This window comes from Flavobacterium shii (genome assembly GCF_025847235.1).
Taxonomy (GTDB): domain Bacteria; phylum Bacteroidota; class Bacteroidia; order Flavobacteriales; family Flavobacteriaceae; genus Flavobacterium; species Flavobacterium shii.
In genome coordinates this window covers 1-57,671 of record NZ_JAOZEW010000021.1, presented here as the reverse complement: position 1 = coordinate 57,671, position 57,671 = coordinate 1, and the positions used below count along the sequence as shown (strand labels likewise).

General features: G+C 34.0%; 51 protein-coding genes and 1 tRNA gene. 26 read left to right on the top strand and 26 right to left on the bottom strand.

What is annotated here, in order from left to right; genetic code table 11:
* Positions 1-71: 71 nt before the first annotated feature.
* From OIU83_RS18170 to fsa, 3 genes are all read left to right on the top strand, one after another.
* On the top strand, positions 72-1,070 hold the full coding sequence (locus OIU83_RS18170; RefSeq protein WP_264207681.1) for a GntR family transcriptional regulator: 999 nt from the start codon (positions 72-74) through the stop codon (positions 1,068-1,070).
* Between the two features lie 307 nt (positions 1,071-1,377).
* On the top strand, positions 1,378-3,432 hold the full coding sequence (locus OIU83_RS18165) for a transketolase family protein (protein ID WP_264207680.1): 2,055 nt from the start codon (positions 1,378-1,380) through the stop codon (positions 3,430-3,432).
* Positions 3,433-3,442: 10 nt separating this feature from the next.
* Positions 3,443-4,099, top strand: a complete 657-nt coding sequence (fsa, locus tag OIU83_RS18160) for a fructose-6-phosphate aldolase (protein ID WP_264207679.1) — start codon at positions 3,443-3,445, stop codon at positions 4,097-4,099.
* Between the two features lie 146 nt (positions 4,100-4,245).
* On the opposite strand, the gene OIU83_RS18155 is transcribed toward fsa, so the two are convergent.
* The gene (locus OIU83_RS18155; RefSeq protein ID WP_264207678.1) at positions 4,246-4,935 is read right to left on the bottom strand and encodes an NUDIX hydrolase; all 690 of its coding nucleotides are present in this window, start codon (positions 4,933-4,935) and stop codon (positions 4,246-4,248) included.
* Between the two features lie 643 nt (positions 4,936-5,578).
* Between OIU83_RS18155 and OIU83_RS18150 the strand changes: the two genes are divergently transcribed.
* From OIU83_RS18150 to OIU83_RS18085, 14 genes are all read left to right on the top strand, one after another.
* Positions 5,579-8,620: a SusC/RagA family TonB-linked outer membrane protein gene (locus tag OIU83_RS18150; protein ID WP_264207677.1), complete on the top strand. Its 3,042-nt coding sequence runs from the start codon at positions 5,579-5,581 to the stop codon at positions 8,618-8,620.
* 30 nt (positions 8,621-8,650) lie between these two features.
* The gene (locus OIU83_RS18145) at positions 8,651-10,210 is read left to right on the top strand and encodes a RagB/SusD family nutrient uptake outer membrane protein (RefSeq protein WP_264207676.1); all 1,560 of its coding nucleotides are present in this window, start codon (positions 8,651-8,653) and stop codon (positions 10,208-10,210) included.
* Positions 10,211-10,354: 144 nt separating this feature from the next.
* Positions 10,355-11,359, top strand: a complete 1,005-nt coding sequence (locus OIU83_RS18140; RefSeq protein WP_264207675.1) for an arabinan endo-1,5-alpha-L-arabinosidase — start codon at positions 10,355-10,357, stop codon at positions 11,357-11,359.
* A gap of 62 nt (positions 11,360-11,421) precedes the next feature.
* A complete protein-coding gene (locus tag OIU83_RS18135) occupies positions 11,422-12,969 on the top strand; it encodes an alpha-N-arabinofuranosidase (protein WP_264207674.1) in 1,548 nt (515 codons plus the stop codon).
* A gap of 11 nt (positions 12,970-12,980) precedes the next feature.
* Positions 12,981-14,603, top strand: coding sequence for an arabinan endo-1,5-alpha-L-arabinosidase (locus tag OIU83_RS18130; protein ID WP_264207673.1), 1,623 nt, complete (start codon positions 12,981-12,983; stop codon positions 14,601-14,603).
* Positions 14,604-14,956: 353 nt separating this feature from the next.
* The gene (locus OIU83_RS18125) at positions 14,957-15,916 is read left to right on the top strand and encodes a glycoside hydrolase family 43 protein (RefSeq protein ID WP_264207672.1); all 960 of its coding nucleotides are present in this window, start codon (positions 14,957-14,959) and stop codon (positions 15,914-15,916) included.
* Positions 15,917-16,090: 174 nt separating this feature from the next.
* Positions 16,091-17,071, top strand: a complete 981-nt coding sequence (locus OIU83_RS18120; RefSeq protein WP_264207671.1) for an arabinan endo-1,5-alpha-L-arabinosidase — start codon at positions 16,091-16,093, stop codon at positions 17,069-17,071.
* Positions 17,072-17,084: 13 nt separating this feature from the next.
* Complete coding sequence (locus tag OIU83_RS18115; RefSeq protein ID WP_264207670.1) at positions 17,085-19,070, top strand: glycoside hydrolase family 127 protein; 1,986 nt, start codon at positions 17,085-17,087, stop codon at positions 19,068-19,070.
* Positions 19,071-19,281: 211 nt separating this feature from the next.
* Entirely contained in the window at positions 19,282-21,267 is a 1,986-nt protein-coding gene (locus OIU83_RS18110) for an alpha-L-arabinofuranosidase C-terminal domain-containing protein (RefSeq protein ID WP_264207669.1), read from the top strand.
* 168 nt (positions 21,268-21,435) lie between these two features.
* Positions 21,436-23,127 (top strand): ribulokinase, encoded by a 1,692-nt coding sequence (locus OIU83_RS18105; protein WP_264207668.1) that lies wholly within the window; start codon positions 21,436-21,438, stop codon positions 23,125-23,127.
* Positions 23,111-23,812, top strand: coding sequence for an L-ribulose-5-phosphate 4-epimerase (locus OIU83_RS18100; RefSeq protein WP_264207667.1), 702 nt, complete (start codon positions 23,111-23,113; stop codon positions 23,810-23,812). The genes OIU83_RS18105 and OIU83_RS18100 overlap by 17 nt, the downstream gene beginning before the upstream one ends.
* Before the next feature lie 127 nt (positions 23,813-23,939).
* Complete coding sequence (araA, locus tag OIU83_RS18095) at positions 23,940-25,448, top strand: L-arabinose isomerase (RefSeq protein ID WP_264207666.1); 1,509 nt, start codon at positions 23,940-23,942, stop codon at positions 25,446-25,448.
* A 106-nt stretch (positions 25,449-25,554) separates the two neighbouring features.
* Entirely contained in the window at positions 25,555-26,739 is a 1,185-nt protein-coding gene (locus tag OIU83_RS18090) for an aldose epimerase family protein (protein ID WP_264207665.1), read from the top strand.
* A 244-nt stretch (positions 26,740-26,983) separates the two neighbouring features.
* Positions 26,984-27,454: an OsmC family protein gene (locus OIU83_RS18085; RefSeq protein ID WP_264207664.1), complete on the top strand. Its 471-nt coding sequence runs from the start codon at positions 26,984-26,986 to the stop codon at positions 27,452-27,454.
* A 145-nt stretch (positions 27,455-27,599) separates the two neighbouring features.
* On the opposite strand, the gene OIU83_RS18080 is transcribed toward OIU83_RS18085, so the two are convergent.
* From OIU83_RS18080 to OIU83_RS18055, 6 genes are all read right to left on the bottom strand, one after another.
* Positions 27,600-29,519 (bottom strand): glycoside hydrolase family 97 protein, encoded by a 1,920-nt coding sequence (locus OIU83_RS18080; RefSeq protein WP_264207663.1) that lies wholly within the window; start codon positions 29,517-29,519, stop codon positions 27,600-27,602.
* 168 nt (positions 29,520-29,687) lie between these two features.
* Positions 29,688-31,118, bottom strand: a complete 1,431-nt coding sequence (gene pyk / locus OIU83_RS18075; RefSeq protein WP_264207662.1) for a pyruvate kinase — start codon at positions 31,116-31,118, stop codon at positions 29,688-29,690.
* A gap of 5 nt (positions 31,119-31,123) precedes the next feature.
* Positions 31,124-31,612 (bottom strand): IPExxxVDY family protein, encoded by a 489-nt coding sequence (locus OIU83_RS18070; RefSeq protein WP_264207661.1) that lies wholly within the window; start codon positions 31,610-31,612, stop codon positions 31,124-31,126.
* Positions 31,613-31,726: 114 nt separating this feature from the next.
* Positions 31,727-32,467 (bottom strand): ribonuclease III family protein, encoded by a 741-nt coding sequence (locus OIU83_RS18065; RefSeq protein WP_264207660.1) that lies wholly within the window; start codon positions 32,465-32,467, stop codon positions 31,727-31,729.
* 7 nt (positions 32,468-32,474) lie between these two features.
* Complete coding sequence (fabF, locus tag OIU83_RS18060; RefSeq protein ID WP_264207659.1) at positions 32,475-33,728, bottom strand: beta-ketoacyl-ACP synthase II; 1,254 nt, start codon at positions 33,726-33,728, stop codon at positions 32,475-32,477.
* A gap of 192 nt (positions 33,729-33,920) precedes the next feature.
* Positions 33,921-34,157, bottom strand: coding sequence for an acyl carrier protein (locus tag OIU83_RS18055; protein WP_007137004.1), 237 nt, complete (start codon positions 34,155-34,157; stop codon positions 33,921-33,923).
* Positions 34,158-34,332: 175 nt separating this feature from the next.
* Here OIU83_RS18055 and purN point away from each other — a divergent pair, with 175 nt between their 5' ends.
* Both purN and rnhA read left to right on the top strand, forming a co-directional pair.
* Positions 34,333-34,896, top strand: coding sequence for a phosphoribosylglycinamide formyltransferase (gene purN, locus OIU83_RS18050; protein WP_264207658.1), 564 nt, complete (start codon positions 34,333-34,335; stop codon positions 34,894-34,896).
* Positions 34,897-35,084: 188 nt separating this feature from the next.
* On the top strand, positions 35,085-35,564 hold the full coding sequence (gene rnhA, locus OIU83_RS18045) for a ribonuclease HI (protein ID WP_264207657.1): 480 nt from the start codon (positions 35,085-35,087) through the stop codon (positions 35,562-35,564).
* 64 nt (positions 35,565-35,628) lie between these two features.
* Here rnhA and OIU83_RS18040 read toward each other — a convergent pair whose 3' ends face one another.
* Positions 35,629-35,976, bottom strand: a complete 348-nt coding sequence (locus OIU83_RS18040) for a DUF6249 domain-containing protein (RefSeq protein ID WP_264207656.1) — start codon at positions 35,974-35,976, stop codon at positions 35,629-35,631.
* Positions 35,977-36,104: 128 nt separating this feature from the next.
* On the opposite strand from OIU83_RS18040, the gene OIU83_RS18035 reads away from it, so the two are divergent.
* From OIU83_RS18035 to OIU83_RS18020, 4 genes are all read left to right on the top strand, one after another.
* A complete protein-coding gene (locus OIU83_RS18035) occupies positions 36,105-36,722 on the top strand; it encodes an RNA polymerase sigma factor (protein ID WP_264207655.1) in 618 nt (205 codons plus the stop codon).
* Positions 36,723-36,758: 36 nt separating this feature from the next.
* Positions 36,759-37,160, top strand: coding sequence for a hypothetical protein (locus OIU83_RS18030; RefSeq protein WP_264207654.1), 402 nt, complete (start codon positions 36,759-36,761; stop codon positions 37,158-37,160).
* Positions 37,161-37,362: 202 nt separating this feature from the next.
* Positions 37,363-38,286, top strand: a complete 924-nt coding sequence (locus OIU83_RS18025; RefSeq protein ID WP_264207653.1) for a PfkB family carbohydrate kinase — start codon at positions 37,363-37,365, stop codon at positions 38,284-38,286.
* Positions 38,287-38,375: 89 nt separating this feature from the next.
* Positions 38,376-40,274: an amidophosphoribosyltransferase gene (locus OIU83_RS18020; RefSeq protein ID WP_264207652.1), complete on the top strand. Its 1,899-nt coding sequence runs from the start codon at positions 38,376-38,378 to the stop codon at positions 40,272-40,274.
* Between the two features lie 515 nt (positions 40,275-40,789).
* Here OIU83_RS18020 and OIU83_RS18015 read toward each other — a convergent pair.
* The 4 genes from OIU83_RS18015 to OIU83_RS18000 all read right to left on the bottom strand — a co-directional run bounded on the left by OIU83_RS18015 (position 40,790) and on the right by OIU83_RS18000 (position 44,209).
* Complete coding sequence (locus OIU83_RS18015; RefSeq protein ID WP_264207651.1) at positions 40,790-41,398, bottom strand: superoxide dismutase; 609 nt, start codon at positions 41,396-41,398, stop codon at positions 40,790-40,792.
* Between the two features lie 140 nt (positions 41,399-41,538).
* Complete coding sequence (gene pth / locus OIU83_RS18010) at positions 41,539-42,165, bottom strand: aminoacyl-tRNA hydrolase (RefSeq protein WP_264207650.1); 627 nt, start codon at positions 42,163-42,165, stop codon at positions 41,539-41,541.
* A gap of 372 nt (positions 42,166-42,537) precedes the next feature.
* On the bottom strand, positions 42,538-43,149 hold the full coding sequence (locus OIU83_RS18005) for a 50S ribosomal protein L25/general stress protein Ctc (protein ID WP_264207649.1): 612 nt from the start codon (positions 43,147-43,149) through the stop codon (positions 42,538-42,540).
* A gap of 118 nt (positions 43,150-43,267) precedes the next feature.
* On the bottom strand, positions 43,268-44,209 hold the full coding sequence (locus tag OIU83_RS18000) for a ribose-phosphate pyrophosphokinase (protein WP_264207648.1): 942 nt from the start codon (positions 44,207-44,209) through the stop codon (positions 43,268-43,270).
* 236 nt (positions 44,210-44,445) lie between these two features.
* On the opposite strand from OIU83_RS18000, the gene OIU83_RS17995 reads away from it, so the two are divergent.
* Both OIU83_RS17995 and OIU83_RS17990 read left to right on the top strand, forming a co-directional pair.
* Positions 44,446-44,525: transfer RNA gene (locus OIU83_RS17995), tRNA-Leu, on the top strand.
* Positions 44,526-44,718: 193 nt separating this feature from the next.
* Entirely contained in the window at positions 44,719-45,147 is a 429-nt protein-coding gene (locus OIU83_RS17990; protein WP_264207647.1) for an SRPBCC family protein, read from the top strand.
* Positions 45,148-45,170: 23 nt separating this feature from the next.
* On the opposite strand, the gene OIU83_RS17985 is transcribed toward OIU83_RS17990, so the two are convergent.
* From OIU83_RS17985 to metG, 8 genes are all read right to left on the bottom strand, one after another.
* The gene (locus OIU83_RS17985; protein WP_264207646.1) at positions 45,171-45,650 is read right to left on the bottom strand and encodes a hypothetical protein; all 480 of its coding nucleotides are present in this window, start codon (positions 45,648-45,650) and stop codon (positions 45,171-45,173) included.
* 367 nt (positions 45,651-46,017) lie between these two features.
* The gene (locus OIU83_RS17980) at positions 46,018-46,536 is read right to left on the bottom strand and encodes a ferritin (protein ID WP_264207645.1); all 519 of its coding nucleotides are present in this window, start codon (positions 46,534-46,536) and stop codon (positions 46,018-46,020) included.
* Positions 46,537-46,780: 244 nt separating this feature from the next.
* The gene (locus tag OIU83_RS17975) at positions 46,781-47,920 is read right to left on the bottom strand and encodes an OmpA family protein (protein WP_264207644.1); all 1,140 of its coding nucleotides are present in this window, start codon (positions 47,918-47,920) and stop codon (positions 46,781-46,783) included.
* Between the two features lie 122 nt (positions 47,921-48,042).
* Positions 48,043-48,717: a chloramphenicol acetyltransferase gene (locus OIU83_RS17970; protein ID WP_264207643.1), complete on the bottom strand. Its 675-nt coding sequence runs from the start codon at positions 48,715-48,717 to the stop codon at positions 48,043-48,045.
* Positions 48,717-49,424 (bottom strand): HAD family hydrolase, encoded by a 708-nt coding sequence (locus OIU83_RS17965; protein ID WP_264207642.1) that lies wholly within the window; start codon positions 49,422-49,424, stop codon positions 48,717-48,719. The genes OIU83_RS17970 and OIU83_RS17965 overlap by 1 nt, the downstream gene beginning before the upstream one ends.
* A 184-nt stretch (positions 49,425-49,608) precedes the next feature.
* The gene (locus OIU83_RS17960; RefSeq protein ID WP_264207641.1) at positions 49,609-50,496 is read right to left on the bottom strand and encodes a DMT family transporter; all 888 of its coding nucleotides are present in this window, start codon (positions 50,494-50,496) and stop codon (positions 49,609-49,611) included.
* 183 nt (positions 50,497-50,679) lie between these two features.
* The gene (locus tag OIU83_RS17955; protein WP_264207640.1) at positions 50,680-50,955 is read right to left on the bottom strand and encodes a hypothetical protein; all 276 of its coding nucleotides are present in this window, start codon (positions 50,953-50,955) and stop codon (positions 50,680-50,682) included.
* 230 nt (positions 50,956-51,185) lie between these two features.
* A complete protein-coding gene (gene metG / locus OIU83_RS17950; protein ID WP_264207639.1) occupies positions 51,186-53,243 on the bottom strand; it encodes a methionine--tRNA ligase in 2,058 nt (685 codons plus the stop codon).
* A 464-nt stretch (positions 53,244-53,707) separates the two neighbouring features.
* Here metG and OIU83_RS17945 point away from each other — a divergent pair, with 464 nt between their 5' ends.
* Positions 53,708-53,935: a CDGSH iron-sulfur domain-containing protein gene (locus OIU83_RS17945; protein ID WP_264207638.1), complete on the top strand. Its 228-nt coding sequence runs from the start codon at positions 53,708-53,710 to the stop codon at positions 53,933-53,935.
* Positions 53,936-54,006: 71 nt separating this feature from the next.
* On the opposite strand, the gene OIU83_RS17940 is transcribed toward OIU83_RS17945, so the two are convergent.
* From OIU83_RS17940 to OIU83_RS17915, 6 genes are all read right to left on the bottom strand, one after another.
* Positions 54,007-54,909, bottom strand: coding sequence for a PhzF family phenazine biosynthesis protein (locus tag OIU83_RS17940; protein WP_264207637.1), 903 nt, complete (start codon positions 54,907-54,909; stop codon positions 54,007-54,009).
* An 81-nt stretch (positions 54,910-54,990) separates the two neighbouring features.
* A complete protein-coding gene (locus OIU83_RS17935; protein ID WP_264207636.1) occupies positions 54,991-55,407 on the bottom strand; it encodes a hypothetical protein in 417 nt (138 codons plus the stop codon).
* 137 nt (positions 55,408-55,544) lie between these two features.
* Entirely contained in the window at positions 55,545-55,826 is a 282-nt protein-coding gene (locus OIU83_RS17930) for a hypothetical protein (protein WP_264207635.1), read from the bottom strand.
* 89 nt (positions 55,827-55,915) lie between these two features.
* Entirely contained in the window at positions 55,916-56,446 is a 531-nt protein-coding gene (locus tag OIU83_RS17925) for a hypothetical protein (RefSeq protein WP_264207634.1), read from the bottom strand.
* Positions 56,447-56,481: 35 nt separating this feature from the next.
* The gene (locus OIU83_RS17920) at positions 56,482-57,243 is read right to left on the bottom strand and encodes an MBL fold metallo-hydrolase (protein WP_264207633.1); all 762 of its coding nucleotides are present in this window, start codon (positions 57,241-57,243) and stop codon (positions 56,482-56,484) included.
* A gap of 139 nt (positions 57,244-57,382) precedes the next feature.
* Complete coding sequence (locus OIU83_RS17915) at positions 57,383-57,562, bottom strand: hypothetical protein (protein ID WP_264207632.1); 180 nt, start codon at positions 57,560-57,562, stop codon at positions 57,383-57,385.
* Between the last annotated feature and the right edge of the window lie 109 nt (positions 57,563-57,671).

Genomic DNA, 57,671 nt, shown 5'->3' with positions numbered 1-57,671 from the left:
ATACATATTTTAATACGACTCATACCAGTACCTACCAGTTTTTCGTATATTGCGTGAAAATCTATCATTTTATGAATATAATTTCCATTCAAAACAACTTAGGAATTCCTAAATACAAGCAAATTATAGCCTCAATAGAAAAGGCTATTAATGAGAAAAATTTGAAAAAAGGAGATAGATTACCATCTGTAAATAAAGTTTGTTTGGCTTTTTCTTTATCCAGAGATACCGTTTTACAAGCTTATGAAGAATTAAAAAAAAGAGGTATCATTTATGCCATTCCTGGGAAAGGTTATTATGTTAAAAGTGTAGAGATTACAATTAAAGAACGCCTTTTTTTACTCTTTGATGAACTTAACATTTTTAAGGAAGATATTTATATTTCTTTTCTTAGAAATATAGGTGAAGATGTACAAGTCGATATCTTTTTTTATTATTTTAATATTCAGGTTTTCAAGAAATTGATAAAGGATAATAATGGGGCATATACTAAGTATATTATTATGCCAACCGATTTGGCCGAAGCAGCTTCATGCATAAAAACCCTACCAGTCAATGAAGTTTATATACTGGATCAAACTAATGATGCTTTAAAAGAATATCCTTCGGTTTCTCAAAATTTCCCAAAAGATATCTATGATGCTTTAGTAAAAGGAAAACCAAAATTGGATAAGTACAATAAACTTATCATGATTTTTCCCGGGTTTAGGGAACCTACAGGAATGAAAATTGGGTTCTTGAAATTTTGTAATGATTTTTCATTTGATAATGAAATCCTAACCGAATTTAGAGAAAGAGAGATCAAAGTTGGAGAAGTATATATTATTCCAAATGACAGAGATTTGGTTCGGGTTATCGAGAAGTCAAAACTGCAAGACTTGAAACTTGGCGTCGATTTTGGAATCATCTCTTATAACGAAACGCCATTAAAAAAAGTTGTAGAAAACGGAATAACAACCATATCAACAAATTTTGAAGATATGGGTAAAATTATGGCCAAGATGATAGTGTCTGGAAAGAAGCAAAACATAGAGAATAAATCTTCATTGATTATGAGGAATTCGTTATAATCTGAAATTGTTTAAGAGGACCTGTCTGTTATAAATCGTTAGTTTAGGATTTTCTTTTTTTGAGAAAACACATTTCGGAATCAAGTTGTATTTTTGTTTAAATATGACAATATGATTGTTGATTGTTTTGTTGTGTATCAAATTAGTAATTTTTTAGTATAAAAATAGAGAAATATTTTTTTTGTTTTTATGGAATTAATTTATCTATATTTGTAAATGTAAATTTCACACTTATAATTTGTTTCAATTTCGATCCCGAAGTTTTAATGAATTAAATCTATAACTAAACCAGTAGAACGATTAAAAAATGAATAAAAAGATAGATCAATTAGCAGCAGATAATATACGTGCGATAGCTATTTCGATGGTAGAGAAAGCCAAATCCGGACATCCTGGAGGGGCTATGGGAGGTGCAGATTATATGCATATTTTATACACAGAATTCTTAGATTATGATCCAACCGAAATGGACTGGATTTTTAGAGATCGCTTTTTTATGGATGCGGGACATCTATCGGCGTTAATGTATACACAGTATTATTTGTTGGGTAATTATGAAAAAAATGATCTCAAGAATTTTAGACAATGGGGCTCAGTAACTCCCGGACATCCGGAAATTGATGTAAAAAGAGGAATCGAAAATACTTCGGGACCTTTAGGGCAAGGTCATGCAATGGGGGTAGGTGCAGCAATAGCATCAAAATTTCTAGATGCAAGATTTAAAGGTTTGTTCGACCAAAAGATATATGGTTTTATCACAGATGGTGGAATTCAGGAAGAAATTTCGCAAGGAGCAGGAAGAATTGCAGGTCATTTGGGATTGAACAACTTTATTATGTTTTATGATTCCAATGATGTTCAACTATCATCCATGACCGATGAGGTTACTACCGAAAATACAGCAATGAAGTACGAAGCTTGGGGGTGGAAAGTAATTACGATTGATGGACATGATCATGAACAAATACGAAAAGCATTGACTCAGGCACATGCCGAAACTCAAAAACCTACTTTGATTATTGGTAAAACAATTATGGGTAAAGGTAGCGTAACCGCAGATGGATCTATGTATGAAGGACATTGTGAATTACATGGAAAACCAATTGGAGCGACTAAAGCAGATTTTGAAAAAACACTTATAAACTTAGGTGCAAATCCAGAAGATTCTTTTGCAATTTATAATGACGTTGCGGCACATTACAAATCAATTTTAGAGCAAAAGATTGCAAAATCGACGGAGAAAAAGAATGAAATTTCAAAATGGAAAGAGGAGAATTCAGTTTTAGCAGAAAAATTGGAATTGTTTTTCTCAGGTAAATTACCCGACCTCGATTTAAGCAGTGTAATCCAGAAGCCAAATGCAGCGACAAGAGATGCTTCGGCTGCGGTACTAGGATATTTGGCAGAGAATGTAGAGAATATGATTGTTTCTTCGGCAGATTTATCTAATAGTGATAAAACGGATGGGTTTCTTAAAAAGACAACCGTTTTACAGAAAGGGGATTTTAGCGGAGCATTTTTACAAGCTGGTGTTGCCGAACTTACAATGACTGCACTTGCCAACGGAATCGCACTTCATGGAGGAGTAATTCCTGTGGTAGCAACTTTCTTTGTGTTTTCCGATTATATGAAACCAGCAATACGTTTGGCTGCAATTCAGGAATTACCGGTAAAATATATCTGGACACATGATTCTTTTAGAGTTGGAGAAGATGGGCCAACGCATCAGCCAATAGAACAGGAAGCACAAATTCGATTATTGGAAAAAATAAAAAATCACTCGGGAGATCAAAGTCTTTTGGCGCTTAGGCCTGCAGATGCTGTAGAGGCATCAGTTGCATGGGAAATGGCTTTACAAAACAGGAAAACTCCAACGGGATTAATTCTTTCTCGTCAGGATATAAAGGATATTCCAAGCATTGGAACATCAAGATTTAATGATGCATTACAGTCTAAAAAAGGGGGATATTTAGTAAAAAGAGTCGAGAACCCAGATATTACTTTAGTTGCAAATGGATCTGAAGTTGCCACACTTATTGAAGCAGCATTAGAACTTGAAAAAACACAAAAAATTAAAATAAATGTAGCCTCAATTATATCTGAAGGTTTGTTCAGATCACAATCCAAAGCATATCAGGAAAGTATTTTACCAAACGGAAAATTGATTTTCGGACTTACGGCGGGACTTCCTGTTAATCTGGAAAGTTTGGTGGGAAATAACGGAAAAGTATTTGGATTAGAACACTTTGGTTATTCGGCTCCAGCCAATATTTTGGACGAAAAATTCGGATTTACAAGTGAACATGCCTGTAATGAAATTGCCAAATACCTGGAAGAGAATAATTTTAAAATCACAAAATAATAATACGAATATGAAATTTTTTATTGATACAGCAAATTTAAAAGATATTGAAGAAGCCAATGATCTTGGTGTTCTGGATGGTGTAACGACTAACCCGTCGTTAATGGCAAAAGAAGGAATTACAGGAGCTCAAAACATTCTGGATCATTATTTAAAAATTTGCGAACTGGTTGATGGTGATGTTAGTGCTGAGGTTATAGCTACAGATTTTGAAGGGATGATTGCCGAAGGCGAAAAACTGGCAGCATTACATCCTCAAATTGTGGTGAAGATTCCGATGATTAAAGAAGGGGTCAAAGCCATAAAATATTTTTCGAATAAAGGAATTAAAACCAATTGTACATTGGTTTTTTCTGTAGGTCAAGCATTATTAGCTGCAAAAGCAGGAGCAACTTATGTTTCTCCATTTATAGGCAGACTTGATGATGTGTCGACAGACGGAATGGTTTTGATCGAAGACATCAGATTGATTTATGATAATTATGGTTTCGAAACACAGATTTTGGCAGCATCAGTTCGTAATGTAATGCATATTATAAATTGTGCCAAAACAGGATCGGATGTGATCACTGGACCATTAAGTGCAATCGAAGGATTATTAAAACATCCTCTTACAGATATTGGTCTGGCAACTTTTCTAGCCGATTATCAAAAAGGAAATAGTTAATCTGAGCAATCCATTTTAGCAGTATTATTATTTGCCGCTAAAGCAAAAGATATAAAATCGGTTAGTTTTTTATAATGTAGTTTTTTTGACCAAAAAGCCTGGCAGGGATTTGATTTCCCACCAGGCTTTTTATTTATGATTTGCTATTACAAATTCAATACAAAATCGTTCAATAGTTTTTCTTCGTATTTCTCTTTATTAAACGTATATAAATAAGAGCCTTTTCGAGAGGATTGCATATCTTTTTCGTCTAGTTTAATTAAGATCTCCAATGAATTTATTTTGCTGATAAAGTTACGTTTATCTAATTCTTTACTTAAAATAGCTTCGTATAATTCTAAAAGTTGACGCATAGTAAATTTTTCCGGAAGCAATTCAAAACCTATTGGCTTAATCGAAGTCCTGTAGCGTAATCTTCTTATGGCATGCTCTAGCATCTCGTCATGGTCAAAGATTAACTTGGGAGCATCGGCAATACTAAACCATTGCGCGTGATAATTTTTTATAAGTTCTTCATTATGATTTTCAATATTTATGAGCGCATAATAAGAAACGGATATTGTTCTTTCTACAGGATCTCGATCAATTTCGCTATACGCATACAATTGTTCCATGTAAATATCCTGAAATCCTGTATAGGTATTCAGAATTCTAGTGGCAGCATTATCTAGTACTTCATCTCTTTTTAAAAAGCCTCCAATTAAAGACCATTTTCCTTTTTCGGGCTCAAAATCTCTCTTTATCAGAAGTATTTTTAATCCCTCATTATCAAATCCAAAGATGATGCAATCTACTGCTAATAAAACTTTGTCGGCAGCACTATAACTATTTAGCATATACTATATTTTTAGGGTAAATATATGAACTTACTTACAAGTTTCATAATTTATTAATGTATTTTTTACACTTAATTTTTTTAATCTAAATTTTAAATATTAATTCTGGTTTAATTCCTTATATATCTTGTTTTTATATATTATTTTCTTTCAAAAACAAGATTTATCCGTGAGCCATTTTTTGTAAAATAAGAACCCATTTTAGTTGATAATTATTTTCATTTCAAACGTTTTCGCCAATTAATTAACTTTTAATTGGCTTTTTTTATCTTTTTTAAATGTATGAAACACACTTAAAGTAAGAAATTAATTGTAAAAAGACCTGTTTTAATCTACTAATGTTATGCAAAAGTAAAATATTTTCGGTTCTATCACCTTATTTTTACGAAATCGTTTTTTTATGAAAAATTCTGTTTTTTATTTAAAAGTATGTCTATTACACAATTATATGATTCAAAAGCATCTTTTTTTGAAAATAACAATAATTTTTAAATGTCGTTTTTACACTTAAAATGCAAGATGTATTTTTTTTCACGCCTTTTTTTATCATATTTATTTGTTTTTGAGGTTTTTTTTTAGTTAAATTTACAAATGTAAAATTAACACTTATAATTATACATTAATTAACTTAACTTAAACCAATATGATAACAAAACAACAATTATTTATTTATTGCAATTATTTGTTGCCAAAAAAAGAGTGGCTTTTAGCGATAGTAGTCTTATTATTTTCATCTTATACACTGTCTGCTCAACAAGCCAAAGAGATTAGCGGAGTTGTTACTTCGGCTCAGGATAAATTACCATTACCGGGTGTAAATATTATTATAAACGGGACCAAAACAGTTGCGGTAACAGGATTTGATGGTCAGTATACAATTAAAGCTTCTCCAAATGATGTATTAGTTTTTTCCTTTATAGGTTTTCAAAACCAAGAGATAGCTGTAGGTAATCAACCTAAAGTAAATGCAGTTCTAAGTGAAGACACCAATAAACTAAATGAGGTAGTTGTTGTAGGATATGGTACCCAAAAGAAAGCCGATCTTACAGGGTCTGTGAGTGTAGTAAATATGGAGTCGGCAAAAAAAACGGTAACATATGATGCGGCAAAAATGCTTCAGGGACAAGTTCCGGGAGTATCGGTACAATCTTCGGGAGAGCCGGGAGGTTTTGTAAATATTAAGATTAGAGGGATTAATTCATTCAGTAACAACAATCCACTTTTTGTAATAGATGGAATGATAGTAGATTCTCCATATGACTTTGCACCAGGAGATATAGAATCAATGCAAGTTTTAAAAGATGCATCTTCGGCAGCAATTTATGGTGTTCGTGGAGCAAACGGAGTTGTTATTATTACTACAAAAAAAGGGAAATCAGGAAAATTAGATATTAAATTTAAATCAATTGTAGGGCTACAAACTGTAGCTAGAAAATGGGATGTAACCGATAGAGTAGGGTATCAAAATATTACGAGTGCAGCCGAGAGAAATGCAGGATTAAGTGTAGTACCTGGAAATGATCCTAATAGCCCTTCTTATATCAATAATATTGATACCAATTGGCAAGATGAAGCTTTTGGGACTGGAGTTGTACAAAATCAATCATTGAATTTTAATGGTGGTGCCGAAAACTTAGGATACAATTTAAATGTTGATTATTTTAAAAACACAAGCTACATAAAATCTCCACAGGATTATGAGAGATTATCAACAAATTTAAATTTGAATGGAAAAAAAGGGAAATTTAAATATGGTGCAAAAATTGCTTTCACACAATCGGATAAAGAAAATTTCAATGAGTATAATGTAGGGCAAACACCAATAAGTGATTTGCTTGGAGCTATACCAACAATGCCGGTATATGATGCCAATAGACTTGGGGGTTATGGTGGAACAGATAATTTAACACAAAGAGCAATATCTCTAAATGTTATTGGATATAATAATTTGATAACCAATAGAGGAAAAAGAGATCGTTTTATAGGTGATATCTGGGGAGAATATGAAATTGTAAAAGGATTAAAATATAAAATTGATGCCAGTTTTGACAGAACAGATTGGCAAAACAGAAAATTTTTGCCTCCAAGTGATCTAGGTTGGTATTATGTTACAACCAATGCAAAGTCGACACTAGATGTGGGTACAGGTAATGAGTCAAGAACGTTTTTGAATAATTTATTGACTTATGAAGCTACCCTTGGGAAACATAAATTTGATGTTTTGGGCGGATGGATTCAGGAAAGAAGAGATAATTACAACCACTGGTCAAGAGGTGTAGGATATAAACCGGGTGAAATTAGCCAGCTTCAATATGCTGATGCAATTAGTGCAGGAGAATCTAAATTTACAATTACGGGGATATCATACATAAGCAGATTAAATTATTCTTATGATGATCGTTATTTAATTCAGGCAAATTTTAGACAAGACAGAACGTCTCTTTTTAGTGAAATATATAATAAAGGTAATTTTTATTCTTTTTCTGGGGGTTGGAAAATTAGCAATGAAAAATTTATACAGCTACCAGAATGGGTGAGTAATGTAAAACTAAGGGGAGGTTATGGTATATTAGGAAACAATACTATTCCAGCTTATTTTTTTGCTACAACAACAAATGGTTTTGCAGGGTATGATTTTAATAATGAGTTGGCTCCAGGTACAACAGTAGTAAGCTCATTGGACCCTAATGTACACTGGGAAACAACAAAAACTACAAACATAGCGCTTGAACTGGGATTCTTTAAAAACGACCTGCAATTTACTGCAGAGTATTTTATCAAAAAATCCGAAGATTTATTAATTGGTGTTCCATTGCCATATTCTACAGGAGCATTCCCATCTAATGTTACAACAAATGCAGGGGCAATGAAAAATTCCGGATTAGAGTTTACAGCTACTTATAATAACAATCACCATGCATTTAAGTACAGTATTTCTGCCAATTTAGGTACTTTAAAAAATGAAATTACACAAATAGGAATTGATGGTAATCCTATTACTGGTGCAGCAGCAAGAACGCAAGTTGGTAGATCTGCAGGAGAGATTTATGCTTGGGAAGTTGCAGGAATATTCCAAAGTGCTGCAGATGTAGCTTCTTCGCCTACGCAAACCAATGCAGCTCCTGGGGATATCAAATTTAGAGATGTAAACGGTGATGGAGTAATCAATGATCTTGACAGAACTTTTCAAGGGGTTACAATTCCTAAATATGGTTATGGAATGACGCTTACTGCTTCTTATAAAAACTGGGATATTTCAATGTTCTGGCAAGGGAGTGGTGGAAACAAAATTTTTAATGGAATTTACCGCAATTTAATGGCAGGGCAATATGGGAATCATAGTACAGATGAACTTAATTATTGGACTCCTACTAATACAAACACAGATGTACCTCGCCCAATTATAGGTGATCCTAATGGGAATGCCAGAGAGTCTAATAGATTTATTGAAAGTGGTGATTACGTTAAGTTACAAACAATGGAGATAGGATTTAATATTCCGGTTAAGAATGATGTTATTAAAAAAGCGAGAGTTTTTGTAAATGGACAAAACTTATTAATCATTAGTAAATACAGAGGTTATGATCCAGATTTTAATAGTGACGGATTGCTATCAAGAGGATATGACGGTGGTTCATTTCCAAACCCAAGAACCATTTCTGTAGGAGTTGAAGTGAATTTTTAACATTAGCCAAACCAATTAAAACGAATCAAAATGAAATATAAGATATTTAGTTATTTAACAGTTTTCCTCTCACTAGCAACTGTAATGACAAGTTGTGTAGACAATGAGGATTTAATTCAGGTTGACCCAAATAATGAATCTGTACAAACATTCTGGAAAACAGACCAGCATGCTATCGAAGGAATTAATGCTGCTTATGGTAGTTTATTAACAGATGGTACTTACATGAGAAGTACACCATTAATGCTGGATGCAAAAGCAGATGATACAAGAAGTAATAGCCCTTGGGGATCTATGTATAATTTAGGACGCTTTAATTCTAATGTTTCAGATCCCTCTATTTATGGATGGGGATATGAAACGTATTATCAGGGAATTTATCGTTGTAATCAGGTTTTAACCAATGTACCAAACATTGAGATGGATGCAACTTTAAAAAACAGAGTTCTTGGACAAGCTTATTTTTTAAGAGGATTGTATTTGTTTCATGCAGTAAACTTATTTAAAAATGTACCAATACCACTAGATGTAGAAATATTTCATCCACAAAAATCACAGGCAGAGGGTTGGGAGCAAGTTATTGCCGATTTTAAAGCAGCAGCAGAGTTATTACCAGCATCATATGATAATGTTTCAGGATTGGATGCAGGCCAGAAAGGACGTGCTACAAAAGGAGCAGCTTTAGGATATTTAGGAAAAGCATATTTGTTTACCAAAGATTTTGAAAATGCAAAACTTACTTTTAAGAAAGTGATCGATTTAGGAGTGTACTCTTTGGTATCCAATTACCGTGATAATTTTACAGATACTAATGAAAACAATTCAGAATCAGTTTTTGAAGTGCAATTTAGTAGAGAAGCAGGAGGTGTTGATTTAGGTTGGGGAGGTATTCCTGCTTCAGGTTGGGGTAAGACATCGGCAAGAGCTATTACCTATGCGCCAAGAGATTTTGGATGGACAGATGCACAACCAACTTGGGTATTGTTCAATGAATTTCATGATGAATTAACAATCGATGGACAATTAGATCCTCGTTTAGATGCTACTATATTTTATAACAAACCAGGCGGAATGAAATTATACGGTCAGGATTTTGCAACTTTTTATGCAAAAAGCCCTAGCGACTTAAACGACATATTCTGTAGAAAATATCAAAACTCAGATGGTAATTATGCAAACGAAATGGATTGGCGTTCTGGGATCAACGAGCGTTTGTTACGATATGCCGACATCTTGATGATGTATGCCGAATGTTTAAACGAAACAGGAGATACGCAGGGAGCATATACTTATATTCAAATAGTAAGAGATCGTGTGGGTTTACCAAATTTAGCTACAGCTAAACCAGGTTTAGGTCAAGCTGGGATGAGAGAACAAATTGGGCATGAAAGATTTCTGGAATTCCCACTTGAAGGACACCGTTTTGATGATATTCGTCGTTGGGGATGGTTACAGGATAATGCAAAATTAAAATGGTTACAAGCAAGAGACGCCGAGTTTAATTCGTATGTAAATGGTAGAGAATACTACCCAATACCACAATTAGAAAAGGACAACAATCCAGGAACCGTTCAAAACGACAGTTATTAATATTTTTTTTGAATTAGTTAGACTTCATACTATCATATGGCAGGCTGCAAAATTTGCCATGTGATAGTATATCTTAAAAGAGGAAGTGAAATAGCAGAGGAGGTTAAATTATTTATTATAAACAATAACTAAAATTATATAACAATGAAAACAATTACAAGTTTGGTTTTATTAGCAGTATTATTAGGAAGTTGCCAAAATGAAGATACCCTAATTCCTTCAAATGGAGAAACGAATACTGCAACCCAGAATTCACAGATTAAAAATTTAACAGCCAAAACTGTTTCAGGAAACGTCCCCTCGCATGATCCAAGTACGATTGTAAAAAGCGGAGTAAATTATTATGTCTTTACAACAGGAGATAATATCCCAATGACCTACTCAACAAATTTAACAAGTTGGACTTGGGGAACATCAGTGTTTAGTTCCACACCAAGCTGGATTACAGGATATGTACCCGGTTTTGTAAAAACATTTTGGGCGCCAGATGTAGCTTGGTTCAACAACCGCTGGAACATGTATTATTCCTGCTCTACTTTTGGTTCAGCCACATCAGCAATTGGATTGGTAACTGCACCTTCAATTTCACAAAGTGCAGGAACAACATGGACAGATAGAGGTGTTGTTGTTTCATCCTCTTCATCTTCGGATGTAAATGCAATCGATCCTTCTATTTTAGTAGATGGCAGTAATGTCTATATGGCCTATGGTTCCTGGCATGCAGGAATTGGGGTTGTACAAATTAATGTCTCAACAGGTAAACCTACAGGAACAAGAACCATTGTGGCAGGCGGAAGTAGTGCTTCGTGGGAAGCGCCATGCTTAATAAAAGAAGGAAGTTATTACTATATGTTCGTAAACCGAGGTTCATGCTGCAATGGTGTAAATAGCACCTATTATATTGTAGTAGGACGTTCTACAAGTGTGTTTGGTCCCTTTGTAGATAAAAATGGAGTAGCCTTAACAAGTGGCGGTGGAACAACAGTTCTGGCGACACAAGGGAATTATATAGGACCAGGACATTTGTCAAGAATTGTAGGAACCCAAACAGGATCAGTACATTATTATGATGGAGCCGATAGCGGAAATCCAAAACTCGAAATTGTTTATTTTACATGGTCATCTGGATGGCCAACGCTTTCTTATTAAAAATTAATATCTGGAGGGAAGTTTTTATAAAAAGCTTTCCTCTTTATAACATTATAAATAACATGAAAAAATCGCTTTTAATTTTATTTGTTTTTACATTTTGTAATCAAATTACTTTCGCTCAAAAAGAAACTACAGTATTATCTATAAAAAATACTGCGGATGCTCCAACAATTAATAAAAATATCTACGGCCATTTTGCAGAACATTTAGGACGTTCAATTTATGGAGGTTTTTTTGTGGGAGATACATCCAAAATACCAAATACAAAAGGAGTTAGAAATGATATTGTTAAGGCATTAAAAGATTTGAAAATTCCAAATTTAAGATGGCCGGGAGGTTGTTTTGCCGATACATATCATTGGAAAGATGGGATAGGACCTCAAGAACAAAGACCAACAATTGTAAATAAATGGTGGGGTGGTGTAACCGAAGATAATAGTTTTGGAACACATGATTTCCTTAATATGTGTGAATTACTTGGAGCCGAACCTTATTTGTCTGGAAACGTAGGTAGTGGAACTGTTCAGGAATTGTCCGATTGGGTACAATACACCAATTTTAGCGGTAAAAGTCCGATGAGTGATTTACGCAAAAAAAATGGCAGAACGGAACCTTGGAAAGTAAAATACTGGGGAATTGGAAATGAAGCTTGGGGATGTGGTGGAAATATGACTGCAGAATATTATGCTAATGAATACCGCAAATACGCAACCTTCATGTCCGATTGGGAAAATACAGGTGGAATTACCCGTATTGCATCTGGATCAAATAGTGCCGATTATAATTGGACAGAGGTATTAATGAAAAACATTCCGCTAAATATGTTAGGAGGAGTTGGTGTTCATCATTATGCGGTAATAGATTGGGACAAAAAAGGCGATGGTGTAAATTATACAGAAGATGGCTATTTTCATACTATGAAATCAGCTTTGATAATGGAAGAATTGGTTACCAAACATTCGGCTATTATGGATAAGTACGATCCGGAAAAAAAAGTAGCAATGATTGTTGATGAGTGGGGAGCTTGGTATGAGGTAGAAAAAGGAACAAATCCTGGATTTTTATACCAACAAAACACAATGAGAGATGCAGTTCTAGCCGGAGCAACACTTAATATCTTTAATAACCACGCCGATAGAGTTCGTATGGCAAACTTAGCACAATGTGTAAATGTTTTGCAAGCAGTTATCCTTACCGATAAAGCCAAAATGATTTTAACGCCTACGTATCATGTAATGCAATTGTATAGTGTACATCAAGATGCAAAATTATTGCCAATAAGTTTTAATTCGCCACTATATACTTTTAATGGAGAATCACTTCCTGCAGTATCAGCTTCGGCATCTAAAGATAAAAACGGATTGGTTCATATCTCCTTAGTAAATGTTGATGCAAAGAATAAAAATAAAGTAGAGATTGATGTGAATGACCTTGGCGTTAAAAACTTCACAGGGAAAATTATTACATCAAATAAATTACAAGATTACAATTCATTCGATGCTCCAAACAAAATTGTTCCTATAGTTTTTAAAGGCTTCGAAAATAAAAAAGGAAAACTAGAAATCACCATTCCTCCTTTCTCAGTAGTTGTTTTAGAGGGGAAATAAAAATCTAAAAGATGAAGAAATCAAATTCCATTATAAAAATAATATCCCATTTAGGATTGTTCTTATTTGTACTAATTATCACAAGTTGTTCAAAGGATGATCCGGCAGTTAGTGGAGGACCAGATCCTGTAGTGGCTCCAGTTGTTGTGGTCCCAAATGCTTTTCCGGGACCAACATATGCAGATAATTATACATCTCTAGCTTCTTGGGGCAGTCGTGCACAATGGAATTTGGCCAATGTACACGATCCTACAGTTGAGAAATGTGGCGAATATTATTATATGTATCAAACAGATGCTTCTTATGGAAATGCTACAGAAGGACATGGGCATTTCTTTTACAGAAGATCAAAAGATTTAATCAATTGGGAATTTATGGGATCATCAATGACCGAAGCTCCTGCTTGGGTAAAAGATTCTTTAAATAATAAAAGAGCCAGAATGTCGCCGGCACTACCAGCCATTACAAATCCTAATTATGGATATTGGGCGCCTTGTGTTCGTAAAGTAGGTAATATTTACAGGATGTATTACAGCATCGTGGTCACCAACCCAATTGTTGGAACAGATACGAATACTTCCTGGACAGAACGTGCTTTTATTGGTCTAGCCGAAACAGATGATTTGGCTTCAAATAATTGGACAGACAAAGGAATGGTAGTTTGCTCCGAACCAGACGGCGTAAAAAGTTATGTAAGAAACGGGGGAAATGATTGGGATGCCTATTTCAAATTCAATGCTATTGATCCTAGTTTTATTCAAACTCCAGAAGGCGACCAATATTTAATTTACGGATCATGGCATTCTGGAATTGCAGCTTTAAAACTGAATCCAGTAACGGGAAAACCAGATAAATTAAAAACAATTGGAGATTATGGAGTTCGTATTGCAGGACGCGGAAATGTAAATTCAAACCGATGGCAAGCACTTGAAGGCCCGGAAATTATTTATAACCCAGATACCCAATTTTACTATTTATTCTTGGCTTATGATGAATTATCGGTTGCGTACAATACAAGAGTTGCTCGATCAAAAAGTATTACAGGACCTTATGTAACGATTTCAGGAAGTAGTATAACCAATGGAGCCGAATGTTTCCCGATGTTAACACATCCATATTCATTTAAGAACCATACAGGCTGGGTTGGAATATCTCATTGTGGTATCTTCCAGAACCCGGAAACCAAAAAATGGTATTATGCATCGCAAGCACGTTTACCAGAAGGAGTCTCTGGAATTGCTGTTTCAAATGCAGTTATGATGGGACATGTTCGAGGTATAGAATGGACAGAAGATGGTTGGCCGGTAGTAGAGTCAGAACGTTACGCAGGCGTTCCGACAACAACAATTTCCGAAGCCAGTTTTATAGGAACCTGGGAGCAAATCACGATGAATTATCAGTACAAGACGATTCAAAAATCAGTTACACTTTATTTAACTGCAGATAAAAAAGTAAGCGGAGATGCTAATGGAACTTGGTCGTACGACAGTACCAAAAAAATCCTGACCGTAAACGGAGTTAAATGTAACGTAACCGATGCCTGGGATTGGGAATTAGCCACCAGAAAAGTAACTCTAAGTTATTCAGGATTAACGTCAGGCGGATTACCGGTATGGGGTAAAAAGATCAATTAGAAATTCCAAACATTAAATAATGGCCACAGATTTCAATAAAGTAATTTAGAGTCAATATAAGCTCCAGCGGAGCATAATATTTATAGCCAATATAATGTGTTCTTTCTATTAGCTCCAGCGGAGCGATATGTAATTTTTTTCTTTATGATTTATAATATGTCACCCCCAATGGGGGTTCTTATGAAAAAACAAATAAAATTACTATAAATATGCCGTCCCGTTGGAACTTATTTTATCATGACTTAAAAAGAGTTAGATAGAATTAAAGAATAAAAAAAATCTGCTTGATCTGCTTGAAAAAATATTTAACGCATAGCAATTAGGTTTTTAAAATGTTACCAAAACAAATCATAATGAAAAATATAATTACAAGCCTGTCACTTTTAGTTTTGCTTGTCTTCTGTCAAACAGTTCAAAGCCAAATTGATCCCACAAAATTAAATAACCCAATCATCAAAGACCAATACACAGGAGATCCGGCTGCGTTGGTTTATAAAGATAAAGTGTATTTATATGCCGGTCATGACGAAGCACCAAACGATTTTAATTTTTATAAAATGAACGAATGGGTCGTGTATTCGTCTTCAGATATGAAAAAATGGGAATCACATCCAGTGCCCTTAAAAGTAACCGATTTTGCATGGGCAAAAGGAGATGCCTGGGCCTCACAAGTCATTGAAAGAAATGGAAAGTTTTATTGGTATGTAACAGTAGAACATGGTTTGGTACCAGGAAAATCGATTGGAATCGCAGTTTCAGATAGTCCAACTGGACCTTTTAAAGATGCTTTAGGAAAAGCCCTGATCACAAATGATATGACAAAATTTACCGATATAAGTTGGGACGATATCGATCCAACGGTTTATATCGATACTGATGGACAAGGCTATTTGTTTTGGGGAAATACGGCTTGTCATTATGCAAAATTAAAAGAGAACATGGTTGAATTAGACGGTCCAATTCATCATATCGATTTACCCCATTTTACCGAAGCACCGTGGATTCACAAACACAAAAACTGGTATTATTTATCATACGCTTATGAGTTTCCTGAAAAAATTGCCTATGCTATGAGCAAGACCATTACAGGTCCATGGGAATTTAAAGGAATCCTGAATGAATTGGCAGGAAACAGTAATACCAATCATCAATCGATAATAGATTTTAAGGGACAATCGTATTTTATTTATCATAACGGAGCGTCAATTCCACACGGAGGAAGTTTTAGAAGATCAGTTTGTGTAGATAAATTATATTATAACAAAGATGGAACAATGAAACGTGTTGTAATGACGTCTGAAGGAATACAGTAATAAGTGTTCAGTTCTCAGTTTTTAGTATTCAGTTGCATTTCAGTAATAGTTATTACTTATATGATTTAAAAAGTTTCCAGTCAACACAAAACTTAAATTTACTTATATGGTTTAAAAAAGTTTTCAGTCGCATTTACATTTTACAATTTAGATTTCACAAACAAAGCACTTATAATGGTTTATAAAAACACAATACAAGCAATTACTATTCTAATCTTCTTGATTGGTTCAGTTTCATTTGCACAAGAAATTGTAGTGCACGACCCAGTCGTCATCAAACAAAAAGACACCTATTATTTATACTGTACAGGAAATGGAATCAGCGTCTTCAGTTCTAAAGATTTAAAAAAATGGAATCCTGAACCGCAGGTCTTCAAAGACAAACCCGTTTGGGCAGATGGCGTTGCAGCCGATTTCAAAAACCATATTTGGGCACCAGATATCACATTCCATAACAATATCTATTACCTGTATTATTCCGTTTCGGCTTTCGCCAAAAATACTTCAGCAATTGGTGTAGCGACCAATACCACTTTAGATCCAAAAGATAAAAAATACAAATGGGTTGATCAGGGAATCGTTATCCAATCGCAACCCAATCGAGATATGTGGAACGCCATTGATCCTAATTTAATCTTCGATGAAAACAATACACCTTGGTTGTCTTTTGGTTCTTTTTGGGAAGGACTAAAGTTAGTAAAACTAAATCCAGATTTAAAATCAATTGCACAACCACAAGAATGGCATACAATTGCGAAACGCAAGAGAAGCTTTGAACTTGCCGATACAGATCCTGGCGATGGGGCACTTGAAGCTCCTTTTATCTTTAAGAAAAATGGCTACTATTATCAATTTCTTTCTTGGGATTTATGCTGCCGCGGAGAGAAAAGCACCTATAAAGTAGTTGTTGGAAGAGCTAAAAATGTAACTGGACCTTATGTCGATAAAGACGAAAAACCATTAAACGAAGGTGGCGGAAGCATAGTAGTTCAGGGTGATGAGAATTACTTTGGCGTAGGCCATAACAGCGCTTATACATTTGATGGTAAAGATTATATTTTTTATCATGCTTACGAAAAGAAAACCAACGGAACGCCAAGATTAGTAGTTAGAGAAATGTTTTGGGATGCTGATTTATGGCCAATTTTAAAATAGAATATTCAAAATAATGAAAAAATATACTTTCCATATTGTAGCGATTTTTCTATCACTTTTAATTCTTATTTCCTGTAAAGAAACCAAGAACGATATCGTGCAATCGAATAAAACTTCGGCTTTAAAAGCGGGTTACGAAATCGAACCAGTAAATATTCAAAATGTAAAACTGACAGATTCTTTTTGGTTGCCCATTATTAAAAGAGTGCAGGAAGTAACGATTGCATATGCCATTCAGAAATGCAATGAAGAAGGACGTTTTGAGAATTTCTTAATTGCAGGAAAACAAAAAACGGGAGAAGTTAAGGGGCAAATGCCTTTTGACGATACCGATGTTTACAAAATTATCGAAGGCGCATCGAATACTTTAATCAGCGCGCCAAACCCAAAACTGGATCGCGTTCTGGATTCATTGATTGCAATCGTAAAAATAGGTCAGGAAAAAGACGGTTACTTAACTACGTGGAGGACTATAAATCCGGCAAAACCACCTGCGTCTTGGGTTCCGGTTATCGAAGGAAAACGTTGGGAATCGTTGCAAATTAGTCATGAATGTTATAATGCAGGACATTTAATTGAAGCAGCTGTTGTGCATTATGAAGCAACCGGAAAAAGAAACTTCCTTGATATTGCCATCAAAAATGCCGATTTGTTTGTGAAAACTTTTGGCGATGGTCCAGGTCAGGTAAAAGGAGTTCCGGGTCATCAAATTATTGAAACAGGTTTGATCAAATTATATCAAATTACCGGAAAAGAAGACTATCTAAAATTAGCAAAATACTTTCTAGACAATCGCGGAAACCCGAACAATCATAAATTATATGGCGAATATGCACAAGATCATATTCCGGTTATACAGCAAAATGAAGTTGTTGGTCACGCTGTAAGAGCCGTTTATATGTATGCAGGAATGACTGATATTGCAGCTATAACCAAAGATAAGGGTTATACAGATGCTGTAAATAATTTGTGGAGTAATATGGTCAACAAAAAAATGTACATCACTGGCGGAATTGGTTCCAGACACGACGGAGAAGCTTTTGGAGATAATTATGAATTACCAAATTTAACGGCATACAACGAAACTTGTGCTGCAATTGGAGATGTATATTGGAATCACAGGTTGCATAATTTAACAGGGAAATCACAATATTTTGATGTGATCGAAAGAACGATGTACAACGGATTAATCTCCGGAATTTCATTAGATGGAAAAGAATTTTTCTACCCAAATGCCTTAGAAGCCGATGGCGTTTTTAAATCAAACAGAGGATCTTGTACACGTCAGGCTTGGTTTGATTGTTCTTGTTGTCCAACCAATTTAATTCGATTTGTGCCATCAATTCCGGGACTTATTTATTCGAAATCAAAAGACGTACTTTATGTCAATTTGTACGCTTCAAACAATGCAGCTTTCACTTTAGGAAAAACCGATTTACAGATTTCTCAACAAACCGGATATCCTTGGAACGGAAAAGTAAATATTTCGGTTAACCCGAAAAAAGAAAGCCAATTCACGATAAAATTGAGAGTTCCGGGTTGGGCAAGAAATGAAGTTTTGCCAGGCGATTTATATTCTTATAAAAAAACATCAACTCAAAAAGCAACCATTAATCTGAACGGAGAAACATTGGCAATTCAACCAGAAAACGGATATTTTACAATTACTCGAAATTGGAAAAAAGGAGATGAAATCAGCCTTAATTTCCCAATGGAAGTTCAGGAAGTTGAAACAAATGGAAAAGTTGAAACCAATAAAAACAAAGTCTCTTTAGAATACGGACCAATCGTTTACGCGGTGGAAGAAATTGATAATAAAACTAATTTTGATAAAATAAACGTATTATCCGGAGATACTTTCACAGTAAAAAAAGAAGCCAATTTATTACAAGGTGTGAACGTAATCGAAAATTCAAAATTTAAAGCAATTCCCTATTACAGCTGGTCAAACCGCGGCGTTGGGAAGATGAAAGTTTGGTTAGATTATAAAGGGAATTAAAATATAGAACAAAGAATTACGATTCTATTCCTGCAAGGTTTCCAAAACCTTGTAGGTTTAGTTTTTAAACTTTAGGAACTTAATAATACCTACAAGGTTTTGGAAACCTTGCAGGAGAGTAAAAACAAATAAAAATCCGTTTTTATCCGCGTTTTCACTTTAGTGAATCAGTATCATCCGCGTGCAATAAAAACACATTAAATACAAAAAAATGAAGTCCAATTTAATTACCAAAATTACCCTTTGTGGTTTGCTGCTTAACGGCTTTTATGCTTCGGCACAAAAAAACAATCTTCAAGTCGATGTTGCAAAATCGGTTACCAAAATTCAACCTACAATGTACGGAGTGTTTTTTGAAGATATCAATTTTGCTGCCGATGGAGGTTTATATGCCGAAATGATCAAGAACAGATCGTTTGAATTCGAAACCCCAATGATGGGATGGAACGAACCCAACAGCGACCGCCACAAACTAAACCAGAAATCTGGAATTGCCAATATTATTCAGTATTCGCAAAAAGGGACAAATCATAATTATTGCAGGGTTACTGTAAATGATGCAAATGGTTACGAATTGATCAATGAAGGTTTCAGAGGAATGGGAATCAAGAAAGATTTGCATTATAATTTGTCTTTGAAAGCTTCAAAAGTATCAGGAAACGTAGCCAAGATTAAGATCCAATTCATTGATAAAAATAAAAAGGTTTTAGGTGAAACTTCGATTACGCCAACCGCTAAAGATTGGACAAATTATACAGCACAATTAACAGCAACGGCAACAGAAGCAAAAGCACAAATCAGAATCACTTTTGAAGGAACAGGAGTAATCGATTTAGATGCTATTTCGCTTTTTCCTGAAGATACGTGGAAAGGAAGAAAGAACGGAATGCGTGCAGATTTAGTACAATTATTATACGATTTAAAACCAGGATTTTTACGTTTCCCAGGAGGATGTATTGTCGAAGGAAAAACCCTGGCATTGCGTTACCAATGGAAAAAATCGATAGGAAATGTTGAGGACAGAGAAACAATGATTAACCGTTGGAATACAGAATTTGCACATAAACTGGCACCGGATTATTTCCAGAGTTTTGGTTTGGGATTCTTTGAGTATTTCCAGCTTTCAGAAGATATTGGAGCTTCGCCATTACCAATTTTAAGTTGCGGAATGGCTTGTCAGTTCAATACAGGAGAATTAGTTCCAATGGATCAATTGGATCCTTATGTGCAAGATGCTTTGGATCTAATCGAATTTGCCAATGGAGATTTAAATACCGCTTGGGGGAAAGTGAGAGCCGATATGGGACATCCAAAACCATTTAATTTAAAATTCATTGGAGTTGGAAATGAACAATGGGGCCCAGATTATATTGAGCGTTTCAAAGTGTTTCAAAAAGCTATAAAAGCTAAATATCCAAACATCACAATTGTTTCCGGAACAGGACCATTGCCTGATGGAGATTATTTTGATTATGGAATGACAGAACTTAAAAAACTAAATGCAGAAATTGTAGACGAACATTATTACAAAGATCCAGCCTGGTTCCGTAAAAATGTAACACGTTATGATAATTATGATCGTAAAGGACCAAAGATTTTCGCTGGTGAATATGCAGCGCAAAGTGTTGCAATTGCAAGTCCTGATAATAAAAATAACTGGGAATGTGCTTTCTCCGAAGCGGCTTTCATGACAGGAATGGAACGTAATGCCGAGGTGGTTCACTTAACATCTTACGCACCCTTATTGGCTCATATTGATGGTTGGCAATGGACACCAGATATGATTTGGTTTAACAATTTACAATCATACGGAACGCCAAATTATTATGTTCAGAAGTTATTCTCAAACAATAAAGGAACAGACTTAATCAACATTACAAAAGACGGAAAAGCAGTTACAGGTCAAAATGATTTATTTGCTTCGGCAGTAAAAGATGTGGATTCCAAAGAAGTAATCTTGAAAATTGTTAATGCTTCTGCAACAGCTCAAAATGCTTCAATTGATATAAAAGGAGCAAAATTAGATTCCAAAGGAACAGCCATAATTTTGAAAGGTGACGGAATAAATGATGAAAATTCTTTCGAGTCTCCAACTAAGATTAGTCCCAAAGAAACTGAATTTAAGGTTAACGGAAGTAAAGTTCAATACGATTTTCCAGCTTACTCGGTTACTGTTTTGAAAATTAAGATGAAGTAATCGCAACATTATAAATGTAAAACTAACGTTTATTTTTTGTTTTGATCCTAAAGGGCTGTTTTGATGCATTATTTGTAAAAATTACAGCCCTGGTTTTTGTTAAGTGTTTTTTATACACTTATAAATTAATTATATTTATATTTGTCATTATTATAAAATTAATTTCGAATGAAAAATTACGTTATAGGATTGGACTACGGAACAGATTCTGTTCGAGCGATGTTAATAGATACAGAAAATGGGCAAGAGTTGGCATCAAATGTTAGTCATTATAAAAGATGGAAAAACAAGCAATATTGTGATGCGTCTATTAATCAATTTCGTCAGCACCCTTTAGATCATATTGAAGGATTAGAAATTACAATTCAGACCGTTGTAAAAGAGAGTGGAGTTGATCCTTCCCAAGTGTGTGGAATTTGTATTGATACCACAGGATCTTCTCCTGTGCCTGTAACCAAAGATGGAATTCCGTTGGCTTTGACAAAAGGTTTTGAGGAAAATCCTAATGCGATGATGGTGTTGTGGAAAGATCATACGGCAATAAATGAAGCAAACGAAATCAACGAATTGGCAGTAAACTGGGGCGGAGAAAATGTTACAAAATATGTAGGAGGAATTTATTCATCAGAATGGTTTTGGGCAAAAATTCTACACATTGCCAGAGAAGATGAAGCAGTTCGAAATGCAGCACATACCTGGATGGAGCACTGTGATTTAATGACATATTTATTAATAGAAGATAAAGATTTAAAATCATTTAAAAGAAGCCGTTGCGCAGCAGGACACAAAGCAATGTGGCACGAAGACTGGAATGGTTTGCCACCTGCAGAATTTTTAGAAAAACTACATCCATACTTGGCAACGCTTCGTGGTAATTTATATGATGAAACATATACATCTGATTTGGTTGCTGGAAAATTAAGCAAAGAATGGGCAGATCGTTTGGGACTTTCTAAAGATACAGTTATAGCAGTAGGAACATTTGACGCACATTCTGGAGCTGTTGGAGCAAAAATTGGCGAGAATACTTTAGTTCGTGTAATGGGAACTTCAACCTGCGATATTTTGGTTGGTTCTTATGATGAAGTAGGAACAAAAACCGTTCGCGGTATCTGCGGACAAGTTGATGGATCTGTAATTCCAGGTTTTATTGGTTTAGAAGCCGGACAATCTGCTTTTGGAGATTTATTGGCATGGTATAAAGAATTATTGCTTTGGCCAACAGAGCATTTATTAACAGCTTCAACTGTTTTAAATGATACTCAAAAAGAACAATTAAGAGAAGAATTTAGCGATAAGCTAATCATTGAATTGACAAAAGAAGCAGAGAAAATTCCAGTTTCAAATAGTCTTCCAATTGCCTTGGACTGGATTAATGGAAGAAGAACTCCAGATGCAAATCAGGAATTAAAGAGCGCGATTTCAAATCTTTCTCTAGGAACAAAAGCACCGCATATTTTTAAAGCTTTGGTAAATGCAATTTGTTTTGGAGCTAAGAAAATTGTAGATCGTTTTGAAGAAGAAGGAGTAAAAATCGACAGCGTTATTGGGATTGGAGGTGTAGCTAGAAAATCACCATTTATCATGCAGACTTTGGCAAACGTTTTAAATAAACCAATCAAAATTGCAGCTTCAGATCAAACTCCAGCTTTAGGAGCAGCAATTTATGCAGCCGTTGCAGCCGGAATTTATCCAAATGTAATCGAAGCAAGCCAAAAAATAGGAAGTGATTTTGACGGAGAATATTTCCCTCAATTAGATAAAGTAGCAGCATATCATAAATTGTTACTGGCGTACGACCAATTAAGTGCTTTTGAAGATCCAACTATTAAAACGAAACAACATGAGTTCTCTTTATAAAGATTTAAAACAAGAATGTTACGAAGCCAATATGCGGTTAAATGCATTGAATTTGGTGGTTTATACATTTGGGAATGTAAGTGCTGTTGACCGAAAAAATGGTGTTTTTGCTATTAAACCAAGTGGTGTTCCTTACGAAGATTTAAAACCCGAAGATATTGTGATTGTCGATTTTGATAACAATATTATCGAAGGTGCTATGCGTCCTTCATCGGATACAAAAACACATGCTTACTTGTATAAAAATTGGCTAAATATTGGTGGTGTTGCACATACGCATGCAACTTATTCTGTAGCTTGGGCACAATCGCAACAGGATATTCCAATTTTTGGAACCACGCATGCAGATCATTTAACTTCGGATATTCCGTGTGCACCGCCAATGAATGATGAGCTTATCGAAGGGAATTATGAACACAATACCGGAATTCAGATTTTGGATTGTTTTAAAGAAAAGAACCTTTCTTATGAAGAAGTAGAGATGATTCTTATTGGAAATCATGGTCCATTTGCCTGGGGGAAAAACGCTGCTAAAGCCGTTTACAACAGTAAAGTTCTGGAAGTCGTAGCCGAAATGGCATACCTGACTTTGCAAATAAATCCAAACGCACCAAGATTAAAAGATTCCTTAATAAAGAAACATTACAATCGTAAACACGGAAAAGATTCGTATTACGGACAGTAAAAGAGAAAAAAGAATAAAGATTTTAGACGGTTTCAAATTTGAAACAAAGAAAACCTGAAACAAAAAAATAATAACAATTTGATTTTCAGATTTCAACAACCTGAAACTTGAAACAAAAAATAACAAAATGATTGACATTTCTCAAAAAGAAGTATGGTTTATAGTAGGAAGCCAAGAATTATACGGTGAAGAAACACTAAGAAAAGTTGCAGAACATTCGCAATTAATTGCAAAAGGATTAGACGCATCATCTAGTATTCCGGTAAAAGTGGTTTATAAAGATGTAGTAAAATCTCCTGCTCAAATTTTAGATGTTTGTTTGGCAGCGAATTCTGCTAAAAACTGTATTGGAATCATTGCTTGGATGCATACTTTTTCTCCGGCAAAAATGTGGATTGGCGGATTAAGTATTTTAAAGAAACCATTATGCCACTTGCATACACAATACAATGCTGAAATTCCATGGGGAACGATCGATATGGATTTCATGAACCTGAATCAATCGGCACACGGAGATCGTGAGTTTGGTTTTGTTATGTCAAGAATGCGTAAAAAACGTAAAGTTGTGGTTGGCCACTGGGAAGATCCTCGTGTTTTAAACAAGCTTGGTGTTTGGACAAGAGTAGCTTTAGGATGGGACGAACTTCAAAACTTAAAAGTTGCTCGTATTGGAGACAATATGCGTGAAGTTGCTGTTACCGAAGGTGATAAAGTCGAAGCTCAGATTCGTTTTGGAATGGCTGTTAATGGATACGATTCATCTGATGTGACCAAACATATTGAGAAAGTTACCGATAAACAATTAAACGATTTATTAGCAGTTTATGAATCTTCATATACTTTAACTGATTCTTTAAAAGAAGGCGGAGCACAAAGAAGTTCATTAGTCGAAGCAGCAAAAATAGAATTAGGTTTAAGAGCATTCCTTACAGAAGGAGGTTTTGGAGCTTTTACAGATACATTTGAAAACCTTGGAGTTTGGAAACAATTGCCAGGAATTGCAACACAAAGATTAATGGCCGACGGTTATGGTTTTGGTGGTGAAGGTGATTGGAAAACGGCTGCAATGGTAAGGGCATTAAAAGTTATGAATGTGGGTCTTGAAGGAGGAACCTCTTTCATGGAAGATTATACCTATCATTTTACACCTCAAAAATCATATGTTTTAGGATCTCACATGTTAGAAATTTGCCCATCAATTGCAGATGCAAAACCATCATGCGAAGTACATCCGTTAGGAATTGGAGGAAAAGAAGATCCTGCACGTTTGGTATTTAATTCACCTGCTGGAGATGCAATTAATGTATCGTTAGTTGATATGGGAAATCGTTTCCGTTTGATTGTAAACGAAGTTGAAGCTATTAAGCCTTTGGCCGATTTACCAAAATTACCGGTTGCCAGAGTTTTATGGGATTGTAAACCAAATCTTGATATTGCAGCAACAGCTTGGATTCTAGCTGGAGGAGCGCATCATACCGTTTATAGCCAGGCAATCACAACCGAATATATGGAAGATTTTGCAGATATCGCAGGAATCGAATTATTGGTTATTGATGAGAAAACTACCGTAAGGGAGTTTAAAGATAAGATTAATGCTAATGAAGCTTACTTTCATTTGTTTCAACACGGACTTTAAATTAGTCAAAAGTCTAATGTCATAAAGTCCTAAAGATTTAGTTACTTTGAAGGAATGACTTTAAGACTTTCGACTTTAAGACTTTACTAACTAAAAAAAAACATTTATGAATGTATTAAAACGTTGCCTTTTTGGAATTAGTTTATTGAGTTTAGCGACACTTTCGGTTCAGTGCAAAAGCGATAAAAAAACAGATGCTACAACAGTTTCTTCTGATGAAAAAGCTACAGTTACAATCGAAAAATCTTCTTATGGAACTACTGCAAAAGGAGAAAAAGTCGATAGTTATAAGCTAAAAAACCAAAATGGGATGGAAGTTGACATCATCACTTTTGGAGGAAGAATTACAGATTTGAAAGTGCCCAATAAAGCGGGTGTTTCTGAAAATGTAGTAATCGGATTTAATTCTTTGGCACAATACGAGAAAGAAAATCCATTTTTTGGAGCTTTGATCGGAAGATATGGAAACCGAATTGCTAAAGGAAAATTCACATTAGACGGAAAAGAATATCAATTAGCGATAAACAATGCGCCAAATGCTTTGCACGGTGGACCACAAGGATTTTTTAATGTTGTTTGGAAAGCTGATGAGGTAAAATCTGGAGCTACAGCTTCTTTAAAATTATCCTATTTAAGTAAAGATTTAGAAGAAGGTTATCCTGGAAATTTACAGGTTTTTGTTACTTATACTTTGACAAATGATAACCAGTTAGAAGTACTTTATGAAGCAACAACAGATAAGAAAACTGTTGTGAATTTGACTCAACATTCTTATTTCAATTTATCGGGAGATTTTTCTAAAACTATTCTCGATCATGAATTGACTTTGAATGCAGATAAATTAGTTCCAGTTGACGCAACTTTAATTCCAACAGGAAAATTAGAAGATGTTGCCAATACACCTTTCGATTTCAGAACGCCAAAATTAATTGGTAAAGATATTGAAGCGAAGAACGAACAATTAGAAAGAGGAAAAGGTTATGATCATTGCTGGGTATTGGACAATCCTGAAAAAGGAAAAACAATCATTGCAAAAGTATATCACGCAGCAAGTGGAAGAGTTCTGGAAATGACAACTGATGAACCTGGAATTCAGTTTTATTCAGGAAATTTCCTTGACGGAACTTTGCCAATGCGCAATGGCGGAACGTATGGACATAGAACTGGACTTTGTTTAGAAACAGAACATTATCCGGATTCTCCAAACCAGAAAAACTTCCCAACAACGGTTTTAAACCCGGGAGAAAATTATAAAACTAAAACTACTTTTAAATTCTCTGTGAAAAAATAGTTTTAGAATTTGTTTAATAGTTCAGTAATTCTCTAAGAAACCTCGAAAGTAATACTTTCGAGGTTTTTTATGTAGTTAAGGTTGCAACGAATTTCACGAATTAGCACGAATTGATTTAGAAAATTTTCATCAATTTAATTAATGAAATTAGTGGCGAAAAAACGTTATGACTCTACGATCTTGCGAGTGAAAATAATTGTTAGTTTATAAAATCTTAACTTCGCAATAGCAAACAAAATATAAAATGAAACATCTATTCAAAGTAGAAGTAAATTGGACTTCCCAACAAAATCAAGAAGATTCAACGAGGAGATTTTACAGCAAAAGTCACAAGATTAATATACAAGGAAAACCTGTTTTAAATGTATCAGCAGCAAAAGCTTTCAAAGGTGATCCCGAATTATACAATCCCGAAGATTTGTTATTGAGCAGCTTAGTTTCCTGCCACATGATGTCGTATTTATATGTCTGCTCTCAAAACGGGATAGAAGTTTTGGGATATTCAGACGATGCCGAAGCAACACTAGAAGTTTCTCCAGACGGAAGCGGTCGCTTTACAGAAGTGCGATTAAATCCTAAAGTAACTATTTCAAATCATGATAAAATTGATTTAGCAATAGAATTGCACACAAAAGCAAATCAATTATGTTTTATTGCTAACTCATGCAATTTTCCCATTTTACATAGTGCTAGCTGTGAAGTTTTCACCATATAAGTTATAGGTTCATTTAATAGTTTTGTGATGATAAACAGTTTTTTTGAACTGTTCCTTTTCCACAATCATGTACTCCTGATGAAGTATTCAGTCTCTGAGAATACAAAACCTATATTTACTTGCATAACTTATATGGCGAAAAAATTTAAATCTTTGTCACAAAACCACCATTGGGTTTCATTTTTACAATCAATTTTTTGTTTTTAGAAATAGACTCTTGTTTGAAACCATTTTCATCTTCAAGAATAATGAACCCTTTTTGGTTCTTCACAAAAGACAAATCAACTTCAATTTCTTTCGGAGTATTTTCTCCGTTAATTCCAACAATGTGCCAGGTGTTTCCGCTTCTTCTTGCCATTACAATGTATTTTCCGGGAAAACCTGCAACGAATTTCGAGTCGTCCCAATTCGTTGGAATATCTTTTAAATACTCGATGACATAAGTTGGCATTTTCGCCATTCCTTTTGGAATTTCGGCAATATGCTGAATACCCGATAAAAATAAAACAGGCAAAGCCAATTCAAAAGCAGGAGTTGTTTTTCTATTAATATTAGGAATTTTATCTAATGCCATTGGAGTAAAATCCATTGGATCAAAAGCATTTCTGGCAAAAGGTAACATCGTACAATGACTTGGTTCTAAATCGGCAATATTTTGATCGAAAGTAATATGCTCATATCCTTTTACAGCTTCTGTTGTCAATAAATTTGGATAGGTACGTTGCCATCCGCGTGGTAAAGTTGCGCCATGTAGATTGATTATTAATTTATAATCGGCAGCATCTTTGAGCATATCGTGATAATACGCAATCATAGATTGTCCGTCGCCACCAAAGAAATCAACTTTAATTCCGGCAATACCTAAATCGTTCAGTCTTTTAAACTCAAAAGCTCTGTTTTCATGCGTCAATAATTTATTTTTCGGATGATATTCAGTACTATTCCAGGAACCGGATGAGTTGTACCAAACCAATAGTTTTACGTTTTTGGTTTTGGCAAAAGCCACTAATTCCTTCATTTTTTCATCTCCAATTCTTGTATCCCAATCAGCATCAATCAGGCAATAAGGCCAATTCATTTTTGAGGCATATTCAATAAATTGATGCGTGGTTTCATAGTTTACAGAATCATCTTTCAGCAATACCCAACTCCATGAGGATAGTCCACTCTTTATAAACGAAGTATCCATTTTTATTGCAGGATCGGCTAAGTCCGTTCCTAAAGTACTTTCGGTAATAGTATTTAATGATCCTATGGCAATTATGCGCCAAGGAGTATACCAAGGTAGCTGTGACTCGGGATTTAAAGCGCCATTTGGGAACACTTCTTCCTTTTGTGGAAACGTTACCTGCATCGCTTTTAAATCATCGTTATAAACCAATCTTGTTCCGCAATATTTATTGTGTAATCCTGTTTCCGAAATTAAAAGCCAGGTATCATTGTTGTGAAATAACGCAGGATAAACCCAACCTTCGCCAATTGCTGGTTTTGTATTCACAGGAACGTCCATAGCATAATGTTCTTCGTAAGCTGGATTGGTTTCTTTCCACCCTGTTTTTGCTCTGGACATTGGTTGTAACCAGGCTTTTGTAGTCGTATCAAAATTATAGGAGGTTTTCTCTTCAGTAATTTTTTTAATTTCTGTAGTTGTTTCAGGGAAATGATAGCGCAGTGCAACTCCATCTTTGGAAAGTTGAAAAATGATATCCATCAAATTTCCTTTATCGTTTTGTAAGCTTACTGTATATTCATTTGCGGTATATGAAATGTCTTTTCGTTTACCCTGTAGCATTGCATACGATTCGGTAATTGTTTTTGGATGAGATATTTTCAGGACTTTCAGATTATTATATAGATTGGCATCTTCACGGATAATTCCTAATTGAGAAGTGTTAATAACTACTTTATTTTTATATAAAATTTTGTAAGTAGGAGTTTTATTTTTGTCTAAATTGAATTCGACTTTTAATGTTTTATCAGGATTTACAAAAAATGAATCTGATTTATTTTGGGCAAAACTATTTAATATAGTGCCAAAAAATAGTAATAAAATTAGTTTTTTCATAGTTAAGTGTTTTTTATACACTTACAAACATAAGAAAATATTCTTCTTAATTATATTTTAAATCTGTTTAATTTTCATGTGTTTACGATTGATTTTTGATATAAAACAAAAAATCCGTCAAGTATAAACTACAAGACGGATTTAATATTTTTGAAATTAGGTAAAGTTTTACTCTATTTCCGAAACTCTCATGGTGTTAACCATTCCTTTATCTTTAATTGGCATTGCTGCTAAGTTGATTAAATAATCTCCTTTTACAACATATCCTTTATCTTTTACGATTTGATTTACATCAGTTACAGTATCATCTGTACTTACATCTTTATCATAGTAGTATGATTTAACTCCCCATAAAAGGCTCAACTGAGTTAAGATTCTTTTGTTTGAAGTAAATACTAAAATATGTGCAGATGGTCTCCAAGCCGAAATTTGGAAAGCAGTATAACCACTATTTGTAAGCGTGCAGATAGCTTTTGCCTTGATAACATTAGCCATAAGAGCAGCTTGTTGACAAATTGTTTTAGTGATAAAACGTTTTGTTTTAATTTGTGGTGTATTTTGTGGCACTTGAATTAGCGGAGAATCTTCAACAGCTTCGATAATTTGTGTCATTTTTTGGATAACCTGAACTGGGTAATTACCGGCAGCAGTTTCTCCAGAAAGCATTACAGCATCAGCACCATCCATAACAGAGTTTGCTACGTCATTTACTTCCGCACGAGTAGGAGTTAAGCTAGTAATCATTGTCTCCATCATTTGTGTTGCCACAATTACAGGGATACGAGCAGTTTTTGCTCTGCGTATAAGTTCTTTTTGAACCAATGGTACTTCATGAGCAGGAAGTTCAACTCCTAAATCTCCACGAGCAACCATTAAAGCGTCACAATAAGCAACGATTTTGTCCATATTTTCTAATGCTTCAGGCATTTCTATTTTTGCAATAATCGGAATTTTATACTCAGAATGTTTTGCAATCAGCTCTTGCAAGTCTTGTAAGTCACGTGGTGTTTTTACAAATGAAAGTGCAATCCAATCTACTTTTTGCTCAATAGCAAAAATTGCATCAGCAATATCTTTCTCTGTCAATGCAGGTAAAGAGATTTTAGTATTAGGAAGGTTAACTCCTTTTTTAGATTTTAGTTCACCACCTTGAATTACTACGGCAGTAACTTCTGTCTTTTTATCAGTAGTAAGGATTTCAAAGATAAGTTTACCGTCATCAAGTAAAATACGCTCTCCTGGATTTACATCATTTGGAAAGTTTTGGTATTTCATGAAAACTTTTTTGGCAGTACCAATAATGTCTTCTGCAGTTGTAAAAGTGATTACATCACCGTCGTTTACTACAACTCCTTCTTCCATTACTCCAACACGAAGTTTTGGTCCTTGTAAATCTCCGAGTATTGCCGTGGTATAACCAAACTCTTCGTTAAGGCCTCTAATGATGTTGATTTTCTCTTTTACTCCTTCGTAATCTGCATGCGAAAAATTAACTCTAAACACATTCACACCTGCTTCGATCATGTCCTTTATGATCTCTCTAGTACCACATGCAGGTCCAAGTGTGGCTACAATTTTGGTTTTTTTGTTTGTAAGCATTTCTATTAAAAAATTAAATTGTTTTTTGATTTTATTTTATTTGTATCAACTATATAAACCGTTGAGATGGTATCAATGGTATTTAATATTTGTTGTATTTTTAATATATCGAAAGCTTCCTCACTCTTTTCAATTTTTAAAAAATAATCAACTTTTTTAAACTCAGGTAGTAAATATACTTTTGTGGCAACTTCCATCGAAGTATCTGAAAATAAATCCTGACTGTCATTTGGTGTATTTTGAATGACTTCATTTTTATTCTGAATCAAATCCCAATAAAGTTCTTTTTCTTCATCATAATAAGCAAATCGTGAAAAATGAGTCTCCCCTTCTTTCACATTGATATGAATTTCATTTTTGCTTTTACTTAAAAGAACGGGGAAATTCTGATTGATAAAATAAGCCAACCGGTAATCTTCCACTGAAGTATGTATGGCAATCAAATTATAATCAATTTCATCAAATTCGCCTAATTCTAATTTATGAATAGCCATTTCCTGAAAAAATAAGTTGTAAATATACTATTTCTATTGCTGGTTCAATAGTTAAGATTGGTATGTTTTTGTTAATTTATAAACGAAAACGATATAGTTTTAAGAAAATCTATTTTATTTCTTATCCATTTTTTCTTGAAATGCAAAATACGCGCGCTGTGACGCTTTTTCTTCTGCTTTCTTTTTGGAAGTAGCTCGCGCTCTTGCGACTACTTTATCATCAATACTTAATTTTACACCAAATAAACGTTCACCACCAATGCCGTTATCTTCAAAAATATCATAATGAAATATTTTTTTCTCTTTCTGGCACCATTCAATAACCAGACTTTTGTAGCTTATTACTTTTCCTTCCAGGCGAGTAATATCTACGTATGGACCGATTACACTATTCTGAATGAATTTTTCGCAAAAAGAATAACCTCTGTCAAGATATATGGCTCCGACAAGTGATTCGAATATATTACCATGAATATTTTCTCCAAAGTGTTGTAAAGGTACTTTGCTTTCTATAAACCGAACTAGATTTAAGTCTTTTCCAAGTTCGTTTAAATGCTCTCGGCTTACGATTTTTGAGCGCATTTTTGTCAAATAACCTTCATCTCCGGCAGGTGCTTTATTAAATAAATGTGCAGCAATCACAGCACTTAACATAGCATCACCAAGAAATTCTAATCGTTCGTAATTAATGGGGTTTCCGTTTTCGTCCAATCGATTAGAAGAGCGATGAGTAAAGGCTTTCTTATAATATTGAATGGAAATGGGTGGGAATCCAAGTATTTTTTGAATAGAATCAAAAAAAATCCCGTCTTCTTGAGAACGGGATTTTGAAAATATTTTTTTGAAAATACTCATATTAAAATTAGTCAACTAATTTTTTAAATAAAACACAAGCATTGTGACCTCCAAAACCAAAAGTGTTACTCATAGCAACATTGATTTCTCTTTTTTGAGGTTTGTTTAGTGTTAAATTTAATGATGGATCTATTTTTTCGTCAACAACCGTATGATTGATTGTTGGAGGAACAATACCGTGTTTCATAGCTAGGATAGAAGCAATTGCTTCGATAGCACCAGCAGCTCCAAGTAAGTGTCCAGTCATAGATTTAGTAGAGTTAATATTGATATTTTTGGCATGATCACCAAAAACAGCACTAATTGCTTTTAATTCGGCAACATCTCCAAGTGGAGTAGAGGTACCGTGCGTATTAATATGATCAATATCTTCTGGTTTCATTCCAGCATCACGTAATGTATTTTTCATTACAGCAATAACCCCAATTCCTTCAGGATGTGGTGCTGTTAAGTGGTAAGCATCAGATGACATTCCGCCTCCGCCAATTTCGCAATATATTTTTGCGCCACGTGCTTTTGCATGTTCGTAATCTTCAAGTACTAATGCACCAGCTCCTTCACCTAAAACAAAGCCGTCACGAGTAGCATCAAAAGGTCTTGAAGCAGTCTCAGGACTATCGTTTCTGGTTGATAAAGCATGCATAGAGTTAAAGCCTCCCATTCCTGCAATTGTAATTGCAGCTTCAGATCCACCAGAGATGATAATATCACACATTCCTAAACGAATGTAGTTAAAAGCATCAATAAGCGCATTTGCAGAAGAAGCACAAGCCGAAACGGTTGTGTAATTTGGTCCCATATAACCATTTCTCATAGAAATGTGAGCAGGGGCAATATCAGCAATCATTTTAGGAATAAAAAACGGATTGAATCTTGGTGTACCGTCTCCTTTGGCATAGTAAATTACTTCTTCTTGAAAAGTTTCTAAACCCCCAATTCCAGCTCCCCAGATAACACCAACTCTTTCTTTGTCGACGTTGTCATCTGTAAGTCCCGCATCTTTTATAGCCTCATCACTTGCAGCAACAGCATATTGTGCAAATTTATCTAATCTACGAGATTCTTTACGATCCATAAAATCTTCAATGTTGAAGTTTTTTACTTCACAAGCAAATTTCGTTTTATGTTTCTCTGTATCGTAATACGTTATTGGGGCAGCACCGCTAACTCCATTAATAAGCGCGTTCCAATAATCCTGGATGTTATTCCCAATAGGGGTAAGTGCGCCTAATCCTGTTACAACAACTCGCCTTAATACCATAAATAATGTGTTTTATTAGCTTTAAACAAATAAAACCCACGCTTTCTTGATTGTATTATATTACAAAAGAGCCATGGGTATTACAATATAAATATATTTTTTTGATTGAAAATCAACCCAAAATTTAAATTTTTATAAAAAATAATAACACCCGACCTTTTATAGTTTATAAAAAAATCGGGTGGGAATTTATTATTTTTTAGCTTCTTCGATGTAAGAAATAGCTTGACCAACAGTAGCAATGTTTTCTGCTTGATCGTCTGGAATTTGAATATCAAATTCTTTTTCGAATTCCATAATAAGCTCAACAGTGTCTAATGAGTCAGCTCCTAAATCATTAGTGAAGCTTGCTTCTGTTACAACTTCGTTTTCGTCAACACCTAATTTGTCTACGATAATCGCTTTTACTCTTGATGCAATGTCTGACATAATCTTTAATTTTAGAATTTAATTTGTTGGCAAAAATAAAAAACTTTATTTTAAAACCACGATTTAGTTAATAAATGTAACACTAATTTATAAAATTAATTTCAACAAAGGGGTTGGAATGTTATTTATTTTGGTTTTTTATTCCGTTTTTTGCAAAAAATAAATTAATTCGAGTATGAAAAAAATTATCGTTTTTGCCTCAGGTTCAGGAAGTAACGCCGAAAATATAATAAAATATTTTGCCGAAACACAAATTGCAAAGGTCGTTTCTGTATTTACCAATAACGCTAATGCGAAAGTAATTGAAAGAGCCCAAAAGTATCAAGTTGGGGCCGAAATTTTCACCAAAACCGAATTAATTGAGGGTAATGTACTACAAAAAGTAAAATTAATTGATCCCGATTTGATCGTTTTGGCTGGTTTCCTGCTTCAGTTCCCAAAAAACATTATCGAGGCATATCCTAATAAAATAATTAACATTCATCCTGCATTGTTACCCAATTATGGAGGAAAAGGTATGTACGGAATGTACATTCATAGAGCAATAGTCGAAAATAAAGAAAAAGAGACTGGAATTAGTATTCATTATGTAAATGAGAATTATGATGAAGGCGCTATTATCTTTCAGGACAAAGTAATTTTAACAGATGTAGATACAGCTGAAGATGTGGCGGCTAAAATCCATGAACTAGAACAAAAACACTTTCCAGAAGTTATTTATAGATTGTTAGATATTTAGACTGGCTTAGACTTCTTAGACTTTTGGATTGTTGATTTTTATTCTGGAATTACAAAAAAGGATAATCCAAAAGTCTAGGAAGTCTAAAAGCGAAGCAAGTCTAAGCTCTAAATAGTCTAACGGTCTAAGAAGTCTAAGGCTCTAAGTAGTCTCAAAGCGAAGCAAGTCTAATATCTAAGAAGTCTAAAATGGAACACGAAGTACATATATATACAGATGGTGCGGCTAAGGGAAATCCTGGCAATGGAGGTTATGGAGTGGTTATGGAATTGGTTGGGACGCCACATAAAAAGGAATATTACGAAGGATTTCGACTTACAACCAATAATAGAATGGAACTTTTGGGTGTAATAGTAGGTTTGGAAAAGCTTAAAAAACCCAACATGAAGGTTCTGGTTATTTCGGATTCCAAATACGTGGTAGATTCAGTTTTGAAGAAATGGGTTTTTGGTTGGGAGAAAAAAAAGTTTGTAGGTAGAAAAAATCCTGATTTATGGAAACGTTTTCTGATTGCTTATAGAAAACACCAGGTCGATTTTAAGTGGATAAAAGGACATAATAACCACCCACAAAATGAGCGTTGCGATGAATTGGCGGTTATGGCTTCGATGCAAAAACAGCTTTCGATAGATGCTTATTATGAGAACATAGGTTCTAAAGAAGCATAGAGAATAAAAAACGTGTCAGAGAAAAATGTTTCTGACACGTTTTTTTTAATTAATGAATGTAGACTTAGTTCTTGTTTAGATCTTTAGATTTATTAAATCCAACAAGTAAGCCGATTCCAGCCATTGTAAAAATAGTTGCAGGATAAACAGCTCCATCTTGTAGCGAGGTGTATGTCGTGATTAGCAAGGCTATAAAAATCCCAATCCCACTTCCTATTAGTAAAAATGCCGAATTTAAAATAAGAACTTTCCATATAGGTGTTCCGTTGTTCTTCCCCTGCATAAAAATGCTGGCATCGATACCTTTTTCGATAAGTGCTAAACGTTCTCTGTTTCTGGTTGAGTAAATAAGATAGACAATTCCAAAGATCATAAGGAAAAAGCTAATTGGTACTAAAATTTGTGATCCCATAATTTTATAATTTAATTGATTGATATTCCATATGACGAGACAAGTTTAACGGAGGTTACAGATTGTGTCAAAAAAAAAATTTTTAATTTAGTTGTAACCTTAATGAGTTTGTTATCGTCATATGGAATATGGATAAAGTAAATGATCAGTATTGTATCAATCAAATTCTTTTAGGTGAAACTAATATGTTCGCTGTATTGGTTGATCGTTATAAGGATATGGTCTTTACTTTGGCTATAAAGATGGTCAAAAACAGGGAAATAGCCGAAGAGGTTTCTCAGGATACATTTATTAAGATTTTTAATTCTCTGAATAAATTTAAAGGAGATTCTAAGTTTTCAACCTGGATTTATAAGATCGCCTATAATACTTGTTTGGATTATTTAAAGAAGAATAAAAAAGAAGATAATAATATTACAATTGATGAACTTAAAGGATATGTGATTAAAACGACAGATAATGCTTTAAGTATTCTTGAAGACCAAGAAAGGAAGCAGGATATTCAAAATTGTTTAAATTTATTGCCAAGTGATGAAAGTTTCCTGTTGACGCTTTTCTATTTCGATGACCAGAATTTAAATGAAATTGCTAAGATTATGGATATTAGTGTTAGTAATGTTAAGGTTAAACTGTTTAGAAGTAGAAAGAAATTAGCAGCAATTTTAAAAAAACAATTAGAGCCGGAAGTGTTGGATTATTATGAAATCGGTAAGGTTTCAAAGCAGGAAAAGAATGAAGAATATTGATAGCATATTCCAATAAAAAATAAATAGTATTTACGTATGAAAGAGAGTGATGAATATTATGAGAATCTTGTTGACAAAGTAATGGCCGAAAGTACTTTGCAAAAGCCTTCTGCTGATTTTACTTCAAAAATCATGTCACAGATTTTAATTGCAGAGAAAACGAAGGTTATTAAATACAAACCTCTGATTTCAAAAACAACGTGGATTGCTGTTTTTGGATGTCTAATTGCTGTTGTAGGATATGTGATTTTTTCTCAGAACCAAACGGGGCAATATAATATAAGTGTAAGTGATTTGTATTATGCCAAAATTGATGATTTCTTCCCTGTATTCTTTTTTTCGAAAAACACGGGATATGCAGTTTTAATTGTAGTTTTAATGATGCTGGTTCAGATATCATTATTGAAGAATTATTACGATAAAAAATATAAATTTTAAATCGTAGTTTTTGGTAATTATTGAATTTTTTATTCTTATATATGTAAGAAATTAACAACTATTTTATGGTTGTAATCATTTGATTTTAAGTGTGTTTTGTTGTGATTGAGAATTTTTATTTTTATGAAAATTTTGATACAATGAACCGTTGCAACTCTGAAACTTATAAAGTATCTTTGCACCTTAATTCGAAATTCATAAAATGAATAAATTATTGATTGTCGGAACAGTTGCTTTCGATGCGATTGAAACTCCTTTTGGAAAAACAGATAAAATATTAGGTGGTGCAGCGACATATATTGGTTTGTCGGCATCTTTTTTTAACCTACAATCGGCTATTGTTTCTGTAGTTGGAGATGATTTTCCTCAAGAACATTTAGATTTATTAACGTCAAGAAATATTGATATTTCAGGACTTGAAATTGTAAAAGGAGGGAAAACTTTCTTTTGGAGTGGACGTTATCATAATGATCTTAATTCAAGAGACACATTAGCGACTGAGCTTAATGTATTGGCAGATTTTCAGCCTAAAGTTCCACAAAATTTCAAAGATTCGGATGTTGTAATGTTAGGAAACTTGCATCCTTTGGTACAAAGCAGTGTTTTGGATCAAATGGAAACAAAACCAAAATTAGTAGTTTTGGATACAATGAACTTTTGGATGGACTGCGCTTTACCAGAGTTATTGGACGTTATAAAACGTGTTGATGTAATTACAATCAATGATGAAGAAGCAAGACAGCTTTCTGGAGAATATTCATTAGTAAAAGCTGCAGCAAAAATTCATACTCTTGGACCAAAATATGTGGTAATTAAGAAAGGGGAGCATGGAGCATTATTATTTCACGATAAAGAAGTGTTTTTTGCACCAGCATTACCGTTAGAAGATGTTTTCGATCCAACTGGAGCTGGGGATACTTTTGCAGGAGGGTTTGCAGGATTTATTGCACAGAGCGAAAATGTTTCTTTCAAGAATATGAAAAACGCTGTGATTTATGGATCAAATTTAGCTTCATTCTGTGTAGAGAAATTTGGAACAGAAAGAATGGTAGCCTTAGATAAAAACGAAGTAGTTGCGAGATTAAAACAATTTAAATCGCTAACTCAGTTTGACATAGAACTATAAAGAATTAAAGCCTCGTTCACGGGGCTTTTTTGATTTTGTTATTACAAGAATAATACATACTACAACAACAACACACAAACACAAATACAATGAGCGACGCTTTAAAACATGAATGTGGTATAGCTTTGGTTAGACTTCTTAAACCGCTTGAATTTTACAAAGAAAAATACGGAACAGCTTTTTATGGGATACAGAAAATGTATCTTATGATGGAGAAGCAACATAATCGTGGACAAGACGGGGCAGGTTTTGCGAGCATCAAACTAGATGTTGAACCTGGACAACGATACATTAGTAGAGTTCGTTCGAATCATGCACAACCTATACAAGATGTTTTTAAGCAAATAAATGAGCGTATCAATGAGGAGATGACTGCACATCCAGAATACGCAAATGATGTTGTAAAACAAAAAGATAATATTCCATATATAGGAGAATTATTTTTAGGACACGTTCGTTACGGAACTTTTGGAAAAAATAGTATAGAGAGTGTACATCCATTTTTACGTCAGAGTAACTGGATGCATCGTAATCTTATTTTGGCAGGTAACTTTAATATGACCAATGTTAAAGAGCTTTTCGAAAATTTAGTGGAGCTTGGACAGCATCCTAAAGAAATGGCCGATACAGTAACGGTTATGGAAAAAATAGGTCACTTTCTTGATAAAGAAGTGATGTCATTATATCAGGATTGCAAAGAAGAAGGATATTCTAAAAGAGAAGCTTCGCCAGTAATTGCAGACCGATTGGATATTGGAAAAATATTAATGCGTTCGGCTAAAAACTTAGATGGAGGTTACGCAATGGCAGGTTTATTGGGTCATGGTGATGCTTTCGTTTTTAGAGATCCAGCCGGAATTCGTCCTGCTTATTTTTATCAGGATGATGAAGTTGTAGTTGTAGCATCAGAAAGGCCAGTTATTCAAACTGTTTTTAATGTTCCTTTTGAAAGTGTTCAGGAAATTGAACCAGGAAATGCATTAATCATTAAGAAAAGTGGTAAAGTTTCGATGGAAGAAATTTTAACTCCAACAGTTAAAAAAGCATGTTCATTCGAAAGAATCTATTTCTCAAGAGGTAGTGATGCCGAAATATATCAAGAGCGTAAGAACTTAGGCAGGTTAATTTTACCAGCAGTTTTAAAAGCAATTGATAGTGATACTGATAATACGGTTTTCTCTTATATTCCGAATACAGCCGAAACTTCTTTTTATGGTTTGGTAGAAGCTGCTCAGGATTTCTTGAATCAAAGAAAAAACAATTATATAATAGCTAATAGAAATACACTTACTGCTGAAACGTTGCAAGAATTACTTGCTGTAAAAATACGTACAGAGAAAGTGGCTATTAAAGATGCTAAGCTTAGAACTTTTATTACCGAGGATAGTAGTCGTGATGATTTAGTAGCGCACGTTTACGATGTAACTTACGGAGTGATTAAGCCTACGGATAACTTGGTTATTATCGATGATAGTATTGTTCGTGGTACAACGCTTAAAATGAGCATCATAAAAATGATGGATCGTTTAAATCCAAAACGTATTGTAATTGTGTCATCTGCGCCGCAAATTCGTTTCCCGGATTGTTATGGAATAGACATGGCAAAACTAGAAGGGTTAGTAGCTTTTAGAGCAGCACTGGCATTATTAAAAGAGCGTAATCTATATCATATCGTTGATGAAGTTTATGCTAAATGTAAAGCACAGGAAAATTATTTGGATAGCGATGTTGTGAATTATGTTACAGCAATTTATGAACCATTTGAGCCACAAGAGGTTTCGGATAAAATTGCCGAAATGTTGAGTTCACCTGAAATAAAAGCCGAAGTGAAAATTATTTTCCAAACGGTAGAGGATTTGCATATTGCTTGTCCAAAAAACCTTGGAGATTGGTATTTTACTGGAGATTATCCTACTCCTGGAGGAAATAGAGTAGTGAATCGTGCTTTTATGAATTTTTATGAAGGAAAAGACGCGAGAGCATATTAAAAACATAATAAAAGGTTAAATAGTGCATTTCATCGGTTTTTTTTGCCGTTTGTCTTGATTGTTTGGTAAAAAAGCACTGCTAGCATACTTTTGAAAGACCATAACATTAGTAGGTTAAGTTTATGGTAGATTTGGGGCAAAAAGGGTGGAAGCGATTCCACCTTTTTTATTGGAATAAAGTCAAGGAAAATATTCTTAAGAATTGTCTCAAAAGATCAAATAAGTCTAATAATCGATTTTATTTGTAGTTAAACAGGAATATTTGGTAAAGCTACAACGTCAACATACATTTGAAGAACCATAACATTAGTAGGTTAAGTTTATGGTAGATTTGGGGCAAAAAAGGTGGAAGCAATTCCACCTTTTTTATTTTTTATTAAGCAGAGAAAAGAATAAAGAACATAGAAAAAAGATCCGATTTAAGGACAAAGAGAATTTAAAAAATTAAACATAAAAAAAGACGGACAACATTTAAGTCATCCGTCTTTTTTCTTTACTCTTTGTTCTATTTTCGACTATTTGTCTAAAGCATATCTTCTAGCAACTTCAGTCCAGTTAATTACACTGAAAAAAGCTTCAATATAATCAGGTCTTCTGTTTTGGTAGTTTAGGTAGTAAGCATGTTCCCAAACATCCATTCCTAAAATTGGAGTTCCTTCACAACCTACTTCCGGCATTAATGGATTATCTTGGTTTGGTGTTCCGCAAACGTCTAACTTTCCTCCTTTAAGCACGCATAACCAAGCCCATCCAGAACCGAATTGTGTAGCTCCGGCTTTTGCAAACTTAGCTTTGAATTCTTCAAAAGTTCCAAAAGAAGCTTCGATAGCTGCTAATAAATCTCCTGTAGGTAATCCGCCTCCGTTTGGTGACATTACTGTCCAGAATAAGTTATGATTGTAATATCCGCCACCGTTATTACGAACTGCCGCGTTTTTTTTATCTAAGTTGATTAAGATGTTTTCTATTGTTTTTCCTTCTAAATCTGTACCTGCAATTGCAGCGTTAAGATTTGTTGTGTAAGCATTGTGATGTTTTGTATAGTGGATTTCCATCGTACGAGCATCAATATGTGGTTCTAATGCGTCATACGCATAAGGTAATTGTGGTAATTCGAAAGCCATAATATTATTGTTTTATGATTTATAATTAAATTTAATCCAAATTTATACATTTAACTTTGGAATTGAAAATACTATTTGACTATAATTAAATTAAATTAATTGATAATTTGATTTTCTAGGACTTATATTTTTAGAATTTCTTATTTTCCGTTATAAGTTGTCATAGTGTTTTCGAGTCCGGCAGTTCCAAAAGACTTAATGATTTCGGATGCTATTTCCAGACGTTCAGGGAGTTTTGCTTTTTCGGTTTCATCCCATTCGCCTAAAACGTAATCTACTTGTTGGCCTTTTTTAAACTCATCACTTATCCCGAATCTAAAACGGGTGTATTGTTGTGTGTTTAAGACCAAGTTAATGTTTTTGAGTCCGTTATGGCCTCCGTCGCTTCCTTTTGGTTTAATGCGGATCGTTCCAAATGAAAGATTAAGATCGTCAGTAATTACCATGATGTTTTCTAACGGAATGTTTTCTTTGTCCATCCAATATTTTACGGCTTTCCCACTTAGGTTCATGTAAGTATTCGGTTTTAAAAGTAAAAATGTTCTCCCTTTAAATTTGTATTCAGCAAGTGAGCCTAGTTTTACGGTTTCGAAAGATATATTTTCTTTTCGTGCTAAAAAGTCGACTATTTTAAAACCTATATTATGTCTTGTATTTACATATTCGGCTCCGATATTGCCTAATCCTACGATTAAAAATTTCTTCATATAATCTGATTTCTCTTCTGTTTTTGTTGATGAAAACAGGTTTGTTATCCATTTTATCATAAATGCAAAAGTACGGTTAATTGAGTAATAAGGCAATCGGATAATTAGAAAATGTGTCAATTAGATGATGAGGTATTTTTTTTATGTGTGGGTTTATAACCGAAAGGAGCGTTCAAGGAAAAAGGAGTGTAGATTTTGATATTTTTATTAAAACCTCAGAGTCTTTGGGTCTTTGGGCCAATGAAAAAACGAAACGTAATTGCTAGCCCTGATAGTAGCGGCATCCTTTTATTTTCTTTTCAAAATAAAAGATATAGCGGATAGCAGGAGTTTAGGTTGTTTGAAATTGTGAAGATTCTGCTCCTGGAAAATATAGGGCAAAAAAAAACACCAGTTTTGCAACTGATGTTTTTTGTAATTGTTTGAAAAAAATTATTTTTTCTTTCCTTTTGCAGGAGCTTTTGCAGCTTTTGCAGCTTCTTGAGCAGCTTTCATAGCAGCACGAGAAATTCTTACTTGAGCAACAACAGTGTTTTCTGGGTGCATAATTTTGTATTCTGGAGCACCAACTTTAGTAACGTACAATTTGTTACCCATTTCAAGTGGAGTAATGTCTGCTTCAACAAAATCCGGAAGGTTTTTAGGTAATGCTTTTACTTTAAGTTTACGAGTGTTTAAACGTAAAACACCTCCACCTAGAACACCTTTAGATGTGCCAACGATTTTTACTGGAACTTCCATAGTGATTTCTTTGTCATCAAATAATTGAAAGAAGTCAATGTGTAAAATTTTGTCAGATACTGGGTGTACTTGAATGTCTTGTAAGATTGCATTGAATGATTTTCCTTTTCCAAGCTCAATCACAACTGTGTGTGCGTTTGGAGTGTAAACCAAGTTTTTAAATGCCATAACTTCTGCTGAGAAATGAACTGCCTGATTTCCTCCGTATAATACGCAAGGAACCAATCCAGCATTACGTAAGGCTTTAGTTGACACTTTACCCACGCTTTCTCTTTCTGATCCTTTAATTGTAATCGATTTCATTGTAAAAAAATATAGTTATTAATAAATATTCTTGTTTCTTTAGCTTTAAGTACTTGACTTTAGGCTTTTTTTTAATGTGTAACAATGCTTATGGCTTACTGCCTAAAGTTTACTGCTTTTACATTATAAATTTTCCACTAATGGAATTGTTGTGGTGCACCATGTGCATAACTTCAGCAAAAAGAGGTGCACAACTCAACACTCTTATTTTTTTTGATTCCTTTTTTAGCGGAATTGAATCTGTTACGATTAATTCGCTTAATTTAGAATTCTCTATTTTCTCATAGGCATCGCCAGATAAAATAGCATGTGTACAGATTGCTCTAACACTTAATGCTCCTTTTTCGATCATTAAATCGGCTGCTTTCGCTAATGTACCACCGGTATCGATCATGTCGTCTACCAATATTACGTTTCTGCCTTTTACTTCACCGATTAATTCCATGGTGTCGATAATATTGGCAACTTTTCTTTGTTTGTAACAAATCACTACATCCGATTCTAAAAATTTAGAATAAGCATAAGCTCTTTTTGAACCTCCCATATCTGGAGAAGCGATTGTTAAATTCTCTAAACCTAAACTTTCTACATATGGTAAAAAGATTGTTGAGGCAAAAAGATGATCTACTGGTTTTTCAAAGAATCCTTGAATTTGATCTGCATGCAAATCCATTGTCATAACTCTTGTTGCTCCTGCAGCATCTAATAGATTGGCAACTAGTTTAGCTCCAATCGGCACTCTTGGTTTGTCTTTTCTATCTTGTCTAGCCCAACCAAAATAAGGCATTACAGCTGTAATATGTCTGGCCGATGCACGCTTTGCAGCATCGATCATTAGTAACAATTCCATTAAATTATCTGCTGTTGGAAAAGTTGAACAAACAATAAATACACGTAACCCTCTGATAGACTCTTCATATGATGGCTGAAATTCGCCATCGCTATAAGTAGACATTGTAACCTTGCCTAACGGTATCCCATATTGCTTTGCAATTTTTTCGGCAAGATAAACACTTTTTGAACACGCAAAAATTTTAGCTTCTGGTTCTAGGTGCGACATTATAATTTGTTGTTTTGTAGTTAGTTGTGTGTGCGTCGTTTTAACGAGGTGCAAATTTATAAAATTTATTGAACACTGAAAGGAAATTTTTAAGTATTTTGTTAGAAAATGTAAAATATTTTTATAAATTTGCACCGTGTTAAAGGAACAAGAGTTTATTATAAGGATAAAAACTGTTCTATTGCGTTAAAAGAATCGCTTTTAATTTTTAAAAAAGATTTTTTTTCGTCTGCTAAGCCCGGATGGCGGAATTGGTAGACGCGCTGGTCTCAAACACCTGTGGGAAACCGTGCCGGTTCGACTCCGGCTCCGGGTACAAAAACCTCTTCGAAAGAAGAGGTTTTTTTTGTTTTAGACATTTTTTGTTAAAGCTAATTTTACACTTTTTCGAATTTTTATTGTCTTCAGATAAACTCTTTTTAAATGTGTTTTTATTTTAAAGCGGTTCTTTGTCAGAGATATATAAAACTTTTTAACTTTGTGTTTGCAAAATATAATCAGTCATAAAAATGGAAAAAATCGAGCACATTAATTACGTCAAATCGCCCATTGCAGAAGTTTACAAGGCATTAACAACACAAGCAGGACTTGGAGCTGTCTGGACAGAAGAATTAATTGTTAAGCCAGAATTGGGTTTTATCAATGAATTTAATTTTGGAGATAATGATAACACAAAAATGAAAGTGTTAGAATTGGTTCCAAATCAAAGAATATTATGGGAATGTGTAGAGTCGGATCCAGAGTGGGTTGGAACGAAGATTTCATTTGACTTAACAGAAAAAAATGGAGTAACATCTGTTGTTCTCAAACACTTTGATTGGCGCGAACTGACAGAATTTTACCAATGGTGTAATTATAATTGGGCAATGTTCCTGCTAAGTCTAAAAAGTTATTGCGAAGATGGTGAAGGAACTCCTTATCAAAAAAGGAAGTTTTAGCATTTATAGTATTGAAGAAATTCTTATTTCTGAGAGTTCTTAATGTCTTTATATATAGCTAAGATTTCAGGATAAGTCCAATAAAGAGATGTATTGATAGAATACTTGGTATCGTCTTCATCAATGAATTCTAAATGATAGGTATATGGTTTTCTGTTCGTTTGTTCTTTCAGACTAATATCGATATTTTTGATGGCTAGAGATTTCTCCCAAGGTGTATTATATATTAAGCCTTTTAGGATTATAGTTTTGTTGTCTATTTGAATTTCATTTATAAAAATAATCGCTTTTTTATATGTCTTTATGAAGCTATATAATCCCAGAGAAAAGAATAAACAGGAAATGAATAACGGTATAAGGATAGGGTAATATACTTTGTCAAAATTAGACATCTCGTATCCAAAGATGCAGATGAATATACTTGAAAAAAATAATAAGGCTAGACTAATTAGTATGATAAAAAAATCTAGTCGTTCTAGAAAGGGTATGTGTTTAGTTTTCATTAGGCATATTGGGTTAGTGGTACCTGCTTATAATTATCCTGGGAAAAGAATTTTTTCATAAAAAAAATGCCCTCGATTAAGAGAGCATTTTGTATATCTATAAATAGTGTTAAGCAACTTTTTTGATTAAATCAAACATTGGGCAACGGCTACAACGCTTGTTTTCGTTTTTTTTGTATTTTTCGCAACAACTCGACTTGCAATTTTCAGCACGTTTAATTTTATCAAGGATCTCTTTTTTCTTCTTTTTCTTTTTATCCTTTTTTTTGTCCTTGTCTTTAACCTTATCTTTCTTGCCCAATTTTCCTGTGAATTAAAAAACTGATGCAAATATAAGTTATTTTTATATATTCTAAATAAACTTTAACTATTTTGGATTAATTGCAATAGAACTTGTAACAGTTAGTTGCTGGATATCACGGTCGAATAGGTATAAGCCACCTTTATCATCGCCAATTAAGTTAATTTTATCCAGGATAGATTTAGCTGTAGCTTCCTCTTCAATTTGTTCTGCAACGTACCATTGTAAGAAGTTATGAGTAGCATAATCTTTCTCGGAGAAAGTAATATGTACTAATTCGTTTATAGATTCAGAAACAAACAATTCATGTTTGTATAACTCTTCAAACATTTCTTTAAAAGTTGCGTAGCTGGTTTTTGGTGCTTTAAGGTCGGTAATTGTAGTTGCTCCTCCACGTTCGTTAACATAACGAACTAGTTTTAGCATATGTGCACGTTCTTCATCAGATTGTGTATACATAAATTCAGCAATTCCTTCTAGTCCATGTGCTTCTGCCCAACAAGCCATTGATAAATAAGTTTGTGAAGACTCTGCTTCTATACGAATTTGCTTGTTTAGCGCTGTTTCTATATTTTTTGATAACATAATCGTGAGTTTTTTGTAAAGTTAAAAAAAATTAAGCAATTCAAGGAAACCATCAACTCGATTTGAACAATTCAGATTCAGACTAAATACAATATGCTTTGTTTATTGTTTTTGGAAGGCTTTATGTAAGAGTTGAATAGAAATATATTGCTTTGTAGATATTAAATTAAGACTCGTTTTAAAGTATAAAAAAAAGCCCTAAAAGAAATTTCTCTTAGGGCATGATTTTAATTTAAAAAAGAATTTATTTTACTCTAAAAGTAACTCTTCTTGCTAATCTTCTTGCTTCCTCAGAATCTTTTTGGATAGATGTATCAGCTCCGTTAGGGATAACATTTAATCTAGAAGGCGAGATACCCGATTTTTCAAGGATAGTTTTAACATTGGTGGCTCTTAAGTTTGATAATTTCTCATTATACTCTGATTTACCAACTTGATCTGCATAACCTAGAATATCAAGAGAAGCCGAAGGGTTTTTTCTTAAATAAGTTAGAACAACATCTATAGCAGCAGTAGAATTTTCTATTGGAGTCGATTTGTTAAAGTCAAAATAAACGCTGTAATATTTGTCGTTAATCATTTCCTTCATAAGATCTTTTTCTACCACTACAACTGGGGCTACTACTTTATCTATAATAACTTGTTTCTCAGGTGTTTTATTTGCCAAAACTTCAAGGCCAGCTACTTTGCTTTCTAATGCCGAAATTTCATCTGCATTTGGTAAAATTACAATCCAGTCGGCATGTTTTATATTTTTACCTAAGTAAACATTTAATCCTACAGTACCATTAAAAAGAATTCCTGTAAATCCTCTTGTGTCTCCAGTAGTCGCACCATCGAAACTGGCATTTTGAGATGCATTAAGGATTGTTGTAAAATCTCCGGTTAGAGCAAATCGATCCGAAAGTCTGATTTGACCAGTTACACCAGCAATGAAATTACCCATTCGGTCCTTAACATGTAAGTCTTTATTCTCAAGTTGAGCCAAACCAAAACCGGCATGTCCTAATAAACCAATTGTTTTAGTCCAGGTTTCGAAGTTCATGATTCTTCCTAAGTTGGCTACAGCTTGTAAATCGGCTCTGTAATATTTAGAATCGAAGTCGATAGAATTATTTTTACCTGTAAAACTGTTGTATCCAAAATCGGCTTTTAAACCAAATTTGTTATTAAACATGTATCGCACACCTAAATCGGCAACATATGGACTCGGTGTCGAAGTGAAATAATCTGAAGTCATTGGGCGTTGTGGCTTGTTGAAACCACCTGCTAAATCTATAGACCATTTGTTAAAATCATTTCCAGTAGTTTTCTCTGTTCTCGATTGTGCATGTAAGCCTGTTAGACCTAAAGCAAAAGCGAGAGTGATTACAATTTTTTTCATTTTTATTGGGATTTTTAAAGTTACCCAAACAAACAAATTTATCAGAAAATTCCCTATCCAATAAAAGACATTTAAGCAACAGTATAAGTCAAATTGTTTAATGAGAATTGGCAATAAAAAATTCAGCTATGTAGCTGACTTTTAGGTATTATGATGGGTTTTGTTGATTGAGAATTCATTAGTTCTTGAAAATGATCTACAAATTGACCTACATGTAAAGCGTCTATCAGGCCATGATGTACGTGAACAGACATAGAAAATATTCTTTTTCCAGTTTCTGAAATCATCATTTTTCCAAAAGAAACTTTCGGGCAGCTATCGTGAAAAGAATAACTCCGAGCATGAGAAAGTGAAGTGAAATTTATCCACGGAATTGCCGAAAAATGAATGATGTTTTCTTCATTAAATGTTAGTGTAAAAAGTCCCGTTGTATTTTGTACGCGTTCGATTTCGGCCGATGCAATTTTTTCGAATATTCTAAAATCAGAATCGTAGTCAATTAAAGAGAAACCAAAAGTGCCATCTTCACGACCAATTGTTGCCGAACCACCAATGTTGTCATGTATGTAAACCTGGTCGCCGGCAATTCGATAACGAAAAGATTCAATAGCATTTATAGCAACTAATGTTTTATGTAGGTAATAAATAAAAAAAGAAGTCTTTAAGTTCTTGGCGTTTGCGTAAGCAATTGTACAATCGATCTCGACGGTTACACCAAAAAAAGGTTCATCCATTTGTTTAAAAAACAGAAAGTGTCCTTTTCTGTTCCAATTATCCAGATCTAAAAGGGTTTTCATTATATTAATTTATTTACTACTTCGGTTATTTTTTCAAAAGTAAAGAAGTTTTCGTGCTCTACTTTGTGACTTATTTTTTCGTGTTCCCAAGTCGTGTGAAACGGAATATGTACAGCATATCCTCCAATTCCTAAAACAGGTAAAACATCCGATTTTAACGAGTTTCCAATCATTAGGAATTCATCGGCTTTAATGTCTAAACGTTTTAATAGTTTTTTATAATCAACTTCTTGCTTGTCTGACATTACTTCGATATGGTGAAAATAATGTCCCAAACCAGAACGATGTAATTTACTGTGTTGGTCTTTTAAATCTCCTTTTGTGGCAACAACAAGTTTGTATTTACCATGAAGTGCTTGTAAAGTTTCTTCAACACCATCTAGTAAATCGATAGGTTTTTCAAGCAATTCTTTGCCGTACTGAATGATTTTTCCAATAACCTCGATAGAAATCGTATTATTCGAAATCTGTATCGCAGCTTCAATCATCGAAAGAATATATCCCTTAATTCCGTAACCATATAATGATAGATTCTGAATTTCGGTTTTAAATAATTCTTGTGATAATCCTTGATGCGAAAGATAATCTTCCATCAAGACACAAAATTTCTGTTCTGTTTCCTGAAAATATGGTTCATTTACAAATAAAGTATCATCGGCATCAAATGCGATTACTTTTAGTTTTGATATTTTGTCTTTATGTAACATTTAAAAATTTGTTTAAAGTTTAAAGTTTTCTTTGTTTAAAGTTTTTAGCCACGAATTATTAAAAAATAAAATCTGCTCAATCAGCCAAATCTGCGTGAAACGTTTTCATTAAAAATAAAAAATCCGTTTTTATCTGTGTTTTCGCTTTAACGAATCTGTGTCATCTGTGTACTTTTTCTCAATCTTAATTTTTAGAAAGCAGTTTCTTAAATGTAATCGTCTTATCGTAAAAAGTAATCCTAATCCCGAAGAGCAAGATGATTCCACCGAAAATCATTTGTAAAGTTATTTTTTCTTCTATAAATAACCAAGCCAATATCGAAGTTAGTACCGCCTGACTTAATAAACTTAGCGAAACTCTCGTGGCACGCATATGTTGTGTTGCATAACTTATGGAAAGCCAAGCGCACAATTGACATATTACAGCTTGAAGCACCAAAACGAACCAACCAGTATCGGAGAATCCTGTAAAAGGTTCATTTAAAAAATAACATACAATTCCAAGATAAATACTTGAAGCCGATAAAGTAATCGTCATAAAGGACAAAACATCAACTTCTGAAAGAACGTTTTTACTAATCAATAAATAGATAGAGTATAAGATTCCAGATAATACTGCAAAAAGGAAAGCAGCATCAAAACTCAGATTAATAAAAAAGCTAAATCCTACCAACGTAATCATTCCAAATAATGCTACCACAGTTCCGATCCAGAAATTGGTTGCAGGCTTGGATTTTAAAAATAAAAACGAACCAATACCAACCCAAAGCGGAGATAAATTTGTTAATAATGAAGCCTGAGTTGCACTTGAATCCTGAATGGCGATATTCCAAACGGCAACATCCGAGGCAAATAAAATTCCGCAAAGTGCTGCGAGGATTAAAAATTTAGTCTTCGGAAGTTTAAAACTTTTCGTGATAAGCACATAAGGCAAAAGAAAAGCCAGAGCAATTGCCATGCGATAAAAAGCCGAAATTAATCCCGGCGCTAATTTAAGTTTAACCAATATCGGAAAAATCGAAATACAAAGTATTCCGCAGATTAAGGCTAATCTTGGTTTTGTGATTTTCATTTTTAATGTTTTTGGAGCTTAATAAAACAGATGTATTTTCTAAGCTTTTTAATTTTAATTAAGCTTTTAGCTAAAAGCTTAATTTCTTAAACAAAAATACAGCAATTTGGAATTATTTGTGATGTATTTAAAAGTAAAACGCATGAATTAATTATGAAATTCACGCGTTTTATTATTTTGATGTCAAGCAGTAATAATCTTATTACAAGCTTTCTCAATTTGTTTATCCGAAAAAGGTTCCAGCGCTTTGGCTAGCATCCGACTGGTTTTTATACAACCAATCATTTTAGTTCTGATATCGAGATTATTCCCAATTTCAGATTCCAGAATCATGTCGAATATTTCTACCAGATATTCTGGTTGGTTCCTAAATTCACCTTCAAGCCAAAGAGCCGAAAGGAAATTTGCCACCGATGGCATTACATCATCATGTGATGGTTTTTGATTTTCTTTTGTCATAATCGAAAATATTAAACATACGAAACCCTCGCTTTAGATGTGACAAAATACCCGTAAGGATAGATTTCCCATAGTTTCCACAGGGACATCATGGCGAGGGAATCGCTTATGTTAACTTATAATAAAGTTTCAGGATTGCTCCTTAAGGTATTTTGTCGATACAAACTTATAAATATAAATCGATTAAAAAGTATAAAATACACGAAATTTCCTATATTTTATTTATGACTTTAGTTTATCGTTTCCCCATTAGGAACATCAGCATCAGGATTTACAAACACCAATTTTCCTTCAGCATTTGTAGTCATCAAGATCATACCTTGACTTTCCACACCACGTAAAGCTCTTGGAGCTAAGTTTGCTAAAACAGTTACGCGTTTACCAACAATTTCTTCAGGCGTAAAGCTTTCAGCAATTCCCGAAACAATCGTACGAATATCAATTCCGGTATCAATTTTAAGAACCAAAAGTTTGTTGGCTTTCGGCATTTTTTCTGCTTCAATGATTGTTCCTACACGTAAATCCATTTTGGCAAAATCCTCATATTGAATTAAATCTTTTTGAGGTTCTGCTTTTTTGTTTTCAGCAATGTTAGCGGTTTTTGTAGCTTCCAATTTGTCTATTTGTTTTTGTATTTCTTCGTCTTCGATTTTAGCAAAAAGCAATTCAGCTTCTCCAATTTGATGCCCTTCTGGAATTAATTCTGAATTCTCAGAAACGTCATTCCATTTTAATATGCCTTCGTTTTTCAATATTCTTGATAATTTAGCAGCAGTAAAAGGCAGGAATGGTTCTGATAAAATGCTCAATGCAGCAGCAATTTGAAGCGCTACATACATTTGAGTTTTTACGCGCTCTGGATTGTCTTTCATAACTTTCCAAGGCTCTTCGTCGGCAAGATATTTATTTCCTAAACGAGCAATATTCATTAATTCTCCCAATGCTTCACGGAACCTGTAACGTTCTATCGAACTTGTAATAACTGCAGGATATGCTTTTAATTCAGCCAAAGTAGCTTCATCAACTTCTGATAATTCATTTGGAGCAGGAATAAATCCGTCATAATACTTATTGGTCAAAACCACAACACGATTAATAAAGTTACCAAAAACGGCAACCAATTCGTTGTTGTTTCTCGCCTGAAAATCTTTCCATGTAAAGTCATTATCTTTAGTTTCCGGAGCGTTTGATGTCAATGCATAACGCAAAACATCTTGTTTCTCTGGGAAATCTTCTAAATATTCATGAAGCCAAACAGCCCAGTTTTTTGAAGTCGAAAGTTTGTTTCCTTCCAGGTTCAGGAATTCATTTGCAGGAACATTGTCTGGTAAAATATAACTTCCTTCGGCTTTAAGCATTGCAGGGAAAATGATACAGTGAAAAACAATATTATCTTTTCCTATAAAGTGAACCAATTTTGTGTCTTGATCTTTCCAGTATGGCTCCCAATCTTTTCCTTCACGAGCAGCCCATTCTTTGGTCGATGAAATATATCCGATAGGAGCATCAAACCAAACGTATAATTTTTTTCCTTCGGCACCTTCCACCGGAACATCAATTCCCCAATCAAGGTCACGCGTTACTGCACGAGGTTCTAGTCCGCCATCAACCCATGATTTTACTTGTCCGTAAACATTAGGTTTCCAATCGTTTTTGTGTCCAACCAAAATCCATTCGGTCAGGAAATCAGTATATCTGTCAAGAGGTAAAAACCAGTGTTTTGTCTTTTTTAATATTGGAGTTTCTCCAGTAATCGTTGATTTTGGATTAATCAAATCTGTCGCATTAAGCGTCGATCCACATTTTTCGCATTGATCGCCGTAAGCTTCTTCGTTGCCACATTTAGGACAAGTTCCTACCACAAAACGGTCAGCAAGAAACTGATTCGCTTTTGCATCGTATAATTGTTCTGTTACTTCCTCGATGAAATCTCCTTTATCGTATAATGTTCTAAAGAATTCCGAAGCGGTATCATGATGAATTTTAGCCGAAGTTCTAGAATAATTGTCAAAAGAAATTCCGAAATCAGAAAATGATTTACGGATAATTCCGTCATATTTATCAATAACTTGTTGTGGTGTAACTCCTTCTTTTTTGGCTTTCATCGATATTGCAACGCCATGTTCATCACTTCCGCAAATAAACGCAACGTCTTTTCCTTGCAAACGTAAATATCTAGAATAAATATCTGCTGGCACGTAAACCCCCGCCAAATGGCCAATGTGTATCGGTCCGTTTGTGTAAGGCAAAGCAGCAGTGATGGTATATCTCTTAGGATCTTGTAACATAAAATGGATTTTTATTTTTCTGATAAAGCCGTAAATAAGCCGACTTCAAGTTTTAACATGATAAATTCTGTGCAAAAATAAGCAATAGAATTGAGTCCCGACGCTTCGTGATATTGTTTTTTATTAAGAGCAATTTCTGCTCCCGACACTTCGGGACAATTTATCTTTTTGAGAAAGGTTCTGAGGCACTAAGTTGCAAAGATAATATTGAGGATGTTTTGTGTAAAAACCACGTCTTTAAAACTTTGCGTGAAGCAGATCTTAAGTCTTTGAAATTAAAATAATCTTAGCGAGTCTTTAATGAAGCCTTCGTACAACTTCGCGTGTAATAACTTTTTTGCAAAAACACCTTTATAAAGTAGAATTAATTTAAACTAGGGCTTTCAAGGATAAAAACCGCAATTCAATGCAAATCCTTCGAAATATATTTTGCAATCTTTGACCCCAAAAAAGAAAAGAACATTATGAGCAAGACTAAACTAATAATTAATAAAAACGGATCTATAAAAATTGAAGGTGATTTTGAAATAATGGATTCCGAAGGAACTGTTTACGGATTACAAGGAAGAGCTGCATTAGGTCTTTGTCGTTGTGGATTGTCATCAAACAAACCTTTTTGCGATGGTGCACACCGCAATAGTTTTGAACATGATTCAAAAGCATTCGATTTGCCACCAATGAAAACAAGCTAAGAATTTCGTTTTCTACTATTATATAGAAAAGCTGCACTAAGAATGCAGCTTTTTTTGTTTGTTAAAATTGTCTATATATAAAGCTCCCCGCGCATTGTTATGGCGGAAGAACCACCAACCAAAATATCATTTTGCCTAGACATTACTTCAATCAGCGACGATTGATTTAATTTTACGCCTTGTAAAATTTTATATTCTTTATTCGGTTGTGTATATCTATTTTTTGTCAAAAAACCGATTAAAGGTCCAGCGGCCGTTCCTGTAGCAGCATCTTCTTCTATCCCGATTATTGGATTAAAAAAACGCGCTTCGACGATATTGTCCTGATCTTCGTCGGTAATTGTAAAGCAATAAAAACCTTCAAATTGATGTTCTTTGGAGATTTCGATTAAGAGTTTGCTGTCAGGAGTACAATCGTTGAGTAATTGATTATTCCTAATCGGTACCATCACATGCGAAACTTCTGTTTGAACCACCGTTGGAACAAGCATATTTACTTCTAAATCTTCAATTTTTAAACCGAGCGCTATTGCTATTTTATAAGTAGGAACTTGGTGTTTAATGACTGCTTGTTTTTGATGCATTTGCACGATAGGATATTGAGTATCCGAATCGAAACTTACCGTTAATCGTATCGGAGCGTTCTTCATCATTACAAAGCGATTGTCTTCGTCTTGCTCATCGAATATTGGCATTTTTTTTAGTAATGCGCCACAAACTGCACCTAATAAATTGTGTCCCGCTCCATCTATTTCAAAACCTATAGGCGTAAAAGAACGAACATTTAGCGCTTTTTGTGCTGTGGAATAATAAACAAAAGAAGTCTCGGAATATCCAAATTCTTTCGCAATATTTTGATAAACTTCTAATTCTAGATTGCCATCCGTAAAGACAACAGACAAAGGATTTCCCTTGTAACTTGTATTGGAGAATACATCCAAGACATAATATTCTAATGCTATTCTTTCTCTCATTATCTATCTTTTTAAATGGATGTTTTTTTGATACGTTTGCTTGTTAAAAATACAATTATATAATTGAAATCTATTGGAATTTTATTCTTCTAGTTCTTTCCAGCAAATATTTATTTCTCGTTGAATTTGTTTCTCTAACTTGGGAAGCTCATTTATAACCCAAAACTGACTTTCTTTAGTCAGGTAGTATTTATTCTCGTTAAGTTTAACATTCATTGCTCCAGTAATTAGCGGAATCATTTCATCAACTTCGGATGTTCCATTTGCAAAATTTGGACCTATTAAATATTTTAAAATAGCCTTTTCGTATTTAGGCTTATAATATAAAATATGACTCACTATTGGGAAATAGAAGTAAAAATAGCTATTAGTGTTAGATGCGTATTGAATTTTATGGAATTCGGAGATTAAAACATCAGATTGTGAATTGGTAGTTTCTAGATTTAGTTCTTTTAATAATTCAAAAGTCTTTTTTGCACTTTGGGTTATGTTTCCCATTTTTTTTAAAGATGAAAATGTCTCCTCAAATTCTGAGTTATTGATTGGTTTTATATTAATCAGATTAAAAATTTTCAATTTAGTATTTATGATTTCTGTTGAGTGAAAGTTTCTCTAATTCTAAAATAGAGATGCAATCACAAATTTGCAATCGCTCTAACGATCCATAAAAGTATAATAAATCCTAGAGAAGAGAATTGAACTTTATTCACTTTTCGACTTCCAAACTTCCGAACCATAAAACGGTCAATTAGTATGATTAAAAGAATCGGAATTAACCAAAACAAAATGTAAATTCCCATTAATCCATCTTCTGCAGAATTTCCGTTTATCAGGATTATTGCATAAATAATACCTGTGATAATAGAGAGTATTCCTGTAACAAAGAACAGCGTCAGGTTTTTAGGTGAGTTATTCATGAGTTATAGGTTTTTCTTTATTAGTTTAATTCTCGTCAAGCTTAAATTCTTCGATGTCGGAATGTCTAAAAACTTCAGTTTAAGGTTGTTTATTCGCGGTCAATTAATTTATCATTTTCATAAACCAACAACTTTCTATTTGGAACTATTAGTTTAGGATGTATATTTAAAATGGATTTATAATATCCATCGGTTATCGAAAAATACCATTTTTCACCAATATGATTTGATACCATTATTATAAATGCTTCAGATACAGATTTAATGCTGTCTTTTTTTAATATTGTAGTCATTGGGATACTACATTGTAGCTCATCTTTAGTTTTATATACTTTGGAATGTGTTCCTAAAGTTATTTGGGTATTAGTTACCCCTTTTCTCTTGGCTTCATCAAAAAGAAATTTGAATACAACAGCAACACTGTCTTTACTATTGTAAAGAAGTTTGGTGACTTTTGGTGAAATATTATTTGCCAATGAAATATAATCCTGAGTCATAAATAGATGTTCTATGTTTCGAATCTGGAGGTTAAGTCTTTTTTCCTGATGTTGATTAAGCTTGACCTGGGCGTTTCCAAACGTAAATGATAAAAGAATTAAAAAATGATAAAAGTTCTTCATCTGTAATGCTGTTTGCGGCTATCTTTTAAATTAGTTTAATTTTCGTAAAGTTTAAATTCTTCGATGTCGTGATATCCAAAAACTTCAATTTCGGGATGTTCGGTTATTAAATTTCTGATTTTATCTAATGTTTCTAATCTTAAATCATTGTCTTCTGCTCTCATTCTGGCTAACTGGTTTACTGGATGATTGCTATCAGTAAGTTCTATTCTCATGTAATAGGCATCGGCGATGTAAAACAACCATTTATTGTCTGTTTTTATTGCAACGCCACAATGCCCTAAAGTATGCCCGAAAAGCGGAATAAGAAAGATTTCTGTTTCAGTATTTGTATTTACTTTTCTCGCTTCAAATCCGAACCAATCGATGTCGGATTTTTTATAGGTTGTAATAGTTGGATTATGCGATAATGGGATTTTTAAATACCTTGGATTTCCAGAATTGAAGTTTTCGTATTCTTCAATTCCCACGTGAACAATTGCATTAGGAAAATCGGCAAGACCGCCAATATGATCATTATCCAAATGCGAAATAACGCAATCGGTAACTTCATTAGGGCTAAGACCTAATTTCTCAATTTGCCTTATAGCAGTTTGATTTTCGTTAAAACGATAACCAACCATATCTATAAGCTGTTGTCCTATTCTTTCTTCTGGTTTTTGAATGTCCAAAAGTCCAATACCTGTATCTATCAAAATGAGTTTATCGTTCTCTTTAATTAATAGGCAATGTCCAGAAACATTGTCGTTAACGGGTGAAACTATTTTTACGCAGTTTAAATGGTAGATTTTTGTCATGGTTGTTTTGTTGTAATGCTACTAGTGTTTTACTGTTTGGTGAATTTAGTTGTTTGTTTGTCAGTGTTTTATTTTAGGTAAAACACGGATGAAAATGTTGGTTTTATATAAGTCTCAATTTCGTTGGGTTCTTAATTTCTTAGTTTAATTTTGAATATCTAATTATCATATCTCCAAAGATTTTTGCTTCATATTCAATCTGTTCTCCCCATTTTTCTTCATTATGTGGATTTTCAATGATATTTCGACTATTCCAATCTAATTTGCTTATTTCTTCTGTATTAGTATTTAAATGATTGCTAAAATAATGCTTTTTCATTGCAATATAATCTCACAAATTTATTTATCTAATAAAAACGGGATTGCGTTAGGGATTGCCGACAGCCTGACGAAGGAAGTGCGAGGACTTGTAGCGAATAGCCCGACCC

Bases quoted from the DNA above. Each gene is read 5' to 3' on its own strand.
- OIU83_RS18170 (WP_264207681.1), top strand. From the start codon at position 72: ATGAATATAATTTCCATTCAAAACAACTTAGGAATTCCTAAATACAAG.
- OIU83_RS18165 (WP_264207680.1), top strand. From the start codon at position 1,378: ATGAATAAAAAGATAGATCAATTAGCAGCAGATAATATACGTGCGATA.
- fsa (WP_264207679.1), top strand. From the start codon at position 3,443: ATGAAATTTTTTATTGATACAGCAAATTTAAAAGATATTGAAGAAGCC.
- OIU83_RS18155 (WP_264207678.1), bottom strand. From the start codon at position 4,935: ATGCTAAATAGTTATAGTGCTGCCGACAAAGTTTTATTAGCAGTAGAT.
- OIU83_RS18150 (WP_264207677.1), top strand. From the start codon at position 5,579: ATGATAACAAAACAACAATTATTTATTTATTGCAATTATTTGTTGCCA.
- OIU83_RS18145 (WP_264207676.1), top strand. From the start codon at position 8,651: ATGAAATATAAGATATTTAGTTATTTAACAGTTTTCCTCTCACTAGCA.
- OIU83_RS18140 (WP_264207675.1), top strand. From the start codon at position 10,355: ATGAAAACAATTACAAGTTTGGTTTTATTAGCAGTATTATTAGGAAGT.
- OIU83_RS18135 (WP_264207674.1), top strand. From the start codon at position 11,422: ATGAAAAAATCGCTTTTAATTTTATTTGTTTTTACATTTTGTAATCAA.
- OIU83_RS18130 (WP_264207673.1), top strand. From the start codon at position 12,981: ATGAAGAAATCAAATTCCATTATAAAAATAATATCCCATTTAGGATTG.
- OIU83_RS18125 (WP_264207672.1), top strand. From the start codon at position 14,957: ATGAAAAATATAATTACAAGCCTGTCACTTTTAGTTTTGCTTGTCTTC.
- OIU83_RS18120 (WP_264207671.1), top strand. From the start codon at position 16,091: ATGGTTTATAAAAACACAATACAAGCAATTACTATTCTAATCTTCTTG.
- OIU83_RS18115 (WP_264207670.1), top strand. From the start codon at position 17,085: ATGAAAAAATATACTTTCCATATTGTAGCGATTTTTCTATCACTTTTA.
- OIU83_RS18110 (WP_264207669.1), top strand. From the start codon at position 19,282: ATGAAGTCCAATTTAATTACCAAAATTACCCTTTGTGGTTTGCTGCTT.
- OIU83_RS18105 (WP_264207668.1), top strand. From the start codon at position 21,436: ATGAAAAATTACGTTATAGGATTGGACTACGGAACAGATTCTGTTCGA.
- OIU83_RS18100 (WP_264207667.1), top strand. From the start codon at position 23,111: ATGAGTTCTCTTTATAAAGATTTAAAACAAGAATGTTACGAAGCCAAT.
- araA (WP_264207666.1), top strand. From the start codon at position 23,940: ATGATTGACATTTCTCAAAAAGAAGTATGGTTTATAGTAGGAAGCCAA.
- OIU83_RS18090 (WP_264207665.1), top strand. From the start codon at position 25,555: ATGAATGTATTAAAACGTTGCCTTTTTGGAATTAGTTTATTGAGTTTA.
- OIU83_RS18085 (WP_264207664.1), top strand. From the start codon at position 26,984: ATGAAACATCTATTCAAAGTAGAAGTAAATTGGACTTCCCAACAAAAT.
- OIU83_RS18080 (WP_264207663.1), bottom strand. From the start codon at position 29,519: ATGAAAAAACTAATTTTATTACTATTTTTTGGCACTATATTAAATAGT.
- pyk (WP_264207662.1), bottom strand. From the start codon at position 31,118: ATGCTTACAAACAAAAAAACCAAAATTGTAGCCACACTTGGACCTGCA.
- OIU83_RS18070 (WP_264207661.1), bottom strand. From the start codon at position 31,612: ATGGCTATTCATAAATTAGAATTAGGCGAATTTGATGAAATTGATTAT.
- OIU83_RS18065 (WP_264207660.1), bottom strand. From the start codon at position 32,467: ATGAGTATTTTCAAAAAAATATTTTCAAAATCCCGTTCTCAAGAAGAC.
- fabF (WP_264207659.1), bottom strand. From the start codon at position 33,728: ATGGTATTAAGGCGAGTTGTTGTAACAGGATTAGGCGCACTTACCCCT.
- OIU83_RS18055 (WP_007137004.1), bottom strand. From the start codon at position 34,157: ATGTCAGACATTGCATCAAGAGTAAAAGCGATTATCGTAGACAAATTA.
- purN (WP_264207658.1), top strand. From the start codon at position 34,333: ATGAAAAAAATTATCGTTTTTGCCTCAGGTTCAGGAAGTAACGCCGAA.
- rnhA (WP_264207657.1), top strand. From the start codon at position 35,085: ATGGAACACGAAGTACATATATATACAGATGGTGCGGCTAAGGGAAAT.
- OIU83_RS18040 (WP_264207656.1), bottom strand. From the start codon at position 35,976: ATGGGATCACAAATTTTAGTACCAATTAGCTTTTTCCTTATGATCTTT.
- OIU83_RS18035 (WP_264207655.1), top strand. From the start codon at position 36,105: ATGGATAAAGTAAATGATCAGTATTGTATCAATCAAATTCTTTTAGGT.
- OIU83_RS18030 (WP_264207654.1), top strand. From the start codon at position 36,759: ATGAAAGAGAGTGATGAATATTATGAGAATCTTGTTGACAAAGTAATG.
- OIU83_RS18025 (WP_264207653.1), top strand. From the start codon at position 37,363: ATGAATAAATTATTGATTGTCGGAACAGTTGCTTTCGATGCGATTGAA.
- OIU83_RS18020 (WP_264207652.1), top strand. From the start codon at position 38,376: ATGAGCGACGCTTTAAAACATGAATGTGGTATAGCTTTGGTTAGACTT.
- OIU83_RS18015 (WP_264207651.1), bottom strand. From the start codon at position 41,398: ATGGCTTTCGAATTACCACAATTACCTTATGCGTATGACGCATTAGAA.
- pth (WP_264207650.1), bottom strand. From the start codon at position 42,165: ATGATAAAATGGATAACAAACCTGTTTTCATCAACAAAAACAGAAGAG.
- OIU83_RS18005 (WP_264207649.1), bottom strand. From the start codon at position 43,149: ATGAAATCGATTACAATTAAAGGATCAGAAAGAGAAAGCGTGGGTAAA.
- OIU83_RS18000 (WP_264207648.1), bottom strand. From the start codon at position 44,209: ATGTCGCACCTAGAACCAGAAGCTAAAATTTTTGCGTGTTCAAAAAGT.
- OIU83_RS17990 (WP_264207647.1), top strand. From the start codon at position 44,719: ATGGAAAAAATCGAGCACATTAATTACGTCAAATCGCCCATTGCAGAA.
- OIU83_RS17985 (WP_264207646.1), bottom strand. From the start codon at position 45,650: ATGAAAACTAAACACATACCCTTTCTAGAACGACTAGATTTTTTTATC.
- OIU83_RS17980 (WP_264207645.1), bottom strand. From the start codon at position 46,536: ATGTTATCAAAAAATATAGAAACAGCGCTAAACAAGCAAATTCGTATA.
- OIU83_RS17975 (WP_264207644.1), bottom strand. From the start codon at position 47,920: ATGAAAAAAATTGTAATCACTCTCGCTTTTGCTTTAGGTCTAACAGGC.
- OIU83_RS17970 (WP_264207643.1), bottom strand. From the start codon at position 48,717: ATGAAAACCCTTTTAGATCTGGATAATTGGAACAGAAAAGGACACTTT.
- OIU83_RS17965 (WP_264207642.1), bottom strand. From the start codon at position 49,424: ATGTTACATAAAGACAAAATATCAAAACTAAAAGTAATCGCATTTGAT.
- OIU83_RS17960 (WP_264207641.1), bottom strand. From the start codon at position 50,496: ATGAAAATCACAAAACCAAGATTAGCCTTAATCTGCGGAATACTTTGT.
- OIU83_RS17955 (WP_264207640.1), bottom strand. From the start codon at position 50,955: ATGACAAAAGAAAATCAAAAACCATCACATGATGATGTAATGCCATCG.
- metG (WP_264207639.1), bottom strand. From the start codon at position 53,243: ATGTTACAAGATCCTAAGAGATATACCATCACTGCTGCTTTGCCTTAC.
- OIU83_RS17945 (WP_264207638.1), top strand. From the start codon at position 53,708: ATGAGCAAGACTAAACTAATAATTAATAAAAACGGATCTATAAAAATT.
- OIU83_RS17940 (WP_264207637.1), bottom strand. From the start codon at position 54,909: ATGAGAGAAAGAATAGCATTAGAATATTATGTCTTGGATGTATTCTCC.
- OIU83_RS17935 (WP_264207636.1), bottom strand. From the start codon at position 55,407: ATGGGAAACATAACCCAAAGTGCAAAAAAGACTTTTGAATTATTAAAA.
- OIU83_RS17930 (WP_264207635.1), bottom strand. From the start codon at position 55,826: ATGAATAACTCACCTAAAAACCTGACGCTGTTCTTTGTTACAGGAATA.
- OIU83_RS17925 (WP_264207634.1), bottom strand. From the start codon at position 56,446: ATGAAGAACTTTTATCATTTTTTAATTCTTTTATCATTTACGTTTGGA.
- OIU83_RS17920 (WP_264207633.1), bottom strand. From the start codon at position 57,243: ATGACAAAAATCTACCATTTAAACTGCGTAAAAATAGTTTCACCCGTT.
- OIU83_RS17915 (WP_264207632.1), bottom strand. From the start codon at position 57,562: ATGAAAAAGCATTATTTTAGCAATCATTTAAATACTAATACAGAAGAA.